At 69.3% G+C, this 53,550-nt stretch carries 60 protein-coding genes (1 of these 60 only partly in view); 35 read left to right on the top strand and 25 right to left on the bottom strand.

Annotated elements, in window-relative coordinates; all coding sequences use genetic code 11:
* Positions 1 to 1,114: the 3' portion of a hypothetical protein gene (locus tag AB0I43_RS37815; RefSeq protein WP_356976682.1), read on the top strand. The gene continues 209 nt to the left of window position 1, outside the view; 1,114 of the gene's 1,323 nt are visible here — the last part of the coding sequence; its start codon lies off the left edge, out of view; it ends in the stop codon at positions 1,112 to 1,114.
* 5 nt (positions 1,115 to 1,119) lie between these two features.
* Here the strand turns inward: AB0I43_RS37815 and AB0I43_RS37810 are convergent, their stop codons facing one another.
* The 3 genes from AB0I43_RS37810 to AB0I43_RS37800 all read right to left on the bottom strand — a co-directional run bounded on the left by AB0I43_RS37810 (position 1,120) and on the right by AB0I43_RS37800 (position 3,718).
* A complete protein-coding gene (locus tag AB0I43_RS37810) occupies positions 1,120 to 1,491 on the bottom strand; it encodes a hypothetical protein (protein ID WP_356976680.1) in 372 nt (123 codons plus the stop codon).
* 116 nt (positions 1,492 to 1,607) lie between these two features.
* Complete coding sequence (locus tag AB0I43_RS37805) at positions 1,608 to 2,288, bottom strand: hypothetical protein (RefSeq protein WP_356976678.1); 681 nt, start codon at positions 2,286 to 2,288, stop codon at positions 1,608 to 1,610.
* A gap of 95 nt (positions 2,289 to 2,383) precedes the next feature.
* Complete coding sequence (locus AB0I43_RS37800; RefSeq protein WP_356976676.1) at positions 2,384 to 3,718, bottom strand: serine hydrolase; 1,335 nt, start codon at positions 3,716 to 3,718, stop codon at positions 2,384 to 2,386.
* Between the two features lie 164 nt (positions 3,719 to 3,882).
* Here AB0I43_RS37800 and AB0I43_RS37795 point away from each other — a divergent pair, with 164 nt between their 5' ends.
* Complete coding sequence (locus AB0I43_RS37795; protein WP_356976674.1) at positions 3,883 to 4,842, top strand: ATP-dependent DNA ligase; 960 nt, start codon at positions 3,883 to 3,885, stop codon at positions 4,840 to 4,842.
* Positions 4,843 to 5,368: 526 nt separating this feature from the next.
* Positions 5,369 to 5,650 (top strand): MerR family transcriptional regulator, encoded by a 282-nt coding sequence (locus AB0I43_RS37790; protein WP_356977019.1) that lies wholly within the window; start codon positions 5,369 to 5,371, stop codon positions 5,648 to 5,650.
* 10 nt (positions 5,651 to 5,660) lie between these two features.
* On the opposite strand, the gene AB0I43_RS37785 is transcribed toward AB0I43_RS37790, so the two are convergent.
* The gene (locus AB0I43_RS37785) at positions 5,661 to 6,455 is read right to left on the bottom strand and encodes an alpha/beta hydrolase (protein WP_356976673.1); all 795 of its coding nucleotides are present in this window, start codon (positions 6,453 to 6,455) and stop codon (positions 5,661 to 5,663) included.
* Between the two features lie 129 nt (positions 6,456 to 6,584).
* Between AB0I43_RS37785 and cutA the strand changes: the two genes are divergently transcribed.
* Positions 6,585 to 6,920, top strand: a complete 336-nt coding sequence (gene cutA / locus AB0I43_RS37780) for a divalent cation tolerance protein CutA (protein WP_356976671.1) — start codon at positions 6,585 to 6,587, stop codon at positions 6,918 to 6,920.
* Here cutA and AB0I43_RS37775 read toward each other — a convergent pair.
* Positions 6,901 to 7,770, bottom strand: coding sequence for a hypothetical protein (locus AB0I43_RS37775; RefSeq protein WP_356976669.1), 870 nt, complete (start codon positions 7,768 to 7,770; stop codon positions 6,901 to 6,903). The two genes, cutA and AB0I43_RS37775, sit on opposite strands and share 20 nt — an antisense overlap.
* A 525-nt stretch (positions 7,771 to 8,295) precedes the next feature.
* On the opposite strand from AB0I43_RS37775, the gene AB0I43_RS37770 reads away from it, so the two are divergent.
* The 5 genes from AB0I43_RS37770 (at position 8,296) to AB0I43_RS37750 (ending at position 12,486) form a co-directional block, all read left to right on the top strand.
* Positions 8,296 to 8,556: a hypothetical protein gene (locus AB0I43_RS37770; protein ID WP_356976667.1), complete on the top strand. Its 261-nt coding sequence runs from the start codon at positions 8,296 to 8,298 to the stop codon at positions 8,554 to 8,556.
* A 48-nt stretch (positions 8,557 to 8,604) separates the two neighbouring features.
* Positions 8,605 to 9,825 carry a serpin family protein gene (locus AB0I43_RS37765; RefSeq protein ID WP_356976665.1) on the top strand — a complete coding sequence of 407 codons (1,221 nt, stop codon included), beginning with the start codon at positions 8,605 to 8,607 and terminating at the stop codon, positions 9,823 to 9,825.
* Between the two features lie 507 nt (positions 9,826 to 10,332).
* Positions 10,333 to 11,082, top strand: a complete 750-nt coding sequence (locus AB0I43_RS37760) for a hypothetical protein (protein ID WP_356976664.1) — start codon at positions 10,333 to 10,335, stop codon at positions 11,080 to 11,082.
* A gap of 164 nt (positions 11,083 to 11,246) precedes the next feature.
* Positions 11,247 to 11,681, top strand: a complete 435-nt coding sequence (locus tag AB0I43_RS37755) for an anti-sigma factor (RefSeq protein ID WP_356976663.1) — start codon at positions 11,247 to 11,249, stop codon at positions 11,679 to 11,681.
* Entirely contained in the window at positions 11,671 to 12,486 is an 816-nt protein-coding gene (locus AB0I43_RS37750) for an RNA polymerase sigma factor SigF (protein WP_356976662.1), read from the top strand. The genes AB0I43_RS37755 and AB0I43_RS37750 overlap by 11 nt, the downstream gene beginning before the upstream one ends.
* On the opposite strand, the gene AB0I43_RS37745 is transcribed toward AB0I43_RS37750, so the two are convergent.
* Both AB0I43_RS37745 and AB0I43_RS37740 read right to left on the bottom strand, forming a co-directional pair.
* Complete coding sequence (locus AB0I43_RS37745; RefSeq protein ID WP_356976660.1) at positions 12,483 to 13,253, bottom strand: SDR family oxidoreductase; 771 nt, start codon at positions 13,251 to 13,253, stop codon at positions 12,483 to 12,485. The genes AB0I43_RS37750 and AB0I43_RS37745 overlap by 4 nt on opposite strands.
* Positions 13,254 to 13,351: 98 nt before the next feature.
* Complete coding sequence (locus AB0I43_RS37740; RefSeq protein ID WP_356976658.1) at positions 13,352 to 13,555, bottom strand: hypothetical protein; 204 nt, start codon at positions 13,553 to 13,555, stop codon at positions 13,352 to 13,354.
* A gap of 144 nt (positions 13,556 to 13,699) precedes the next feature.
* Between AB0I43_RS37740 and AB0I43_RS37735 the strand changes: the two genes are divergently transcribed.
* From AB0I43_RS37735 to AB0I43_RS37725, 3 genes are all read left to right on the top strand, one after another.
* Complete coding sequence (locus tag AB0I43_RS37735) at positions 13,700 to 14,611, top strand: NADP-dependent oxidoreductase (protein WP_356976656.1); 912 nt, start codon at positions 13,700 to 13,702, stop codon at positions 14,609 to 14,611.
* Positions 14,612 to 14,627: 16 nt separating this feature from the next.
* Entirely contained in the window at positions 14,628 to 15,383 is a 756-nt protein-coding gene (locus tag AB0I43_RS37730; RefSeq protein WP_356976654.1) for an MBL fold metallo-hydrolase, read from the top strand.
* 350 nt (positions 15,384 to 15,733) lie between these two features.
* Positions 15,734 to 16,060, top strand: a complete 327-nt coding sequence (locus AB0I43_RS37725) for a transglycosylase family protein (RefSeq protein WP_356977018.1) — start codon at positions 15,734 to 15,736, stop codon at positions 16,058 to 16,060.
* A 65-nt stretch (positions 16,061 to 16,125) separates the two neighbouring features.
* Here the strand turns inward: AB0I43_RS37725 and AB0I43_RS37720 are convergent, their stop codons facing one another.
* On the bottom strand, positions 16,126 to 16,569 hold the full coding sequence (locus AB0I43_RS37720) for a nuclear transport factor 2 family protein (RefSeq protein ID WP_356976653.1): 444 nt from the start codon (positions 16,567 to 16,569) through the stop codon (positions 16,126 to 16,128).
* Positions 16,570 to 16,640: 71 nt separating this feature from the next.
* Positions 16,641 to 19,337, bottom strand: coding sequence for a discoidin domain-containing protein (locus AB0I43_RS37715; protein ID WP_357433582.1), 2,697 nt, complete (start codon positions 19,335 to 19,337; stop codon positions 16,641 to 16,643).
* A gap of 194 nt (positions 19,338 to 19,531) precedes the next feature.
* Between AB0I43_RS37715 and AB0I43_RS37710 the strand changes: the two genes are divergently transcribed.
* Positions 19,532 to 21,043 carry a phosphatase PAP2 family protein gene (locus AB0I43_RS37710; RefSeq protein WP_356976649.1) on the top strand — a complete coding sequence of 504 codons (1,512 nt, stop codon included), beginning with the start codon at positions 19,532 to 19,534 and terminating at the stop codon, positions 21,041 to 21,043.
* A gap of 7 nt (positions 21,044 to 21,050) precedes the next feature.
* Here AB0I43_RS37710 and AB0I43_RS37705 read toward each other — a convergent pair whose 3' ends face one another.
* Positions 21,051 to 21,419: a helix-turn-helix domain-containing protein gene (locus AB0I43_RS37705; protein ID WP_357433580.1), complete on the bottom strand. Its 369-nt coding sequence runs from the start codon at positions 21,417 to 21,419 to the stop codon at positions 21,051 to 21,053.
* A 196-nt stretch (positions 21,420 to 21,615) separates the two neighbouring features.
* Between AB0I43_RS37705 and AB0I43_RS37700 the strand changes: the two genes are divergently transcribed.
* The 7 genes from AB0I43_RS37700 (at position 21,616) to AB0I43_RS37670 (ending at position 28,796) form a co-directional block, all read left to right on the top strand.
* The gene (locus AB0I43_RS37700) at positions 21,616 to 22,965 is read left to right on the top strand and encodes a glutamine synthetase family protein (RefSeq protein ID WP_357433578.1); all 1,350 of its coding nucleotides are present in this window, start codon (positions 21,616 to 21,618) and stop codon (positions 22,963 to 22,965) included.
* Positions 22,946 to 23,662, top strand: coding sequence for a gamma-glutamyl-gamma-aminobutyrate hydrolase family protein (locus AB0I43_RS37695; protein WP_356976643.1), 717 nt, complete (start codon positions 22,946 to 22,948; stop codon positions 23,660 to 23,662). The genes AB0I43_RS37700 and AB0I43_RS37695 overlap by 20 nt, the downstream gene beginning before the upstream one ends.
* 48 nt (positions 23,663 to 23,710) lie before the next feature.
* Positions 23,711 to 25,072 (top strand): aldehyde dehydrogenase family protein, encoded by a 1,362-nt coding sequence (locus AB0I43_RS37690; protein WP_357433576.1) that lies wholly within the window; start codon positions 23,711 to 23,713, stop codon positions 25,070 to 25,072.
* Positions 25,073 to 25,083: 11 nt separating this feature from the next.
* Positions 25,084 to 25,848 carry a 3-oxoacyl-ACP reductase gene (locus AB0I43_RS37685; RefSeq protein ID WP_356976640.1) on the top strand — a complete coding sequence of 255 codons (765 nt, stop codon included), beginning with the start codon at positions 25,084 to 25,086 and terminating at the stop codon, positions 25,846 to 25,848.
* A 90-nt stretch (positions 25,849 to 25,938) separates the two neighbouring features.
* Positions 25,939 to 26,121 carry a hypothetical protein gene (locus tag AB0I43_RS37680; protein ID WP_357433574.1) on the top strand — a complete coding sequence of 61 codons (183 nt, stop codon included), beginning with the start codon at positions 25,939 to 25,941 and terminating at the stop codon, positions 26,119 to 26,121.
* Positions 26,122 to 26,416: 295 nt separating this feature from the next.
* Positions 26,417 to 27,877: an MFS transporter gene (locus AB0I43_RS37675; RefSeq protein WP_356976637.1), complete on the top strand. Its 1,461-nt coding sequence runs from the start codon at positions 26,417 to 26,419 to the stop codon at positions 27,875 to 27,877.
* Positions 27,878 to 27,899: 22 nt separating this feature from the next.
* Positions 27,900 to 28,796 (top strand): TIGR03619 family F420-dependent LLM class oxidoreductase, encoded by an 897-nt coding sequence (locus AB0I43_RS37670; protein ID WP_356976635.1) that lies wholly within the window; start codon positions 27,900 to 27,902, stop codon positions 28,794 to 28,796.
* A 5-nt stretch (positions 28,797 to 28,801) separates the two neighbouring features.
* On the opposite strand, the gene AB0I43_RS37665 is transcribed toward AB0I43_RS37670, so the two are convergent.
* The gene (locus AB0I43_RS37665) at positions 28,802 to 29,692 is read right to left on the bottom strand and encodes an NmrA/HSCARG family protein (protein ID WP_357433572.1); all 891 of its coding nucleotides are present in this window, start codon (positions 29,690 to 29,692) and stop codon (positions 28,802 to 28,804) included.
* Positions 29,693 to 29,805: 113 nt separating this feature from the next.
* Between AB0I43_RS37665 and AB0I43_RS37660 the strand changes: the two genes are divergently transcribed.
* Positions 29,806 to 30,669, top strand: coding sequence for a helix-turn-helix transcriptional regulator (locus tag AB0I43_RS37660; RefSeq protein WP_356981573.1), 864 nt, complete (start codon positions 29,806 to 29,808; stop codon positions 30,667 to 30,669).
* 18 nt (positions 30,670 to 30,687) lie between these two features.
* Here AB0I43_RS37660 and AB0I43_RS37655 read toward each other — a convergent pair whose 3' ends face one another.
* Together AB0I43_RS37655 and AB0I43_RS37650 are read right to left on the bottom strand one after the other, a co-directional pair.
* Positions 30,688 to 31,425 carry a hypothetical protein gene (locus tag AB0I43_RS37655; RefSeq protein WP_356981572.1) on the bottom strand — a complete coding sequence of 246 codons (738 nt, stop codon included), beginning with the start codon at positions 31,423 to 31,425 and terminating at the stop codon, positions 30,688 to 30,690.
* Complete coding sequence (locus tag AB0I43_RS37650; protein ID WP_356981571.1) at positions 31,415 to 32,041, bottom strand: CDP-alcohol phosphatidyltransferase family protein; 627 nt, start codon at positions 32,039 to 32,041, stop codon at positions 31,415 to 31,417. Before AB0I43_RS37650 ends, AB0I43_RS37655 begins: the two co-directional genes overlap by 11 nt.
* Positions 32,042 to 32,253: 212 nt before the next feature.
* On the opposite strand from AB0I43_RS37650, the gene AB0I43_RS37645 reads away from it, so the two are divergent.
* Together AB0I43_RS37645 and AB0I43_RS37640 are read left to right on the top strand one after the other, a co-directional pair.
* Positions 32,254 to 33,222 (top strand): RNA polymerase subunit sigma-70, encoded by a 969-nt coding sequence (locus AB0I43_RS37645; protein ID WP_356981570.1) that lies wholly within the window; start codon positions 32,254 to 32,256, stop codon positions 33,220 to 33,222.
* Between the two features lie 85 nt (positions 33,223 to 33,307).
* Positions 33,308 to 33,745, top strand: a complete 438-nt coding sequence (locus AB0I43_RS37640) for an SgcJ/EcaC family oxidoreductase (RefSeq protein WP_356981569.1) — start codon at positions 33,308 to 33,310, stop codon at positions 33,743 to 33,745.
* A gap of 33 nt (positions 33,746 to 33,778) precedes the next feature.
* On the opposite strand, the gene AB0I43_RS37635 is transcribed toward AB0I43_RS37640, so the two are convergent.
* From AB0I43_RS37635 to AB0I43_RS37625, 3 genes are read right to left on the bottom strand one after another with little or no spacing between them, the layout of a single operon-like run.
* Positions 33,779 to 34,099: a hypothetical protein gene (locus tag AB0I43_RS37635; RefSeq protein ID WP_356981568.1), complete on the bottom strand. Its 321-nt coding sequence runs from the start codon at positions 34,097 to 34,099 to the stop codon at positions 33,779 to 33,781.
* Between the two features lie 21 nt (positions 34,100 to 34,120).
* Complete coding sequence (locus AB0I43_RS37630; protein WP_356981567.1) at positions 34,121 to 34,468, bottom strand: hypothetical protein; 348 nt, start codon at positions 34,466 to 34,468, stop codon at positions 34,121 to 34,123.
* A 35-nt stretch (positions 34,469 to 34,503) separates the two neighbouring features.
* The gene (locus tag AB0I43_RS37625; protein WP_356981566.1) at positions 34,504 to 35,073 is read right to left on the bottom strand and encodes a TetR/AcrR family transcriptional regulator; all 570 of its coding nucleotides are present in this window, start codon (positions 35,071 to 35,073) and stop codon (positions 34,504 to 34,506) included.
* Between the two features lie 99 nt (positions 35,074 to 35,172).
* Here AB0I43_RS37625 and AB0I43_RS37620 point away from each other — a divergent pair, with 99 nt between their 5' ends.
* Entirely contained in the window at positions 35,173 to 35,610 is a 438-nt protein-coding gene (locus AB0I43_RS37620) for a DoxX family protein (protein WP_356981565.1), read from the top strand.
* Positions 35,611 to 35,768: 158 nt separating this feature from the next.
* On the opposite strand, the gene AB0I43_RS37615 is transcribed toward AB0I43_RS37620, so the two are convergent.
* Complete coding sequence (locus tag AB0I43_RS37615; protein WP_356977951.1) at positions 35,769 to 36,518, bottom strand: SDR family oxidoreductase; 750 nt, start codon at positions 36,516 to 36,518, stop codon at positions 35,769 to 35,771.
* Positions 36,519 to 36,537: 19 nt separating this feature from the next.
* Entirely contained in the window at positions 36,538 to 36,906 is a 369-nt protein-coding gene (locus tag AB0I43_RS37610) for a hypothetical protein (protein ID WP_356977950.1), read from the bottom strand.
* Between the two features lie 222 nt (positions 36,907 to 37,128).
* Here AB0I43_RS37610 and AB0I43_RS37605 point away from each other — a divergent pair, with 222 nt between their 5' ends.
* The 3 genes from AB0I43_RS37605 (at position 37,129) to AB0I43_RS37595 (ending at position 40,129) form a co-directional block, all read left to right on the top strand.
* Entirely contained in the window at positions 37,129 to 37,608 is a 480-nt protein-coding gene (locus tag AB0I43_RS37605) for a sigma-70 family RNA polymerase sigma factor (protein WP_356977949.1), read from the top strand.
* A gap of 188 nt (positions 37,609 to 37,796) precedes the next feature.
* Positions 37,797 to 38,993: an N-acetylmuramoyl-L-alanine amidase gene (locus AB0I43_RS37600; RefSeq protein WP_356977948.1), complete on the top strand. Its 1,197-nt coding sequence runs from the start codon at positions 37,797 to 37,799 to the stop codon at positions 38,991 to 38,993.
* A gap of 101 nt (positions 38,994 to 39,094) precedes the next feature.
* Positions 39,095 to 40,129, top strand: coding sequence for a CobW family GTP-binding protein (locus AB0I43_RS37595; protein ID WP_356977946.1), 1,035 nt, complete (start codon positions 39,095 to 39,097; stop codon positions 40,127 to 40,129).
* A 13-nt stretch (positions 40,130 to 40,142) separates the two neighbouring features.
* Here AB0I43_RS37595 and AB0I43_RS37590 read toward each other — a convergent pair whose 3' ends face one another.
* Genes AB0I43_RS37590 through glp form a run of 3 tightly spaced genes read right to left on the bottom strand, consistent with a single transcriptional unit; the run spans position 40,143 to position 42,846 of the window.
* Positions 40,143 to 40,568, bottom strand: a complete 426-nt coding sequence (locus tag AB0I43_RS37590) for a molybdenum cofactor biosynthesis protein MoaE (protein WP_356977944.1) — start codon at positions 40,566 to 40,568, stop codon at positions 40,143 to 40,145.
* Positions 40,561 to 41,619, bottom strand: a complete 1,059-nt coding sequence (moaCB, locus tag AB0I43_RS37585) for a bifunctional molybdenum cofactor biosynthesis protein MoaC/MoaB (protein ID WP_356977942.1) — start codon at positions 41,617 to 41,619, stop codon at positions 40,561 to 40,563. Before moaCB ends, AB0I43_RS37590 begins: the two co-directional genes overlap by 8 nt.
* Positions 41,620 to 41,652: 33 nt before the next feature.
* On the bottom strand, positions 41,653 to 42,846 hold the full coding sequence (gene glp, locus AB0I43_RS37580; RefSeq protein WP_356977941.1) for a gephyrin-like molybdotransferase Glp: 1,194 nt from the start codon (positions 42,844 to 42,846) through the stop codon (positions 41,653 to 41,655).
* 139 nt (positions 42,847 to 42,985) lie between these two features.
* Between glp and moaA the strand changes: the two genes are divergently transcribed.
* The 4 genes from moaA to AB0I43_RS37560 all read left to right on the top strand — a co-directional run bounded on the left by moaA (position 42,986) and on the right by AB0I43_RS37560 (position 46,369).
* Positions 42,986 to 44,044 (top strand): GTP 3',8-cyclase MoaA, encoded by a 1,059-nt coding sequence (gene moaA / locus AB0I43_RS37575; protein WP_356977939.1) that lies wholly within the window; start codon positions 42,986 to 42,988, stop codon positions 44,042 to 44,044.
* The gene (locus AB0I43_RS37570; RefSeq protein WP_356977937.1) at positions 44,037 to 44,279 is read left to right on the top strand and encodes a MoaD/ThiS family protein; all 243 of its coding nucleotides are present in this window, start codon (positions 44,037 to 44,039) and stop codon (positions 44,277 to 44,279) included. The genes moaA and AB0I43_RS37570 overlap by 8 nt, the downstream gene beginning before the upstream one ends.
* A gap of 100 nt (positions 44,280 to 44,379) precedes the next feature.
* Entirely contained in the window at positions 44,380 to 45,090 is a 711-nt protein-coding gene (locus AB0I43_RS37565) for a YciI family protein (RefSeq protein ID WP_356977935.1), read from the top strand.
* A 7-nt stretch (positions 45,091 to 45,097) separates the two neighbouring features.
* Positions 45,098 to 46,369 (top strand): sigma-70 family RNA polymerase sigma factor, encoded by a 1,272-nt coding sequence (locus AB0I43_RS37560; RefSeq protein ID WP_356977933.1) that lies wholly within the window; start codon positions 45,098 to 45,100, stop codon positions 46,367 to 46,369.
* A gap of 3 nt (positions 46,370 to 46,372) precedes the next feature.
* Here the strand turns inward: AB0I43_RS37560 and nadE are convergent, their stop codons facing one another.
* Together nadE and AB0I43_RS37550 are read right to left on the bottom strand one after the other, a co-directional pair.
* The gene (gene nadE, locus AB0I43_RS37555; protein ID WP_356977931.1) at positions 46,373 to 47,197 is read right to left on the bottom strand and encodes an ammonia-dependent NAD(+) synthetase; all 825 of its coding nucleotides are present in this window, start codon (positions 47,195 to 47,197) and stop codon (positions 46,373 to 46,375) included.
* 6 nt (positions 47,198 to 47,203) lie between these two features.
* Positions 47,204 to 47,803, bottom strand: coding sequence for a helix-turn-helix domain-containing protein (locus AB0I43_RS37550; RefSeq protein WP_356977971.1), 600 nt, complete (start codon positions 47,801 to 47,803; stop codon positions 47,204 to 47,206).
* 151 nt (positions 47,804 to 47,954) lie between these two features.
* Between AB0I43_RS37550 and AB0I43_RS37545 the strand changes: the two genes are divergently transcribed.
* The 4 genes from AB0I43_RS37545 to nrdE all read left to right on the top strand — a co-directional run bounded on the left by AB0I43_RS37545 (position 47,955) and on the right by nrdE (position 51,844).
* Positions 47,955 to 48,524 (top strand): NAD(P)H-dependent oxidoreductase, encoded by a 570-nt coding sequence (locus tag AB0I43_RS37545; protein ID WP_356977929.1) that lies wholly within the window; start codon positions 47,955 to 47,957, stop codon positions 48,522 to 48,524.
* A gap of 449 nt (positions 48,525 to 48,973) precedes the next feature.
* Positions 48,974 to 49,207 (top strand): glutaredoxin-like protein NrdH, encoded by a 234-nt coding sequence (gene nrdH, locus AB0I43_RS37540; protein WP_356977927.1) that lies wholly within the window; start codon positions 48,974 to 48,976, stop codon positions 49,205 to 49,207.
* Between the two features lie 34 nt (positions 49,208 to 49,241).
* Positions 49,242 to 49,697 carry a class Ib ribonucleoside-diphosphate reductase assembly flavoprotein NrdI gene (gene nrdI, locus AB0I43_RS37535; RefSeq protein WP_356977926.1) on the top strand — a complete coding sequence of 152 codons (456 nt, stop codon included), beginning with the start codon at positions 49,242 to 49,244 and terminating at the stop codon, positions 49,695 to 49,697.
* A 65-nt stretch (positions 49,698 to 49,762) separates the two neighbouring features.
* Complete coding sequence (nrdE, locus tag AB0I43_RS37530; RefSeq protein ID WP_356977970.1) at positions 49,763 to 51,844, top strand: class 1b ribonucleoside-diphosphate reductase subunit alpha; 2,082 nt, start codon at positions 49,763 to 49,765, stop codon at positions 51,842 to 51,844.
* A 55-nt stretch (positions 51,845 to 51,899) separates the two neighbouring features.
* On the opposite strand, the gene AB0I43_RS37525 is transcribed toward nrdE, so the two are convergent.
* A complete protein-coding gene (locus AB0I43_RS37525) occupies positions 51,900 to 52,904 on the bottom strand; it encodes an Rpn family recombination-promoting nuclease/putative transposase (RefSeq protein ID WP_356977924.1) in 1,005 nt (334 codons plus the stop codon).
* 247 nt (positions 52,905 to 53,151) lie between these two features.
* A complete protein-coding gene (locus AB0I43_RS37520) occupies positions 53,152 to 53,412 on the bottom strand; it encodes a DUF4351 domain-containing protein (RefSeq protein ID WP_357433570.1) in 261 nt (86 codons plus the stop codon).
* Positions 53,413 to 53,550 lie beyond the last annotated feature (138 nt).

Genomic DNA, 53,550 nt, shown 5'->3' with positions numbered 1-53,550 from the left:
GACCATCGCGGGCGCCGTCCTGCTCGGACTGATCCTCGTGCTGGGTTCGCCGGACCCGCAACGCAATCCGGCGCCGGGCGTGTTCTACATCTACCTCTGGGTCGGCGTCACCACGGCGTCGCTGGTGTTCGGCCCGGTCTGGAAACTGCTCTCGCCGCTGCGCGCGGCGCACCGCCTGGTCTGCCTGCTGCTGCGCCGCGACCCGCGGACCGGACCGCTCGCCTACCCGGAATCCTGGGGCTACCGCCCGGCGGTGCTCGGCCTGTTCGCCTTCGCCTGGCTGGAACTGGCCGCGCCGGAACCGGATTCGCTGACCGCGATCGGGATCTGGCTGCTGGCCTATGTGCTGAGCACCGGCGCCGGGCTGGCCCTGTTCGGCAGCGTCTGGGCCGAGCGGGCCGACCCGTTCGAGGTATACAGCACACTGCTCGCGCGCGTCAGCTGGTTCGGCCGGGACGGCTCCGGCCACCCGGTCCTGCGCGCGCCGCTGAACAACCTCGCGGCCGGTCCGGTGCTGCCCGGCGCGGTGGCGCTGGCCGCGACGCTGCTCGGCGCGACCGCCTTCGACAGCCTGTCCGCCCTGCCCGCCTGGCGGGAGTTCCTCGATTCCCGCAGTGGCGGCGAGGTTCTCACCGCGACGGTGACCCGGACGCTGGGCCTGCTGACCGTCATCGCGATCGTCGGGGTTCTGTTCGTCCGCGCGGCCCGCGCCGTCCCGGGGCTCGAGCGCGCCGAGCGCGCGCGGCTGCCCAGGCTGCTCGTGCACAGCCTCACCCCGATCATCGCGGGTTACCTGATTGCCCACTATCTGACGTTGCTGGTCGAAAAGGGCCAGGCGACACTGGCATTGCTGGCCGACCCGTTCGATCGCGGCTGGAATATCGCGGGCCTGGCCGATCATCAGGTCGCCTACGTCCTGTCCACCCACCCGGCCGTGCTGGCCACGCTGAAGGTTCTGGCCGTGCTCACCGGCCACATCCTCGGTGTCACCGCCGCCCACGACCGCTGTCTGACTCTGCTGCCGCGCGCCCATCGCGCCACCGGGCAGCTCGCGCTGATGCTGGTCATGGTCGGCTTCACCTTCACCGGCCTCTACCTGCTCTTCGGCGGTTGAGCGCGCTACTGCCGCACGGTGAGCGCGCTGTCCATGAACGCGTGGTATTTGCAGTGGAACGGGTGCACGCCCGCCTCGGCGGGCGCGACGAAGGTGATCGTCTGCTCGGGGGGAATCTCGTAGTCGAACAGCCCGGTGCGGTCGCTGGTGACGCTGTGGCGCACCAAATCCTTGTTGACGACCGTGACGACGGCGCCGGGACTGATCGGTGGGGCCACGGTGAAGACGCGCTGCTCGATCGTGAGGGTCAGCGCCGCCAGCGGGGCGGGCGAGGGCAGCGGCGGCGGGTCGGGCGGCTCGGATTTGCCGCAGGACGCCGTCAGCGCCAGGGCGAGCGTCGTCGCCGCGAGAACGATCCGGTGTTTCGGTGCAGCCATGGCTGCCTCCTACCCGTTGGCGATCTGTTCTCGATGGTAGAGCGGGATGCTTGCCCTCGCGTACGGTTCGGCCCCTGCACCGGTTGACCCCCGCTGGGACCGAACCCGTGTTCGGTTCAGGCGGCCGGCAGCGGCGCGGTCATGCCCTCGACCGCACCTGCCGCCGCGCCCGCCGCCGCACCGACCACCGCGAAGGGCGCGGCGACCATCGCGTAGCCCAGCGCCGCCCCGATCGCCGGGACCACGACCAGGCCGATGGGCGCGAACGGCAGTCCGGCGACCAGCCCGGAGACCGCGCCGATCAGCGCGCCCGCCGACGCGACGGGCGCGGCGACGGCGCCGCCGACCGCGGCGCCGACCACCGCCGCGCCGAGCACGTCGTCCGCGACCCGGGCGGCTCGCGCCGGCTCCAGGCCGCCCGCGTGCAGCGCTTCGGTCAGCGCCGCCTCGGTGCCGTCGGCGGTGGCGTTGATCTGGGCGGCGGTGTCGGCCGGGACCCATTCGGGCCGGTCGACCTGGGTATCGCCGATCCGGATCCGGGTGACGTCCGGGGCCGGGGTTTCCTCGGCGACCGGCGCCGGCGGGGGCAGCAGCTCGACCGGCAGGAAAGCGCGCAGGGCCGTGAGCGGATCCGGCGCGGCGGGCGCCGATTCGACGGACTCCGGAGCGGGGGGCGTCTCAGCGGCTGCGGCGCCTGCCCCTAGCACGGCGACGGCCAGGGGTGCGGCGCACGCGACCAGGGTGGCGGCGCGCAGGCGGAGGATTCTTGCCGGGATGTCGGACTGCTGTGCGTCCATGGATGACCTCATTCGAACGACGATGCTTACACATCACCATTCGGAACAGCGAGCGTTCCGGATTGAAAAATATTCCGCGCGAACCGCTTTCAAGATCAACGAATGCCCGGCGTCGCCGGGTCCGTGCCGAGGCAGCCCAGGACGAAGCAGCCGGGCGGCCAGTCACCGAACGGCGGGGCCAGCGGTTTGCCCAGGCAGCTGGCCAGATTGCAGGCCGGGTCGGCGGCCGGGCCGATGCCGAGGGTGCCGAGCAGCGGGTCGGGATTGGAGACCATCGGGTCGGCCAGGGCGACGTCGGGGAGGGTCACATACGGGCCCGGATCCGGCAGCGCCGGCGCGCGGAACGCGCCGACGACCGCGCGCAGCACGTCGTGCGGGAAACTCACCGAATCGCCCGGAATCGTCACGCCGGTCCAGCTGACCAGCAGCCCCAGGCTCGGGACGATGAAATTGTCCTGGCGCATCATGCCCGACATCTGCATCGCGTCCGCGGGCAAACCGGGGAACGAGCCCGCGCAGCCGGGTCCGTTGACGACCAGCAGGAATCCGTAGCAGGTGTGGGTGGGGGAGGACGTGGTGGCCGCGCGCAGGTAGTCCGCGGACACCACCTGGGTGCCGTTCCAGGCGCCCTGGTTGCCGATCAGCAGCCCGAGTTTGACGAAATCGGCCGGCGGGAGCACCAGATGGGCGTAGCCGTAGGTGTTTCCGCTGCGGTCGCGGGCCCAGTGGTAGTCCGACTCGGGAATGCCCAAGGGCGTGAACAGCTTTCGCTGCGCATAGGACTGGAAGTCCTCGCCGACGGCCTGCTGCACCACGTAGACCAGCAGGTCCACCGCGCGCTGGCTGTACTGCCAGAGCGTGCCCGGCTGCTGATCGACCGGTAGCGCCAGCGCCTGGGCCACCACGTTCGGATCGAGCTGGACCAGGCCGGTGATGCCCTCGGAGGCGACGGCCACCCGCATACCGGAGGATTCGTCGAGCAGATGCCGGACCGGGATCGCCCGGTGTGCCGCGTCGCCCAGGCCCGGCGGCAGGTAGGCGCCGATCGGATCGTCGAGCCGCAGCCGCTGCTCGTCGACGGCGATGCCGGCGACCAGCGCGACCACGCTCTTGGTGCTGCTCCACAGATTCCAGGCCACGCCGCTGTTCTCGGCGTTGCGGGCGCCGGTCGCGATCAGGCAGTTGTTGCGGAACACGTGCACGGTGCGGCGCGTGGGATCGTTCGCGATCCGCATCGCCTCAGCCAGCGCGGCCGAATCCAAGCCCACCTCTTCGGGTGTCGCGGTCTCGAAACCTCGATCCGTGCGCACCGCACACTGTTTGAGCTGTGCGGGATCCGCTCCCGCCGTACTCGGCACACCCCACAGCACCGCCGCGGCCATGACGACCGACAGCATCAGGACTTCCAGACGACGCACAACACTCTCCACTCCCGGCAACCTCTGCCCGGGACATCGGGGCGCCGCGACCGGAAATTACGGCCTGACGTGCCCATACTTGTCGGGGCGGTAGCCCTCGGGGCACGCGGTTCACCGCCGTGTTGTCGGACCCGCGTCGTAGGCTCGGGAGACCGCGATCCAGGGAAGGCAGGCCGATGGCTGACGAAGAACGCGCCGGCGTCAAGCTGACCAATCTCGACAAGCCGCTGTTCGACGGCGCCGCGGCGACCAAGCGCGATCTGATCGATTACCTGGAGTTCGTCGGCGACCGCATGGTGCGGCCATTACGCGGCCGGCCGCTGTCGGTCATGCGGATCCGGCCCGGGCAGGAACCCTTCATGCAGAAGAACCTGCCGAAGTACACGCCCGACTGGGTGCCCCGGGTCAAGGTGTGGGCGGAGAGCTCCCATCGCGAGGTCACCTACGCGCTCGGCGAGGACGTCCGCACGCTGCTCTGGTTCGGCAATCAGCGTGCCATCGAATACCACCCGACGCTGCTGCTCGCCGATCGCGCCCAGGGCCCGACCCACCTCATCCTCGACATCGATCCGCCCGAGGGGCAGCCGTTCCGGCAAGCCGTCCTCGCCGCGAAACTCATCCGGCAGGCGCTCACCGACGACGGACTCGCGGGCGCGGTGAAAACCAGTGGGGCCAAAGGGCTGCACATCTTCGTCCCACTCGTCTCCGGCCTCGACATCGAAGACGCAGCCGCCGCCACCCGCGCCATCGCCGCCCGCGCCGAACGGCTCGACCCGGCCCTGGCCACCACCGCGTTCATCGTGGAAGACCGCGAGGGCAAGGTCTTCCTGGATTCCACCCGCGCCGGCGGCGCGACTGTCGTGGCCGCCTACAGCCCCCGCATCCGGCCCGGCACTCCGGTCTCGTTCCCGCTGTCCTGGTCCGACCTGGACGACATCGCCCCCGCCGATTTCACCGTCCACACCGCCGCCGCCCTCCTCGGCGACAACGACCCGTGGTCCACGGAAATGCCCGCGCCCCAAGCTCTTCCGGCGGATCTCCTGGCGGAGGGGCACACCATTCCGGTGGCCCGGGTCCAGGCGATGCACGAGGGGAAGCGGCGGGCGCGGGCGGCGCGGAACCGGCAGGACAGTTAGCGCTCGGTGCCTTGGAGTAGCCATCGGCAGGGAAGATAGGCGAGCCTGCCCATCGCAAAAAAACTGTAGTGGCGGATGTAGACATTCGTCAGTCGCTGCGATACAGTCGGTGTCGTTCAGTCGATAAGTCCACAGGCCGGGCAGGTGAACTGCCCGGAAAAGTTCCGCCCGTCCCCTCCGGCGGAGAAGAGAATCCGGTGCACTCGGCCGGACCGCCGGAGGGGACCCGACACAAAATTTCCGCAGGTCAGACGAACTGGGAGGTGGTCACTGAGTAGTCATCTATCGGCCCGCGTCCGAGGACACGTCGGACGCGCACCAAGATCGGCCCTCGCGGTCGATGAGACGTAGTGAATTCCTTCGATCCCCTCTTCCGTAATCGACAAGCCCCGGCGCACACGCGCCGGGGCTTGTCGGCGTTGGATCCGAACCCTCGAGAGGTGCTGTGCAGCAATCCGATCCCGACCCCACCGCCGGCGCCTCCGCCCAGGACAAGCTCGACGACGACACCTATCCCGCCTACAGCATGGGCCGCGCCGCGGAAATCCTCGGCGTCACCCAAGCGTTCCTGCGCGGCCTCGATGCCGCCGAACTGCTGATCCCGCAACGCTCACCCGGCGGTCACCGCCGCTACTCCCGCTACCAGCTGCGCCTGGCCGGGCGGGTGCGTGAACTCGTCGACTCCGGCAACACCCTCGAGGCCGCCTGCCGGATCGTGATCCTGGAAGACCAACTCGCCGAAGCCCAGCGCCTCAACGCCGATCTGCGGCACGCCCTGGACCGGCACACCGGTCCAGGCGCGGGCTGAGCCGGCGGGTCTAGGCGCCCGCGGTCGCGCGGACGGCGTCGGCCACCGCGGGCGAATCCTTGCGCAGGATCTTGGAGTGGTTGCTGGCAACCTTCGCGCTGATCGTCACGTTCGGGTTCGCGGCCAGGATCGGGTCGAGCACGGCGCGGTTGGTCTCCATCTCGTCGTCCTGGCTGCCCAGGCTCTCGCCGGTGGCGAGGACGAAACGCACCGGGCGGGTGGCGCGTTCGAGGACGGGGACGCTGGCCGCGGCGATTTCGTTGAGTTCGATGTTGGTTTCGGCGTGCTGAGCCGCGCTGAACCGGGCGGCCATGCCGAACGGGCGGGTCAGGGGGAGCAGGAACCGCATCTTGTTGAACAGCTTGCGGATGCGTTCGGCCCCCTCGGCGCCGGTGAGTCCGTAGGGGAAGGCGTCCACGGTCACCACGCCCAGGACGCGGTCGGGGTTGGCGTCGGCCCAGTGCCAGCTGATCACCCCGCCGTAGGACCAGCCGACCAAGATCACCGGTCCGGTGATCTTGCGGGCGGCGAGGACGGCGTCGATGTCGCGCAGGCAGGCCGCGAAGGAGTAGTCGGCGGACTGCTCGGATTTGCCGCGGGCCCGCTCGTCGAAGGTGATGTGCCGGTAGCCGGGGCCGAGGTCGGCGATGACCTTCTTCCAGTGCGACTGGTCGGCGTAGGCACCGTTGAGGTAGACAACCGTCTGGCCGTGACCACCGGTGTCGCTCACCGCGAGCGCGGTGTCCTCGACGGTGACCATGCCGGTCCAGGGGGAGAGGGTCGTGTCGTTCGCTGCGTTGCTCATGGGAATACAGTCGCCGGACGAACTGATACCGGCCTGACACCGACCTGACACGGATCCCGAGGGCGAGTAGCGGCGGTTGTACCGGGTGGAATTCCGATGGCCGCGTCCAGCAAGACCTAGGGTTGGACCATGGCATCGGCACGGGTGTGGTCAGTGACGTCGGCAACGCCGACCGAGGAGGATGCGCGGAACATCGCGCGAACCGTGGTCGCCGAGAGGCTCGCCGCCGGCGCGGAGGTCACCGGCCCGGCGACGTCGGTCTTCTGGCACAACGACGAGTTGGGCGAAGGCCTCGAGTGGCGGGTGACCTTGAAGACGTCGGCCGCCGCTAGGGATCGGCTGGCCGATCGAATCCTGGAGTTGCACCCATGGGCGGATGGCTCCGAGATCGTCGCCTTTCCGGTCGAGTGGGCGATCGATCGATACACCGAGTGGGTCGAAAAGTTCACAACCGCAGCGGAATAGGTGCGCAGGCGGCAGCAGCTCGGCGCGCAAGGTCGTCCGCTCCGGTCACGCCGGCGGAAAGGGCGCGTTGCGCGGTCTCGCGAACACGGACGAGCGGCCGGACGGATGCGACTTCTCGGGCGAGGGTGAAAGCGTGCTCGGCAGCGTCCAGCGCCTGCGCATGGTTTTCCGCGTCGAGGTAGGCGTCTGCCAACCAGGTCAGATACAGGGCCTTATCTCTGGCCCAGGCATCCGGGTAGTCCGCGAGGACACGCTGTAGCGGTGAAATGGCACGCTCGGGCTTGCGAAGGACCGACCAGACGCGCCCCGCCATGATGTCGAGCTCGGCGTAGTTCATCCATGAATACCAACTGGGCGAATCGTCGGCGCCATCCAGCGCCGAGCGCGCGGCGTCGAGCGCCCGAGCAGCTCCATCCTCATTCCCCGCCGTGGCCAGGGACCATGCACGACGCGATTGGAGCATGGCCGCGGCGGTGCCGGGCGTGCTTCGTCCCAGCGTTGCGCAGGCGGCATCCGCGGCCTCGATCGACTCGGACCTTCTTGTCGCGTAGGCGATGTGGGCCAGAGCGTTCGCTTCCAACTCTCGGTTGCCGGCAGCCTGGGCCGCGCTGCGGCCGTAGTGGAACAGCCTCTGGGCGATGTCATCGAATCCGGCATCGAAGGCCGCCCAGCCGGCCTGCTGCGCCTGCTGTGCGGCCAGTTCGGCAAGGCGGTCCGTGACGTCGGCCCGCTGGGAGGCGACACGAAGAAGCTGCTCGGTTCGGGCGAGCTCCGTGAAGTACAGGTGGAAGGTGTCACCGCCGCCGTGCTCGCTGTCCAGCGCCGCCAGTGTCGTGAATTTCCGGCGCATACGCTCGACGTCGATCCCGCCGACACGCGCCGGAACTCGGCCGCCCAGCAACGGCGCGGCCAGTCCCGCGATCGAAAAGAACTGTCTGCGCTTCGTGGCTTCGTCCTTGTCGCGTCACGATTGGTTCGCTTCGGATACAGCCCGAGAGATGTCTCCGAATCGCTACCCAACACTGCCACGAGGGCTTGGCGCGTCGCACGTCTCGGCCAGGCGATCTCACCGCATTCGATCCGGCTGATCGCCTGTTCATCGGTGGCGGGTCGATGGCCGGTGGCGCGTTCGACGTGATCGCACACCAACTCGGCCAGCTGTGCTTGTGTCAAGCCGGCAGCCAGCCGAAATGTCCTGAACTGCTCGTTCGTCGGCTCCCCCGCGTGAGTCCGAGGCTTGTTTGCCTACAGTTTTGCGCTGTCCGTCGGCTCGGACAACCGGAACGCTGGTACCTGGTCCCGCCGCCGGAACTTGGCTCGCATCGAACGATTCCTGGCGGTGGGCGCTTACTCAGTCAACCGTCGAGGGGGCGAAGTGAACACCGACGACTATCCGACCTTGCCACGCCGAACGGTCGTGCGGGTCGATTTCGGAATCGGAAGCGGGACGAGGCACCCCGCGATCAGCTACACCGCATCGGCCGAGGTGATCGCGCGGTTCGCTGCGGCGCTGCGGCAGTGGAATCCGGACTACCGGATTCACGTCGAAGACGTCGATCCCGCCACTGTGGAACTACCACCTGAACTTCCCACCTGGCGCTTGTTCGCGTGGGAGGAGCCGGGCGGGCGGTCGTGACAAGCTGTTCGAACCGGCTTGTCGGGTTCGCGGCTACCGTTGGGGTTCGTGTCTGTAGCTGCCACTTCGAATGTCACTGCTGTCAACCAGCTCACCGCCCGGTGGTGCCGCTCCGCAGGGGCGGGGGATTTCGTGCTGTCCGGGGTCGGGGTGTGGCCGCTGCTCGGGATCCTGGCGGATGCGGCGGGCGGGCCTGCGCGCTCGGAGCTGGAGCGGGCGATCAGGATTCCGGCCGGGCAGGCGAAGGCGGCGGCGCTGGAAGTGCTTGCTGTTCTGGAGGATTCGGCGGCGGTCGCGGCGGCGCTCGGGGTGTGGGCGCGCGCGGATCTGCCGTTGCGATCGGAGTGGGTGCGGGGTCTGCCCGAGGGGGTGGTGCGGCAGTTGGGTGGGCAGGAGGTGCTGGACGCGTGGGCGCGGGAGCGGACGGGCGGGATGATCGAGAAGTTTCCGTTGCGGCTCACCGCCGCCACCGTGCTGGTGCTGGCGACCGCGCTGTTCGCCGAGACCGGCTGGCGCACACCGTTTCAGCCGGCGCGGCTGGCGATTCGGTCGGGGCCGTGGGCGGGGCGCGACGATATCGCGCTGCTGCGGCACTCGCCGGACGCACATGCCGTCGCGATCCTGGACGCCGAGGCGCCCGTGACGCGCATCGTGGTCGAAGGCGACAACGATCTGGACGTGCATCTGCTGCTCGGCGGTGCCGCCGGCGAGGTGCTGTCCGCCGGGCTCGGCGCGCTCGGCGGCAGTGTCCCGGTGCGCACCGATCTGCCGGTCGGTACCGAAGCCCCGGGCCTGATCGTGCGCACCGAAACCGGGGTCGACGCGCAGGATCAACTGCGGATCCTGATGCCGCCCTTCGACATCCGCTCGACGCACGACCTGCTCGCCCAGCCCGAGGTGTTCGGCCTGCGCGCGGCCACCACCTCCGAACTGGACAACTTCCCCGCCATCAGCCCGATCCCGCTGTTCCTCAGCCAGGGCAAACAGGACGCCCTGGCCCAGTTCTCGGCCCGCGGCTTCAAGGCCGCCGCGGTCACCGCCTTCGCCGTCAGTCCGGGTGGCATGCCGCCGCCGCGCACCCACGAGACCCGTCTGTTCGACTGCGTCCTCGACCGCCCCTTCGGCTTCCTCGCCGTGCACCGCCCCACCGCACTCGCCCTCGCCGCCGGATGGCTGGCCACCGCGCCGGCCGCGCCCGCCCAGCCGGGGGCGGACGACACGATCTATCCCCCGGGCGCACCCCGTCCGGTTCGTCACCCGATCATCTAGCGCGACACCGCGTGTCCGAACCCGGCGGAGGAAGTCGAACATCGGAGCGGACGCGCGAACACCTTGCCTCCAGGACGATCTGTCGGGTTGCTGGCTCGCGGCAAATCGCGCGCCCGCCGCGCTGCGAGGCGCGCGAAGCCGCTGGGGCAGACGATGAAACCGCTGCTCGCGGGCGCGGCAGCATCCCCGGCGCAACAGCGCACGGGGGTAGCCGCAGGGCAGCTGCGCGCTCTCCGAAAGCGAGATAAAAGGTTGCGGGGGTGCGAGTTTGGGTAAAGCGCGGCCGAAGATTCTCCGGCGCCGGGGTGTTGTGTCCCCATTTGCCCTGCATCCGCCGGTGAGTTATGCAATGTTGGTACTGCGCAACGGCATTGAGGAGATGCCGCTGGTCGCCGTGAAGGCGTCGGTCAAGGGAGTGTGGCGAACATGTCGTCGGCGTACGCATCCGAACCAGCCGGTCACGCCCGTGCGCGTCAGACCGGTCGCCGCGTCCCCCTGTGGCCGGGAATGATTCCGCTGCACCAGGTGGCCCAGCAGGCGCAGCAGCAGCGCAAGCTCGCCCAGCGGCCCGCGCCGTCGCCGGGGGAGACCACCCAGCCGCACACCAGTCCGTTACGCGATACGCCGCAGCGCGCCGCACCCCGCCGGATCGAACCGCGGCAGCCGGTGGCCGCGCGCCGCGTGGAGCCGCATCAGCGGCTCTGGCCGGCCCGCGCCTCCCGCCCGCACAGCCATCGCAAACGCGGGCGGCAGCCGTGGGTGGTCGTCTCGGTGGCGGGCGGCGCCTCGCTCGCGGCGGTGGCCATCGTCGCCGTGTACACCGCCGCTCAGGCCACCGGCCCGGGCGAGTCCTCGCCGACGGTCGCGGGCGCGGCCCTGGGCGGGGGCCCGGGGTGTGAGGCGGCCCGCACCGAACAGTTCGTGCGCGGCAACGGAGTCGGCTCCACCGAGACCGGCCCGGACGCGATCCTGGCGTTCCAGCACGCCTACTACGTGGAACGCTCGGGCACCGCGGCTCGCGCCCTGACCGCTCCCGACGCGTCCGTGCCCACGGCCGCGGTGATCGACAAGGGCATCGCCTCGGTCCCCGAGGGCACCCGGCACTGCGTGCTGATCACCCCGATGCCGGACGGCCGCTTCGACGTCGTCATCACCGATATGCGCCCGGACGCCTCGGTGCGCACCTACCGCCAGTTCGTCACCGTGGCCGTGCGCGACGGTGCGATCGTCATCACCCGGATCGCGCCTCCGACCTGACGCTTCCCGCCCCCACGGCTGGTTGCCGCGTTCGGTCCTCCCGTTTCGAGGTAGGCTGACCGCCGCGGTCGGCGCGACCGCGCCAGGCTATGGCGGGTGGCGCCGGCGGCCGGGGCGGGCAAGCACTGTGCGCGCTGGATGACCACTCAGAGAGCGGTGATGGGATGGACGAGAAGATTTCGGAGTCCTCGACGGGTACGACGACGATCGGGGTACGGGTCCCGGCGGAGCTGGAGCAGCTGACCATGCTGCGGGCGCTCGCCGAAACCGTGACTCTGATCGCGGATTTCGGGATCGACGAGGTCACCGACATCCGGCTCGCCCTGGACGAGATCGCGACGGCGCTGATGCTGGGCGCGGTGCCGGGCTCCGAGGTCGAGACGGGCTTCTCCTTCCGCGAGGGCGCCATCACCGTCGAGGTGTCCGGCGTCGCGGCCACCGATACCGCGCTCGATCAGGGCAACTTCGGCTGGCACATCGTCGAGACCCTGACCGACTCCATCTCGGTCGCTCAAACCCCGTTCGACGCAACGGTTTCCGGCTATCCTACGGTCGTCGTTTTCACCTGGGTCAGAGGCGGAACCACCGATGAGCGATGAGGCGCGTTCGCCTCGCCCCGACCGCGGACCACGTAAACGCGGCAGCGACAGCTACGACAACATCGAGCCCCTGTTCGCCGAACTGGCCGCGCTCGACGCGGCGGATCCGCGCCGGCACGAGGTGCGCGAGGAGCTGATCCGGCGCTGCTTGCCGCTGGCCGAGCACATCGCGCGCAAGTTCACCGGACGCGGCGAGAACTTCGAGGACCTGCTGCAGATCGCGCGGGTCGGCATGGTCGCGGCCGTGGACCGGTTCGACCCCGCGCACGGCGCCTCGTTCCTGTCCTTCGCGATTCCCACCATCATGGGCGAGGTCCGGCGGCACTTCCGGGATTACGCCTGGGCGGTGCGGGTGCCGCGGCGGCTCAAGGAGATTCAGCAGCTCATCGGCCCGGCCGTGGAGACGCTGTCGCAACGGCTGGGGCGCATGCCCAAGGCCAGTGAGATCGCCGACGAGTTGCAGGCCGACCTGGTCGAGGTGACGCAGGCGCTGATCGCCCGCAACGCCTACCAGACCTCGCCGATCGACGCCGCCACCGACAGCGACGACGACAACACCCCGCTCACCCCGATGGACACCCTGGGCACCGACGACCCGGAGTACCGCAACGTAGAGGACTACCTGGCGGTGAAGCCGCTGATCGCGGCGCTGCCGGAGCGCGAGCGCAAGGTGCTGATCCTGCGGTTCTTCGAGTCCAAGACGCAGACCGAGATCGCCGAGCAGTTGGGCGTCTCGCAGATGCAGGTGTCGCGGATCCTGTCCAAGACGCTGAATCAGCTGCGGGAGCAAGCGCTCAAGGATTAGGCCCCGTAGCCGCCGTCCACATCGAGCTTCTGGCCGCTGATGTAGCCGGCGCGGTCGGAGGCGAGGAAGCAGACGGCCTCGGCGATGTCGCCGGCGACGCCGAAACGCCCCAGCGGGATGTTGCCGCGCGCCACCTCCCGGGCGCGTTCGTCGAGGTCACCGTTGGCGAACAGGCGCGCCGCCATGCCGTCGGTGTTCATGCCCGGCCCGACGCAGTTGGCGCGGACCCCGAAGCGGCCCTCCTCGGCGGCGAGGGCGCGCACCAGCGCCTCCACCGCCGCCTTGGGCGCGCTGGACAGGCTGTCGCGCACCGGGTATCGCGTGGTGGCGGCGGTGGTGACGGCGACGATCGAGCCCGCTGCGGTGCGCAGATGCGGCAGGGCGGCGTGCACGGCGTTGAAGAACGCGGCCGCGTCGTCGCGGAGCTGGCGTCCGAAATCGGCCGGATCGACCCGGCTCAGATGCACCATCGGGACGTGCGGTCCGGCGGCGTAGACGAGGGTGTGCAGGCCGCCGAACTCCGCGGCCGCCTCGGCGACCATCGCGGCGGTTCGGGCGGCGTCGGTCAGGTCCAGCTGCCAGGATCGGGCGCTCCGCCCGCGTTCGGCCGCGAGGGCGGTAAGGGGTGCGAGCGGCTCGGCCGACCGGAAGTAGGTCATGGCGACCGCGCTCCCGCGCTCGACGAGCATGCGGGTGATCGCCTGCCCGAGCCCGCCGCTGGCGCCGAGCACCAGCGCGGCGCCGGATCGGTGCGCGAAATCGTCCATCGAACTGCCTCCCTCGGACGGCCGCGGACCGGCGCTGTCCGGGTTCATTGATACTGGACTCGGTCGAACCAAGCAAGTGCTTGGTTCGACCGAGGTGATCAGGCGGCTTCGCGTTCGCAGTGCAGGCGACCTCGGTAGATATCGCGCGCGGGTTGTCGCGCGCCGAGCCGATCCCGTGTCCGGGCCACCGGTTCCGGGACGAAAACGGCGGCGGGGTAGGGGAATTCGAGCTCGAGCGGGTCGGTGTCGTCGTTCCGGATCCGGGCGTCGTTGGCATCGGAGTTCCGGCGGGGGATCTGCATGGCCCCAGGTTATGCGTGCGACCGGGGTCGCGGCACGCGTAGTACTACCCAGCCGCCGAACGTAATGTTCACCAGGCCAACGTGATTCGAAGTAGTGCTCGTGTCGGGCGCGGCGGCGCCCGCGGCTGCGCCTAGGGTGGCGGTATGCGGGCTATTGCGTTCAGCGAATTCGGCGGGCCGGAGGTATTGCGGGTCGTGGACATCCCGGTCCCCGAGCCGGTCGGCGACGAGGTCCGGGTCGCGGTGCGCGCGGCCGGGGTGAACCCGGCCGACTGGAAGATGCGCTCCGGCGCACTGGTTTTCGGTGCGCCCCGGTTCCCGCAGTATCCCGGCGGCGAGATCGCCGGATTCGTCGACGCGCTCGGCCCCGACGCGCACGGGCACGCCATCGGCGATCAGGTGTTCGGCTGGGCGCGGGCCGGCGGGTACGCGGAATACGCGCTGAGCAACGCGCTGGCCCGCAAACCCGAGGGGCTGGACTGGGCCGACGCCGTCGCGCTGCCGGTCGCGGTGAGCACCGCCGCCAAGGTGCTGGACCTGCTGGCCTTGCGGCCCGGGGAGACCCTGCTGATCAACGGCGCCTCCGGCGCGGTGGGTTCGATGGCGGTTCAGCTGGCGCGCGCGGCGGGCGTCACGGTGATCGGGACGGCCGGGGCTCGCAACCAGGAGCTGGTGCGCTCGCTCGGCGCGGTCGCGACAACCTACGGTCCCGGCCTCGCCGACCGTGTCCGCGCGCTGGCCCCGGCCGGCGTCGACGCCGTCTTCGACGCGGCCGGTCAGGGCGCGCTGCCCGACGCCATCGCCCTGCGCGGCGGCACCGACCGCATCGTCACCATCGCCGATCCGGCGGCCGCGGAACTCGGCGTCACCTTCGCCAGCGGCCCGCCCGGCCCGCGACCCGTCGAGTTGGCCGCGCAGGTCGCCGAGCGTGTGCTCACCGGGGAATTCCGGCTGCCCGGCCCGGCCCGCACCTTCGGCCTCGACGAGGCGGGCCGCGCGCAGCAGGAGATGGAGAGCGGCCGCGGTCCCGGCAAGGTCGTCCTGCTCGTCGACTGAGTCCTAGGCTCGCGGGGTGAGTGATCTCGTCCTGACGGTGCTGGGCAGCGCGACGCCCTACCCCGCGATCGGCAACCCGTGCTCGGGATATCTCGTGACGCACGGCACGACCCGGCTGTGGCTGGACGCGGGCACCGGAACGCTGGCCGAACTGCAACGGCACGTCCGCCTGGACCAGCTGGACGCGATCTGGATCTCGCATCTGCACGCCGACCACTGCGCGGATCTGCTGACCGCCTATTACGGCCTGCGTTACGCCGACCAGCGGCCCCGCGCCCCGCTGCCGCTGTACGGGCCGCCGGGCATCGCCGATCGCCTGGCCGGGTTCCTGACCAACGGCCCGCGGCGCAGCCCCATCGAGTCGGCCTTCGCGGTGCACGAGTTGTCCGACGGACACCGGGCCCGCATCGGTGAGCTGTCCGTGCTGGCCGCGGCGGTGCGGCACGATGTGCCCGCGTTCGCCGCCCGGATCGAGACCTCGGCCGCGACGCTCACCTACTCCGGTGACACCGCGCCGTGCGCGGCGCTCACCACGCTGGCCGCCGGGTCCGACCTGCTGCTGTGCGAGGCCGACGGCGCGCCCGCCGAGGGACCGCCCGTGCACTGCACACCCGAGGACGCCGGGACCACGGCGGCCGAGGCCGGGGTCCGGCGACTGGTCCTCACGCACGTCAGCCGGTTCGTCACCCCCGAGGACGCGGTCGCACGGGCGCGCACCCGCTTCGCGGGGCCCGTCGGCTACGCCGCGCCGGGGCGCCGATTCGCGCTCTGAAATACGGGCCCGGGGTAGCCCGGGTCACTATCTCCGAGTGATCTCATCCACATAACGCACCGATAACGACAACTGTGTCATTTTCGCGCCACGCACGCTGACTTGCATCGATACGAAATGTCCGGAATTCGTATCGGACATACCGCGCTTTCTCGCGGCGTGACCATCTCGTGATTGTTGGTTAACGTCATGGGCGGCCCGAACGACGATGGGCTTCGAACGACTCGACCGCCGCAAGCCGGAATCCCTGTCCCGCGGTCCGAGGATCCCCGATTATCCCCTGGGGGCAGGGACCTGGCTGAAGTAGGCGCCGGGACGGAAACGCAGGGCAGGAATTGTCTATGTCTTTCATGCGTAATGTCAGCACGCGTACCTTCGGCCTGACCGCGGTCGCCGCCGCCCTCGTGGCGGTCCCGTTCGGCCTGTCCACCGGCACCGCCTCGGCCGACTACCACGACTGGGACGCGGTCGCGGCGTGCGAGAGCGGCGGCAACTGGGCCATCGACACCGGCAACGGTTTCTCCGGCGGCCTGCAGTTCACGCCGTCCACCTGGGCCGCCAACGGCGGTTCGGGCAACGCGGCCGACGCCAGCCGCGAGGAGCAGATCCGCGTCGCGGAGAACGTGCTCGCCACCCAGGGCGCCGGCGCCTGGCCGGTGTGCGGCGCGCACCTCTGATATTCGCCGCTCGACGGCACTGATCGACGCCCGCCACACAGCGACGTGTGGCGGGCGTCGTGCTGTCAGAAACCCGGCGTCGGCTGCGTGAGATACATGTAGCTCTTCTCCTCGACGCGGCGCGCGATGCGCCATTGCCCGTCGACGCGAGCGAAAGTGTCGTTGTACCAGAGGCCGCAGAACATCATCGTCTGATTGCCGTCCCCGTCTTTCATGAGCATCGGGTTGTGGCAGATAGTGCGCGCGGTCGCGTGGTCGCCCTCGACGGTGATCGAGGAATTGCTGACGAGGTGTTGGTAGGCCGGGAAATTCGGCATCGTCGCGGCCAGGAACGCCTTGGTGGACGCGAGATCTCCACTGGCGCCGCCCATGGCGGAGTAATCGATCAGCGCGTCGGCGGTGAAGATGTCGTCGAGGAGATCCCACTGGCCGGTGTCGACGGCGTGGGAGTACCGGACCATCAGGTCCTCGATCTCCAGGCGATCCGAGATCTGCTGCAACGACAACATCTTTGCCTCCGGGGTGCGTGAGCGCGTTGCGTAATCGGAGCAGGGCGACGGCCCGCGCGCAAGACTCCGGCTCATTCCGGGGCGCCGACATCGAGTTCGCGCAGGCCGAACGGCTCCGTGCCGGTGACCTCCAGGCGCAGGTAGCGGCCGGAAGCCGGGGCGGTCAGCACCCCGGTCGCCGGATCGAAACCGAGTGCGGTCCAACTCCTCTCGTCCGCGGACGCGGCGAGGGTGTAGGCGGGCGGCGCGGAGTCGGCCCAGTGCGCCCGCACCGCACCCAGATCGGTGACCCGCCCGAGGTCGATCGTGAGCGTGCCCGGCCCGTCCTGCGGCTGCCAGGCCGTGGCCAGGCTGCCGTCGACCGCGGCGGCGCCGTAGCGGCCCGGGGCGTCGGAGCTGGTGCGCACGGGCTTGCACTGCGCGAGATCCGCGGTCGGAGCCAGGTCCGGTCGCCTGGTCTCGACGACCAGCGGCGTCCCGGTGTGCGCCACCGCGGTGCCCTTCGGCGTGCGCACCGGCAGCGGTGCGCCCGACGCGAGCGTCAGCCGGGTGTCGTGCGGGCCGATCTCGGCGTCGAAAACACGTCCCTGCCATCGGATTCCACGCACCCGCACCCCTTCGGCGTACTCGGGCGGCAGCAGCGGCGCGATCTCGATCTCGCGGTCGTGGAAGCGGAGCCCGAGCAGCCCGCTGGTGAAGGTCTGCACGTAGCCGCCCGCCGCGGTGGCGAAGGTGAAAGCCGGTGCGCCCGCCAGCGGGTCGTGCGCGCCCGCCTTGTCCCCGCGCGACTCGGCGAACTGCGCGAACGGCGCCCGCACGAACGGGCCCACCGAGCGCTGCTGGAAAGTGCCGGTGGCGCAACCGGACGCGCCGATCCGGGCGGCGTCGATGGCGTTCACCGAGTCGGTCATCGCCGGGCCGTCCGGGTCGGTGCGCTCCGCGTAGTATTCGAGCACCTCGGCGGCGGTGCGTTCGGGCATCGGCCAGTCCAGCGGATAGATCAGCAGCACGGTGTCGGCCTGCTTGGTGGGCGTGCCCTGGTAGCCGTCGTACTGCGCGAAGATCCCGCGCCGGTCATCGAAGGGCATCCGCAGCCGGTCGGCGACAGTGTTCCACTCCGAAGGCGCGGGCAGACCGAGGATTTCGGCGGCACGCGCCGCATTGCGCAGCGCCAGTGCCGCACCGGCGTTGGTGTACACGGCGTCGTCGACGCCGTTGCTGTACTCGTCCGGCCCGGCGACGTCGAGGATGGAGTAGCTGCCGTCGCCGTTGTCGTGCACGCGCGTGACCCAGAATTCCGCGACGGCGCGCATGATCGGCCAGATCCGCTCGCGCAGGTAGTCCCGGTCACCGGTGGCGAGATAGTACTGCCATGCCGCCAGGGAAACGTCGCCCTGCAAATGGATCTGGGTGAGACAGTGCGGCGGGTCCCAGCTGTGGCATTCGGCGAGCGCGCCGGTGGTGGCGCTGGTCCACGGATAGAAGGCGCCGCGGTAGCCGAGCAATTCGGCGTTGGCGCGGGCGGCGGGCAGCGTCTTGTAGCGGTACTCGACAACGGATTTCGCGAGCTGCGGCGCCAATTGCAGCAGGCCCGGGTACATCCAGATGTCGGCGTCCCAGAACACCAGGCCCCCGTAGTTGTCGCTGCTCAGGCCGACCGGCGAAATGCTGTTGTCCTGGATGGAATCGGTGGCGGAGTACAGCGAGTAGAGCGCGCCGCGGATCCACGCCTGGCGGTCCGGATTCCCGGGGATCTCGATGTCGCCCCGCCACAGGTCCCGCCAGGCCGCGGCGCTGCGAGCCAGCAGTTCCGGCCAGCCGCGCTGCGCGGCCTCCCGCGCGGCCAGCAGCGCGGACGCGGCGGGTACGGGCGCGGTGTGCCGCGTATCGACGCCGACGTATTTGGTGACGGTGTAGGAATCGCCCGCGCGCACCGTGATTCGCGCCGTCTGCCGCACCGACAGGTCGCGGGCCTCGGGTTCCCGGCTCCGATCGGGCCGCGCCGGACCCGAATCCAGCACGGACACCACGCTTCCGGCGACCTCGGTGCCCGCCGTGCGGAACTCGACACCGATCGCGCGCTCGTCGCGGGCGCCGCCGCCGGTCTGCCGGATCCGGCGCGCTCCCGCGCCGTCCAGCGCGTCGGTGACCGTGAGCTCCCCGGACCAGTGCGGTGTCAGCGTGAGCCGGACCGCGCCCACATGCTGCGCGGCGCGGTCGGTGAGCACCTCGTAGACCAGGTCGGTGGCCTTGCCGTCGGCCGCGGTCCAGGTCACTTCCGTCCGCACCAGACCGCAACGCTGGTACAGGGTTTGGCGGAATCCGGAGAGCTGCGCGGCCGGGGTCGCGGGGGAGTACTCCTGCGCGCCGACCCCCACCAGCAGCGTGGACCAGTTCGGCAGTGCCGCGGCCACCTGCCGGTCCTCGGCCACCCCGGGCTGGTTGCCGTACAGCCCGGCGACGAAGGCGCCGTCGTAGGCGGGCGTGTACAGCGGCCAGCCGGTGGGTTCGTTCGTCGCGTGATAACCCATGCCGCGCGGCGGTATTCGCAGGCCCAGATAGCCGTTGCCGACGAACGGGTGCCGATCGATGGCGGCGTCGAGTTCGGTAGTGGCCGGTGTCCAGCCGGTCTGGTCCGCGGTGTCGCCGGGGCAGGCGGACTCCGCCGGTCGCGGCGCCGTCTCACACCCGGCGAGCAGCGCGGCGACCGCGAGCAGCGTGAGCGTCAGCGCGCACGCGGGCCGAGCGGATCGAGTTCGGGGCCACACCCTGGTACCTCCCGTTGTGCGGATCACCGTCCGGCCCCCGGAGATCCGACGGTGGACTCGGCGAGCGTCCCGGCGAGCTTGCCCGGTGCGGCCGGTAATCCGGGGCCGACACGCGGTCGTCCCCGGGCGGCCGCCGCTGAGCGGCGCTGATCACCCCCGCGTCCCGTCCGGCCGATCCTCGCTAGGCTGAGACAATGCGTGTTAAACGGAATCGCAAGTCCGCCAGACCGCACGACCTGGCCGGTGCCCTGGACGCCTGGCTGATCGACCGCAGCGCCCGGGTCCGGCCCTCGCGCGCCGACCGCATGCTGCGCGGATTGAGCACCAGCGCGAACTACAACCGGCTCTGGATCGGCGCTGGCGCGGCCATGATCCTGCTCGGCGGCCCCGCGGCCCGCCGCGCCGGCGCGCGCGGCCTGGTCGCCGTCGGGCTCGCCAGCGGCGTCGCCAATGGCATTGCCAAACCCATGTTCCCGCGCCGGCGGCCGCCGGACGAGTCGGTGCCGTTCGTGCGCCGGCTGGTGAAGCCGCCGGTGTCGTCGTCGTTCCCGTCCGGGCACTCCGCCTCCGCCGCGGCCTTCGCCACCGGCGTCGCCCTGGAGTACCCCGTCGCCGCCGTGGCGGTCGTGCCGCTGGCCGCCGCCGTCGCGTACTCGCGGGTGCACATCGGTGTGCACTGGCCCTCGGACGTGGTGGCCGGCGTGGCGCTCGGCGCCGGTGTCGCGCTGGCCACGCACCGGTGGTGGGCGGTGCGCGAGGACGAGCCCGCCCTGCTCGGGCCCGCCCAGCGCATCGAACCGCTGGAGCAGGGCCGCGGCCTGCTGATGGTGATCAACCCGAACGCGGGCCTGGGCAGCGTCGGCGGTGCCTACGACGCCACGCTGCTGCGCGAGCGCCTGCCCGAGGCGGTTTTCGTCGAGCTGGACCCGGCGATCGGGCTGGACACGCAGCTGGAAGAGCAGCTGCGCCGCAACGATATTCGCGCCGTCGGCGTCTTCGGCGGCGACGGCACGGTGTCATCGGTGGCGGGTTTCGCGGTGCGGCACCGGCTGCCGCTGGCGGTGTGCTCGGGCGGCACCCTGAACCACTTCGCCCGGGACGCGGGCGTCGAGGACGTCGAGTCCACGCTCGCCGCCGTCACGGCCGGGCAGGTCGCGGCCTGTGACGCGGCGGCCGTGCGGTCCGACGATTCGGAGCCGCGGATCTTCGTCAACACCGCGAGCATGGGCGGATACCCGGATTTCGTGCGCCTGCGCGAACGCTGGCAGGAGCACCTGGGCAAGTGGCCCGCCGCCGCCATCTCGATGGTGCGGGTCCTGTTCCGCGCGGAGCCGATGCACACCGTCATCGACGGCCGGCCCGCCGCCATCTGGATGCTGTTCGTGGGCAACGGGCGCTACCACCCCGCCAACCAGATCCCGCGCTCTCGCCCGGAGTTGCACCACGGCACGCTCGATGTCCGCTATCTGCGCGCGGACGTGCCGTTCTCGCGCACCCGGCTGATCTGGTCCACGCTCACCGGCACGCTCGGCAAGTCGCCGACCTACGTCCGCGAGGAGCGGCACCGGCTCGAGGTGTCGGTCACCGAGGCGTCGGTCTCGCTGGCCACCGACGGCGAGGTCGATTACAAGGGCCGCGATTTCGTCTTCGAGAGCCGTCCGGACACCCTCACCCTCTTCCATCCCGAACCGCGCACCGACTGCTGACCCGGCGTCAGGGAATCTCTACGACGACCTGTGTCGAAGGCACGGCGGCGATCGCGACGCAGCCGACCGTGAGGCCGAGTGCGCGCACCGTCTCCGTGCCGAGCAGCGCGACCAGGCGGAGCGGGCCGGCCCGGAGTTCGACCTGGGCCAGCAGCCGGTCCTGCACGATGCGGGTCACGAGGCCGCGAATCCGGTTCGGGGCGCCGGGCACGGCGGTTTCGTCGCACAGGACCCGGGCGAGTTCGCGTCCGCTCAGCCAGTGACGTCCGCTCGCCGAGGGAATCGCGGTGAGTTTGCCCTGGTCGATCCAGCACCGCACCGCCTCCTCGCCGACACCCACCAGCTCGGCGACCTCATCAACCCGCAAATACGACACTAGCTGAACTCTACAACCGTATATGCGGAGATCAATTGCTGTTATCTCCGAACTCGAGTTGTCGACGAGACCCGCGGATTGGCGGATGCGACAGCCCGCCGGCCGGGAATTTCGTGTCCGGCGCACGGAGTGGCCGGAATTCCTTTAGCGTGAGCACCGGATTGGATGCCGAGAGGGGCCTGCGATGCGATCGGGGATGCTGAGTCTGTCGGAATTGCGGGTGCGGGTGGAGTCGGGCGACATCGACACCGTCCTGGTCGCGATGACCGATATGCAGGGCCGGCTCCAGGGAAAGCGCTGTGCCGCACAGTATTTCCTGGACGAGGTGATCGGGCACGCGACCGAGGCCTGCAACTATCTGCTCGCCGTGGACGTCGAGATGAGCACCGTCGACGGATACGCCATGTCCTCGTGGGACACCGGCTACGGCGACTTCGTCCTGCGCCCCGACCTCGGCACCCTGCGCGCGCTGCCCTGGCTGCCCGGCACCGCCCTGGTGCTCTGCGATCTCGAACAGGTGCGCCCCAGCGGCACGCCGGTGACGGTCTCGCCGCGTCAGGTGCTGCGGGCCCAGCTGGACCGCCTGGCCGAGCACGGCCTGCGTGCCTACGTCGGCACCGAGCTGGAGTTCCTGCTCTTCGACGACACCTACGAATCGGCCTGGGACAGCGGCTATCGCGGGCTGCGGCCGGCCAATCGGTACAACGTCGACTACTCGATGCTCGGCACGTCCCGCGTCGAACCGCTGCTGCGCCGCATCCGCAAGGAGATGGCCGGCGCCGGACTCTATGTCGAGTCGGCCAAGGGCGAGTGCAACCCCGGTCAGCACGAGATCGCCTTCCGCTACGACGAAGCCCTGGTCACCTGCGACAACCACAGCATCTACAAGACCGGCGCGAAGGAGATCGCCGCGCAGGACGGCCGCAGTCTCACCTTCATGGCGAAATACGATGAGCGGGAAGGCAATTCCTGTCACATCCATCTCAGCCTGCGTGGGGCCGACGGCAACGGCGTCTTCGCCGACGGTGACGGCGAGATGTCGGCGACGATGCGGCACTTCCTGGCCGGGCAACTGGACTGCCTGCGCGAGTTCACCTACTTCCTGGCGCCGAACATCAACTCCTACAAGCGTTTCGTGCCGGGCAGCTTCGCGCCGACCGCCCTGGCCTGGGGCCGGGACAACCGCACCTGCGCCCTGCGCGTGGTGGGCGAGGGACCTTCGCTGCGTATGGAGAACCGCATCCCCGGCGGCGACGTGAACCCCTACCTGGCGGTGGCGGCGACCATCGCGGCGGGCCTGCACGGCATCGAACGCCGGCTGCCGCTGGAGCCGGAATTCCACGGCAACGCCTACCGATCGCAGCGCCCGCGCGTACCCGCCACCCTGCGCGCGGCGGCGGAATTGTTCGGGGAGAGCAAACTCGCGCGCGCGGCCTTCGGCGATGATGTGGTGGACCACTACCGAAACGCGGCCCGGGTCGAACTGGAGGCGTTCGACGCCGCCGTCACCGATTGGGAGCGCATCCGTGGCTTCGAACGTCTCTGAGCGGCCGGTCATCGGCCTGCCCACCTACCGCGAGCAGGCCCGCTTCGGCACCTGGGACACCGACAGCACCGTGCTGCACACCGGCTACGCCGCGATGGTGCAGCGGGCCGGCGGCATCCCGGTGCTGCTGCCGCCGCTGGGCGTCGCGCACCCGGAGCTGGTGCGCCGGCTCGACGGTCTGGTGCTGACCGGCGGGGCGGACATCGATCCGGCGCGCTACGGGCGGCCGCTGGAACAGGCGCTGGGCTACACCCGGCCGGACCGCGACGACTCGGAATTCGAACTGTTCCGCCTCGCTCACGCGGCGGGGCTGCCGATCCTGGCGGTGTGCCGCGGTCTGCAACTGGTCAATGTCGCGCTGGGCGGCACGCTGATCCAGCATCTGCCGGATGTGGTGGGCCACGAAGACCATTCGGGCGGCGCGGGCTCCTTCTCGGTCCTGCGCGTGGCCACCACGCCGGACAGCCGGGTGGCGGGGATCCTCGGACCCGAAGCGAAAGCGCACTGTCATCATCATCAGGCGATCGACCGGCTGGCCGCCGAGCTGACCGCCACCGCGCACGCCGCCGACGGCACGATCGAAGCCGTCGAGGTGCGCGACGGGCCGTTCCTGGTCGGCGTGCAGTGGCATCCCGAGGCCGACGCCGGCGACGACCGGCTGATGCGGGCGCTCGTGGCGGCCGCGGCAGGCGGATGAAAAGCCGGCGGACCGTGCCGCCGAGAGTGTGTGGAAGGGAGTGAACCGGTGACGACCACCGAGGTGCTGAATCCCGCGACCGAGCAAGTCGTGGCGCGGGTCGAACTCGTCGACGCGGCGGGGACCGACGCGGCGATCGACCGCGCGCAGCGCGCGTGGAGGAGCTGGCGCGATGTGGCGCCGGGCGATCGGGCCCGCCTGCTGCGCCGCTTCGCCGCCGCGGTCGAGGCGAATCTGGAGGAGCTGGCGCGACTGGAGGTGGCCAACGCGGGCCACACCCTCGGCAACGCCCGCTGGGAGGCGGGCAACGTCCGCGACCTGCTGAACTACGCCGCGGGCATGCCGGAACGAATGCTGGGCCACCAGATTCCGGTCGCGGGCGGCGTGGATCTCACCTTCCACGAACCGCTCGGCGTGGTCGGGGTGATCGTGCCGTGGAATTTCCCGATGCCGATCGCGGCCTGGGGTTTCGCCCCGGCGCTGGCGGCCGGGAACGCGGTGGTGCTCAAACCCGCCGAGCTGACGCCGCTGACGGCGATCCGCCTGGGCGAGCTGGCGCTGGAAGCGGGGCTGCCCGAGCACGTCTTCCAGGTGCTGCCCGGCAAGGGCTCGGTGGTGGGGCAGCGTTTCGTCACCCACCCCGGGGTGCGCAAGGTGGTGTTCACCGGCTCCACCGAGGTGGGCAAACAGATCATGGCCGGGTGCGCCGACCAGGTGAAGCGGGTCACGCTGGAGCTGGGCGGCAAGAGCGCCAACATCGTCTTCGCCGACGCCGATCTGGAGCGGGCCGCAGCCACCGCGCCGTACGGCGTCTTCGACAACGCCGGTCAGGACTGCTGCGCGCGTTCGCGCATTCTCGTGCAGCGCAGTGTGTTCGATCGATTCCTGGAGCTGCTCGAACCCGCTGTGCAGGGTGTCGCGGTGGGCGATCCGGCGGCCGAGGGCACCGAGATGGGCCCGCTCATCTCGGCCGCGCACCGCGACCGGGTCGCCGCCTTCCTGGGACCGTCGACGAAGGTCGCGTTCACCGGCAGCGCCCCCGAGGGGCCGGGATTCTGGTATCCACCCACGGTGGTGCTGCCCGACGGCCCCGCCGACCGCGTGCTCACCGAGGAGATCTTCGGCCCGGTGGTCGCGGTCGTGCCGTTCGAGGACGAGGCCGACGCGCTGCGCATCGCCAACGACACCGAATACGGCCTGTCCGGTTCGCTCTGGACCCGCGACGTGGGCCGGGCGCTGCGGGTCGCGCGGGGAGTGGAAGCCGGGAATCTGTCGGTGAATTCGCACTCCTCGGTGCGGTACTGGACGCCGTTCGGGGGTTACAAGCAGTCCGGGCTGGGCCGGGAACTCGGGCCCGACGCCGCGCTGGCCTTCACCGAAACCAAGAACGTCTTCATCGCCACCGAGTAGAAGGAGCAAGTGTGCAGCGTCTAGAGGATCGCGTTGCCGTCGTCACCGGCGGCGGTAGCGGAATCGGCCTCGCCACGGCCCGGCGCTTCGCCGCCGAGGGCGCGAAAGTGGTTGTCGCCGATATCGACGCGGGCGCCGGCGAAGCCGCGGCCGCGGAAGTGCACGGCACCTTCGTCAAGGTCGACGTCACCGACGAGACCCAGGTGCGCGCGATGTTCCAGACGGCCGTCGACACCTACGGCGGCCTGGACATCGCCTTCAACAACGCGGGTATCTCACCGCCGGAAGACGATTCGATCCTGACCACCGGCCTCGACGCCTGGCGGCGGGTGCAGGAGGTGAACCTCACCTCGGTGTACCTGTGCAGCAAGTACGCCATCGAGCACATGCTGGTGCGCGGCAAGGGCTCGGTGATCAACACCGCCTCCTTCGTCGCCGTCATGGGCGCGGCGACCTCGCAGATCTCCTACACCGCCTCCAAGGGCGGCGTGCTGGCGATGAGCCGGGAACTCGGCGTGCAGTTCGCGCGCCAGGGGATCCGGGTCAACGCGCTGTGCCCCGGGCCGGTGAACACGCCGCTGCTGCAAGAACTCTTCGCCAAGGACCCCGAGCGCGCCGCGCGCCGCCTGGTGCACATTCCGGTGGGGCGTTTCGCCGAGCCCGAGGAGATCGCCGCGGCCGTGGCGTTTCTCGCCAGCGACGACGCCTCGTTCATCACCGCGTCGCAGTTCCTCGTCGACGGCGGCATCGCCGGAGCGTATGTAACACCGCTCTAGGGCGGCCGATTGCAGTAGTAGAAAGGTCAACCAGTCCGAAGGGTTGCCGCCATGGCCGTCCGATTCTGTTCCGGCGACGGTTGCCGGCGCATGCTGTCGATCTCGGTGATTCCGGGCGGCAATCCGGTGGCGCGTGCCGATCCGGAACATTTCGCCGTCCGGTTCCTGCTCTGTACGGCGTGCCGCTCCGGCTTCTGCGATCGGTGCCTGCCGCCCGAATCACCGTTCCACAAGTTGCGTGCCTGCCCGAAGTGCGGGGCCGACCTGCGCTGACCGGTCCCGGGGGGCGGCCGCCACGTCGTCACCGGGCGCGGATCTGACGCTCACGGTTAGCGGCTCCGCCGACCGGGGGTTCGCATGCATTGATCAGCATGTGACCGGGCTCACATTTTGGGCGTAAAGCGCAGGTAGCTGCTGGTACCAGCTGCACCTGGGCGGGGTCGCCGGTGTTTGCTGCTCAGCAAACCTGGGTAACGGTTCATTCTGTGTCGTGCATTCCGAAATCCGGGAGGGGCGGCTGGGGAGAACCGATAGAGGTCCGCGGGGGAGCGGGCCGAAGGAGGTACGAATGACCGCGTCCATAGCCGCCGAATCCGGCGCGCCGGGGTCACAGCAACCATTACGCAAGTCGGTCGCCGCGTCCGCGATGGGCAACGCGACCGAGTGGTACGACTACGGCGTCTACGCGGCCACCGCGACCTACCTCACCGACGCGTTCTTCCCCGGCGAACTCGGCACCCTGGGCACCATGCTCGGTTTCGCCGTCTCCTTCCTGCTGCGGCCGCTCGGCGGCATGGTCTGGGGCCCGATCGGCGACCGGATCGGCCGGAAAGCGGTGCTGGGCACCACGATTCTGCTGATGGCCGCCGCCACCGGCGCGATCGGCCTGATTCCCACGCACGCCTCCATCGGTGTCGCCGCGCCGATCCTGCTGATCCTGCTGCGGGTCGTGCAGGGCTTCTCCACCGGCGGTGAGTACGGCGGCGCCGCCACCTACCTGGCCGAATGCGCGACCGACCGCAAGCGCGGATTCTTCGGCAGCTTCCTGGAATTCGGCACCCTGGCCGGCTTCGTCGGCGGCTCGGCGACCGTGCTGGCCTGCCAGCTGGTGCTCGGCACCGACGCCATGCACGACTGGGGCTGGCGCATCCCGTTCCTGATCGCCGTGCCGCTCGGCCTGATCGGCTGGTACCTGCGCGCCCGGCTCGACGAATCCCCGGTCTTCGAAGAGGTCTCCGAACAGGAGAAGACCCCGCCCGGCGGCCTGCGCGAGGTGCTGACCACCTACCGGCGCGAGACGCTCACGCTGATCGGCCTGGTCGTGGCGCTGAACGTGGTGAACTACACGCTGCTCACCTACCAGCCGACCTACCTGCAGAACACCATCGGCCTCAGCGACTCCACCACCACCGCGATGATGCTGATCGGTCAGCTCGTGATGATGGTCGTGCTGCCGTTCTTCGGCAGTCTGTCCGACCGCGTCGGCCGCCGGCCGATGTGGCTGGTCTCGCTGATCGGCCTGTCCGTGCTCGCCCTGCCGATGTACTGGCTGATGGGGCAGGGCATCGTCTGGGCCGTCATCGGGTTCGTCGTGCTCGGCCTGTTCTACGTGCCGCAGCTGGCCACCATCAGCTCGACCTTCCCGGCGATCTTCCCGACGCACGTGCGCTACGCGGGTTTCGCGCTCGGCTACAACGTCTCCACCGCCGCGTTCGGCGGCACCGCGCCGCTGGTCAACGAGGCGGTCATCGAGAACACCGGCTGGTCGCTGTTTCCCGCCGCCTACATGATCGGCGCGTCGCTGATCGGCCTGGTGGCCTGGACGTTCCTGCGTGAGACGGCCGGAACGTCGTTGCGCGGCACCGAGGTTCCGGACGCGGACGCCGCCGAGGTCCCCGACACCGCCGCGGCGCTGACCACCACCTCGGTGCTCGACCCGATCAAGGACACCGCCGTTTTCGACAAGATCAGCGACGGGCCGGACGCGGACGACTCCGGGTCGACCGCACCCGCGCAGGCCCCGGCCTGACCGAGGCTGGTACGACGGTGGAATGAAGATCGGTTTCTCGCTGCCGCAGATCGGTCCACAAGCGCGGGCGGCGGCCCGGATTCCCGGGTTCGCCGCCGCGCTGGAGCAAGCCGGTGCGGACAGCTTCTGGGTGGGCGACCGCTTGCTCGCCGCCGTCGATCCGACGGTCGGCTACGGCGGATCCGACCGCATCCCAGCGGAATTCAACCAGGTGCTGGATCCGTTCCTGACCCTCGCGCTGGCCGCGGCGGCCACCGAACGGGTGCGCCTGGGCGCCAATGTGCTGATCGCGCCGCTGTATCCGCCCGCCGTCCTGGCCCGGGCGCTCACCACGCTCGACGTGGCCAGCGGCGGCCGGTTGCGGCCGGGCTTCGGAATCGGCTGGTCGCCTGAGGAATACGCGGCGGCGGGCGTCCCGTTCAGCCGGCGCGGCGCGCGGCTGGAGCAGACGCTGGACGCGCTGGAGGCGATCTGGACCACCGATCCCGCCGAGTACTCGGGCAGCCTGGTGTCGGTGCCCCGGCACCGCGCCGAACTGAAACCGGTCCAGCGGCCCAGGCCGCCGATCCTGCTCGGCGCGTTCAAGCCCGCCGCGCTGGAACGCGTCGGGCGGCGCGGCGACGGCTGGCTGCCCGTGGTCCCGGTCCCCGGCTCGCCGGAATGGGGTGCGCGGCTGCGCACCTTGCGGGGCGTCGTCGACCGCGCCGCCGAACAGGCCGGTCGTGACCCCGCAGCGATCGAGACCATCGTCCGGGTCAACGTCGCAGCCGGCACCCCGCTCGAGCAGATCGCCGCCACTGTCCGCCGCACCGCCGAGCAATCCGATTTCGACGACTTCTTCCTCGACCTGACCTACCTTTCCGCGTCTCTGGATCACGCCCTCGAGGACGCGCACCGGCTGCTCGAACTGCTCGCCTGACCCGCTCACGGTTTCCAGTTGACCGAGTGCAGGTAGCTTTCGAGGTCGTGGAGTTCGGGGTGCTCGGCGCGCAGGGTGGTGGTGTCGACGGGGCGGTCGAGGCCCTGGTTGAAGTAGGCGAACATTTTGCCGACTTGTTCGTCGAAGGCTTTGACCTGTTCGACGGGGATCTGGTTGTGGTGGGTGGGTAGGCCGGTGACGCGGGCGAAGACTTCGGCGATCTGGGGTGGGGTGAGCCGGTCGCCGGCCAGGGGGATGGTTTTGCCGATGTAGTCGCCGGGTCGGTCGAAGGCGAGGGCGGCGAAGGCGCCGATGTCGTCGACGGCGATGAGGGACATGGGGATGTCGGGGTGGACGGCGAGGTTGAGCTGGATGTCGCCGTTGTCGGTGCGGACGGGGCGGTTGAAGGTTTGGAAGTTGTCCATGAAGAAGGTGGGGCGCAGGATCGTGGCGGGGAGCGCGGCGTCGGTGATGGCTTGTTCGATGGTGCGTTTGGCGGCGTAGTAGTCGACGCCGGAGTGCGGGTCGGCCGCTCCTTGCAGGGAGCTGTAGACGAGGTGGGTGATGCCGAGTTCCACGGCGAGTTCGACGACCGTTGTGCCACGGCGGATTTCGGCGGTGATGCCGGCGTCGGTGATGTGGACGCCTTCCATCATGGTGAGCATGAGGAAGACGCCGTGGACGCCGGTCATGGCGGTGCGCAGGGTGTCGGTGTCGTCGAGGTCGCCGACGGTGAGTTCGGCGCCGATGTCGTGGAGGGCTTGGGCGGTGGGTGTGTGGGGGTCGCGGACGAATGCGCGGACGTTCCAGCCGTGGTCGAGGAGGTGGTGGGTGGTGGCGCGGCCTTGTTGTCCGGTCGCGCCGATGACCAGGATCGATCCCTTGTCGCTGTTCATGTCATGCTCCTTGTCATGGGTGACCGGTGCTCGATCACCTCATGACAAGAACGCTAAAGACGCGTAGCGCCTTGGTCCTGGCACCAATACTGCTACCCACAAAGGGATCTCGGATGAGCGACGACCACCGCGCCGAACTGGCCGATTTCCTCAAAGCGCACCGCTCCCGCCTGCGCCCCGAAGACGTCGGCCTGCCCGGCGACATGGTCCCGGGCCGCCGCCGCACCCCGGGCCTGCGCCGCGAGGAGGTCGCCGAGCTCGCTGGGGTGAGTCTCACCTGGTACACCTGGCTGGAGCAGGGCCGCAAGATCGCCGCCAGTCCCCAGGTGGTGGACGCGCTGGCGCGGGCGCTGCGGCTCGATCCGGTGCAGCACCGGCAGCTGCGGCGGCTGGCGGGGCTGGCCGATCCGGCGGTGGAGTATCTAGGGGGAGAGGAGACCAGCCGCCTGCAACGGCTGGTCGACACCATGCACCCGGCTCCGGCGGTGGTGCACGACGCCCGCCTGGATTTCATGGTCTGGAATACTGCCTTCAGCTGGATTCGCACCGACCCGAGCGCGTTGCCGCCCGAGCGCCGGAATCTGCTGTGGTGGATGTATACCGACGAGCGCAACCGGTCCATGATGCGCCGCTGGGAGCCCGCGGCGCGCGCCATCCTGAGCCAATTCCGGGTCCTGCTGAGCAACGCTCCCGGCGATCCGCGCCTGACCCGGGTGGTCACCGAACTGAGCGCCGCCAGCCCTGAATTTCGCACCTGGTGGGCGGAATACCCCGTGCAGGACTTCCAGCCCACCACCATCGGCATCGACCACCCCGAGGCCGGCCCGCTCGACCTGGAACTCTTCCAGCTCCGCCTGGTGGAGAACCCGGAACTCCTCCTGGTCGCCCAACTCCCGGCCACCGCCGCCGACCGCGCCCGCATCCAGGCTCACCTGAAGACTTCTATCGCCGACCGAGTGATCGGCGAGCCTCTCTGACCCGGATCCCCTCGTGTATCAAGGATCCGACGAGTCGCCTGCCGTGTTCTCATGCCCGGTTTCACCTGCTGAAACCTCCGGCTCCCGCTGCTGCCGCCACTTGACCACGACCGGGATGCCGATGGCGATGCTGATTGTGACGATGACGATCATGAGGTACGGCAGGCTCGGCGGGGTTTCCTGTAGTGGTACGAGTATCGGGGGTGGGACGTTGTACAGCCCAACCAGATAGACAATGCCGACCACCAGGAGCGCAAGGATCGACTTGTAGCCGTTCATAACGTTGGGTGCGAGAGTCAGAAAGCTCGCCACAGCCGGAATGTATGGACTGGTCGGGATGCCGCCGGTCTGCAATATCAGAAGACCGAGAAACATAAACTCGGATATGGTGAAGATCCAGACGAACAGGGTCATCGCACTCTTGTCGAGCAGGTAGTGACCAGTCGCGCTTTCCGATCCGCGTGGGTTTTCGGTTCCGCTGATTATTTTTACTGTCTTGAGGATATCTTCGACCGCAGGCCGGGCCACATACCGCCAGCCGTAGGCCAGGATGACCACTATCAGGTCAACGGCCAGCAGGATTACCGGGACTGCAATATGTTCCCGGGTTGCCCAGCTCATTATCACCACGAAGATCAACAGCAGGAACGAGACATGGCAGATGATGCTGGCCTGTAGCTCGGCTGGCACGGTCGTCAGGAGTGCCGCAGACTCGCCCGGCGTGTACTTGTCGCGATCCGGTGGGTTATTCGTCACCCTCATTCCCTCGTGTTCGGGGCAGGCTTGCGGGTATCGAGATGACGCCGCGTGAAGCACCCTGGGCCAGTAGAGTTCTCATGTGCGCCAGATAGGTGGCGGTGCACCACGTCAGCGCCGCTACAAGGACGAATGTCAGCGTCGTCGGCACCTGTCCGAACATCACGAGCATGGCGCCGGTGACGGCTGTACCGATCCCGATCGCCTTGTGCGAACCCGCACCTACTCCGATGAAGCCGCGCCGTACGGCTATTACCGAGATCGGCAATTGCAGGCAGTCTCGCGCCAGCAAGGCTATCCATAGCGTCGGCACCGCCATAGCTGTGAGTCCATAGGTCAGGAAAGCTGCATGAATCGCAAAGCGATCGACGGTCGAATCCATTGCCCGCCGCCGTAGCGAATCTTCGCCGCGCCGCCGTGCCAGGATTCCGTCTGTCACGTCCACGAGAACGAACGTCGAGAGGGTCCCGATAGTCAGGTAAGGGGAATTTACGGCGATGCCGCCTATCAGGAGTGGGACCAGCAATAGCCTTGCGCCGGTGAGGATTTCCGTCGGTGAGAATGCCTTACGTCCACTGGAGGGCGGCGCGTCGCGGCCTGTGTCTACTAGTAGCATCTGTCTCCCCTTCCGCGTTGAGCCGTACGCTACCAACCTGCAGTGCCCCGCAGTCCGACTATCGAATTAGATCTACCGACCAATTCAACTGGGATCCGACATCTCTCGGCCGTCTCTAGCTAGGCAAACAAATTAAGATTCGGCATAGAAACGTGATGCGGGTGATCCGGGGCCCCGCCGGAGATCGGTGTGGTTGTGCCAAGATCGAGGCGATGGACGACCCGCAGGATTCCGCCGCCGATCGAGACGAGTTTGACCGCCTCGCTGGACCGTTGCGGGCCGAGTTGCATGTGCACTGCTATCGGATGCTGGGTTCGGTGCACGATGCCGACGACGCGTTGCAGGAGGCGCTGCTGCGAGCTTGGCGGGCGCGGGCGAACCTGGCCGACGCGCGGAACTTCCGCCCGTGGCTGTACAAGATCGCCACGAACCGTTGCCTGACCATGCTCGAGCGCCGCGGCCGGCGGGAACTGCCGATGGACAGCGCCGCGGAAGTGCCTGCGGCGGAACGCTTCTGGCTCGAACCCTATCCCGGCTCCGGCCCCGTCGAGCCGGGCCCGGAGGCGCGCTATACCGCTCGGGAGGCGCTGGAACTGGCCTTTCTGGCCATGCTCCAGCAATTGCCGGGAGTGCAGCGCGGCGCGTTGATCCTGCGTGACGTGCTGGGTTTCACGGCGAGCGAGACCGCGGAACTGCTGGAGGTGACGGTGGCCTCGGCCAACAGTGCTCTGCAACGGGCCCGCGCCCAGGTCGGCCAGCGGGCCTTGGCGCCGGGGCGGCCTCCGGACGATCCGGAGACACGCCGCCTGGCGGTGCGCTACGCGGCCGCCTGGGAAGCCGAGGACCTGGAAGCCATCATCGCCCTGCTCGCCGCCGACGCCCGGTACGCGATGCCGCCGATGCCCGAGTGGTATCTGGGCCGCCCCGCGATCCGGAAATTCCTGATCGCCCACCCGCTGCGGTGGCGCTGGCGCTTCCGGCCCACGGTGGCCAACGGCCAGCCCGCCTTCGGCACCTACATGTGGAACGCCGAGCACGGCGTATTCGAGGCCATGGCCCTGGACGTGCTGACCGTGCGCGACGGCGCGATCACCGAGGTCGTGTCCTTCCTCGACCCGGCGTTGTTCCCCCGCTTCGGGCTGCCCGAGGCCGTGCCGGAGGAGTCCGCCGCGCGGCGATGATTCCGCCCTCCCGCGCGGGGTCATACGGGTGGTGGGAGTTCCCCACCGGCCGGAACGGTTCCGGCCCAGCGAAGGGATACCGACGATGTCGCAAGACGAAGCCCAGATCCGCGCCCTGATCCACCGGTGGGCCGCCGCCGTTCAGGCCGGCGACCTGGCCGGGGTGCTCACCGGCCACACCGAGGACGTGGTCATGTTCGATGTCCCGCCCCCGCAGAACGGTGTCCGCGGTATCGACGACTACCGGGCTACCTGGCCACCGTTCTTCACCTGGTTGGCCGGCGGCGCGGTCTTCGAGATCCTCGACCTCGAGGTGACCGCGGGCACGGACGTCGCGTTCGCCCACGCCCTGCTGCGCTGCGCCACACCGGACGACCTCGCCGCCGCGCCCGATCGCCGCCTGCGGCTCACGCTGGGCCTGCGCAAGGACGAGCGGGAATGGGCGATCGCCCACGAGCATCACTCGTATCCGGATACCTCGGTCGTCGTACCGAGCGTCGCGGACGAGGACGCCAACAGGTGACCGGGGACTCGCGCCCGGCAGACCGGACCGCATTCAGCTGTAATCGATTGTCACACAGCCATTTCGATCCACCGTGACGACGAAGCTCTGCCACGCCCCGGCATGCAGCTCGTGCAGCGCCATCATGTCGCCGGTGACGGCCGCCGTCTCGTAGGCCGGCACCCGGTCGAGCGCGAAGCGGCGGAAAGTGCCTGCGCCGTCGTCGAATTCGAGCGTGGTGCGGGCCCAGCCGGGACCGATGTCACCGCGGGCGCGCAGGCGCGCCGCGCCGGGCGGGAGCGCGGCGCGCAGAGTCCGTGCGACCCGGTCGGTGATGTCGGTGGCCGGATCTCCGGCAGCCGCAGGTGAACTCATGGGTCCCTCCCCGTGGAGCGGTCAACTCTCCGCCGCACCAGGCCATTCGTCCACGATGACCAGGCCGTCGTCGCCGAGCATCGCTCCGTACCGCTCGGCGACCAGTGCGACCGGGTAACTCGGCCAGTATGAGACAGCGCCGGTCGCCTTGTCGATGACGGCGACCGGCGCCAGCGGCGGCGCGGCGGTCCGGTCGGCGGTGCTCGGCACCCGCGCCACCACCGTGAAACACGACTCGAATTCGGTGATCTCGTTCTCGACCCCGGCGACCGCATCGCCCGGATCCGACAGGTGGGTGGCCGCGATCCGCTCGGCCTCGGGCAGCGCCACCGGTACGGCGGCATCGGTCGGATAGGCATGCACTTGCATGGTTCTGCCTATCACAGATAGAAATCGCCTGCGGTTCAATCGAGTTGGACGGTGGCCAGCATCTCCCTGGCCAGCGCCTCCGGATCGTCGGTGCCGGCCAGCGCCGAGTTCGACAGCGCGCCGTCGCGCCACAGCGAGGCGAAGCCGTGGACCAGCGACCACGCGGCCAATTGGATGGCGCGCTGCCGCTGTCGCGGCCGGGCGGGCTCCAGGTCGGTGACGCCGGAGCGCAGGGCCGCGCCGGAGCGGTCGCGGGCGGCGGCCAGCTCCGGATCGTCGGCGCGCAGCAGGTCCCGGCGGTACATCACGTCGAAGTGGCCCGGGTGTGCCAGCGCGAAACGGACGTAGGCGACCGCGACTTCCCGGAAATCCGTTCCGGCGCGGGCTTGTTCGGCAGCCAGGAGATCGAAGCCCTCGATGGCGAGCGCGGTGAGCAAGCCGGCGCGATCGCCGAAGTGGTGGGCCGGGGCGGCGTGCGAGACCCCGGCGCGGCGCGCCAGCCCGCGCAGCGACACCGCGTCCACGCCTTCGGTCGCGATCTGCTCGGCGGCGGCGGCCAGGATCTCGGCCCGCAGATCGCCGTGGTGGTAGCTGCTCTTTGCCATGTCTCGATCATGACCGTCAATCTAGTCATTGACAAGTTTCCCGGCACGTGGCTAATCTTGTCACTGTCAAGATTCGCTGCCACTGCACAGGAGACCCCGATGGCACCGCTGATCGTTCTCGTCGTCGTCACCGCGATCGCCCGCCTGACCGGCTCGCTCGCCGACCTCGCCTGGCTGGATTCGTGGCCGCACGCGGCCACGCTCGGGCTGGCCGCCATGTTCCTGCTCACCGCGACCGCGCACTTCGCCGAACCGCGCCGCAGCGCGCTGATCGCGATGGTGCCGCCGCGGCTGCCCAACCCGGGCGCCTGGGTCACCCTGACCGGCGTCCTCGAGATCGCGGGCGCGATCGGGCTGCTGATTCCGGCCACCGCGAAGATCGCGGCGATCGCCCTGGCGCTGATGATGCTCGCGATGTTCCCCGCCAACATCCGGGCGGCCCGGGCGGATCTCGGCATCAAGACCATGCCGCTGCCGGTGCGCACCGTGGTGCAGGGCGTCTTCCTCGGGGCCGCCGCGCTGGTGGTGCTCGGCTGAGGCCCGGAAACGGAGAAGCTCGACGGCACCCGGTGCCGTCGAGCTTCTCACTTCCCCCGCGTGCCCTGCTCCCCCCTCCTGGAGCAGGCCCCGTGGGGTTGATAAGAACAATGCCTTGGGGTACTTGACAGGGCCTTAAAGCACCCTTAAAGGAGCGATCACCCCATCCGGGCGATCACCGACCCCGGCAGCCGGGGGAGCACGAGATCGAGCAGGCGCCAGGGCCATTCGGGCACGCAGGCCCGCGTCTGCTCCTTCTCGATCGCCCGGACCATCGCGCCGACGCCCTTGTCCAGCGGCGCGACCAGCTTCGCGTCGCCCGCCTTGGCGGCCATGTCGGTGGCGATGAAGCCCGGCAGCAGCGTGGTCACGGCGATGGGGGAGCGCGCCAGTTCGACCGCGAGCGCCTCGCCCAGCGCCGCGAGTCCGGCCTTGCTCGCCGAATAGGCGGCCTTCTTGCCGGGCAGGCCGCGCACCGCGCTCATCGAGGACACCAGCACCAGGTGCCCGGCGTTCTGCGCGCGGAAGACCTCGAGCGCCGCCTCGGCCTGGGCCAGCGCGCTCACGAAATTCGTTGTCGCGGTGGCGAGATTGGCGTCCGGGCGGCCGCCGCCCACGCGCGCGCCCTTGCCGATGCCCGCGTTCACGATCACCCGGTCCAGTCCGCCCAGTTCCGTGCGCAGTTCGCCGAAAACCTCGGGCACCGCGGCATGATCGTCGACATCGAGTGTGCGCACCGCGACGGTGATCTCCGGATGCGCCGCGGTCAGTTCCGCGCGCAGGGCTTCCAGGGCGTCCGATCGCCGTGCGCACAACGCCAAGTCGCGGCCCCTGGCCGCGAACTCGCGCGCCATGCCCGCGCCCAATCCGGCGCTGGCTCCGGTGATCAGAATCTTGGTCCTCGTCATACCGAGGACCCTAACTGTCTCAGCCGCCGAAGGAACCGGTGCTGGGCGGCCCCACCAGCCGCCACGGGCCGCAGTTGGTGGTCTTGAACGCCACGTCGGTCGGCTTGATCAGCGCCCGCACCGGCCGCACCCGGGTGAAGTCGTTGCCGATGATGTAGTTCTGATTCGTGTTGTCGCCCTCCACCTTCCACAGCCGCCGGTAGTCGCAGCCGTAGGTCGGGTCGGGGGTGCCGGGCGCCTCGTACCAGCCCGGCTGGATATCGACGCCGACCAGGTAGAGGCCGTCGCCGGGCATGGTGGTCGCGGGCTCGGCCGCGGCCACTCCGGACATGGACATCGTCAGCGCGGACGCCATCGCGCCCGCGACCACGAACGCGCGTGCACGCATGATCTGCTCTCCCTTGTGAAGCGGGCCCGACCCCAGCGGTCAGAGATACCAGAACTCTGTCATAGCCGCAGTCGATTCCGGAGATTCTGATCACCTGCACAACGCCGGGGCGCGGATTCGCCCCGGGCGGTTGTCATTCGGACGGTCCGCCGCGATATCCATGGCGTGAAAGGTTGTGGCACCCCCTGCGCCGGCTTGTGCACCGAGCAAGGCATCTCCGCTGTGTTGAAGGCCGACCGCGCGCTGCTGCACTGGCGCGCCATGCGCGGGCTCGGCGATTCCGGGCTGGCCGAGCAGGCCGTCCAGGAGACACTGCTGCGCGCCTGGCGGGCTTGCGCGCGCTTCGACGCCGGCAAGGGCAGCGTGCGGACCTGGCTGCTGGCCATCCAGCGCAATGTTCTGATCGATATGGGCCGCGCCCGCGCCGCTCGCCCGGTGGACGCGGAATGGTCCGAGCACGGCGATCTGCTCGAGCTGCGGCACGCCAGCCCGGACTTCGCCGACAGCCTGCTCGACGGCATGGTCGTGGACGACCTGCTGGCCCGTCTGCCCGCGTTGCAGCGCGAGGCGGTGGTCGAGGTGATCCTGCGCGATCGCGCCTACCGCGAGGTGGCCGCGGACCTCGGCGTCCCGGTCGGAACCGTGAAAACCCGCGTTTTCTACGCTTTGCAGGCCCTGCGCAGGGTGCCACTGGCCGCCTGACCAGCACCGATGAGCAACACAGTTCGATAACGGTGCTTGCATCGCCGTGACTTATGTTGCGACAGTTAACCGGTGAGTTTGGTGTGACTAGTGGGAAGGGAGGGGTGCTCCATTCCGGGGCGCCGACACCGCACATGAAGCCAAGAACTCTGAAAACCGGCCTTTGCACCGGCGTCACGGCCGCGGTCGTGGCCACGGTATCCGGCCTGCTGCCCGCCGCCGCGCACGCCGCTCCGGTGCCGCCGGAGCTGGCGACGAAACTGCTCGGCAAGACGATCTTCTTGGACCCCGGCCACCAGGGCCCGCAGCACGGCGAGAACCTGTCGCGGCAGGTGAACGACGGCCGCGGCGGCACCAAGGACTGCCAGACCACCGGGATGGTCACGGCCAACGGCATTCCCGAGCACACCATCAACTGGAATGTCGCCCAGCTGGTGAAGTCGGCGCTGGAGGGCCTCGGCGCGCAGGTCGTGCTGAGCCGCGGCGACGACAGCGGCTGGGGCGGCTGCGTCGACGACCGCGCCCGCGCCGCCGGCGCTTCCGGCGCGCAGGTCGCGGTGAGCATCCACGCCGACAGCGCACCGCCCGCGGACCACGGCTTCCACTTCATCGTCCCGGCGCTGCCGATCCCGGATCCGGCCGTCCACCAGGCCCAGTCGGCCGCGGGCCTGGCGGCCACGACGGTCGTGCGCGACGCCTACCTACAGGCGGGCTTCGAGTCCGCGAACTACGCCGGTGTGCAGAACGGTCTGCAGACGCGCGCGGACATCGCCGGTCCGGCGCTGTCCACGGTGCCGACGGTCTTCGTCGAGATGGGCAACGGGGCCAACCCCGAGGACGCAGCGGTCCTGGAGAGCGACGCCGGGCAGCTGCGTCACGCCATGGCGATCACCACCGGCCTGGCGAGCTACCTGCTGGGCGTGCCGCCGGGCGGCACCGGGTCCGCGGCGGCGCCCGACGCGGCCGCCCTGGCCCAGCAGCTGACGGCCCCGACCACGGCGCGCGGCGTGCCGGAGTCCACGCCGGAGACCATGCCGCTCTCGCAGGGCTACCGCGTGGTGCCCGGCACCCAGACCTCGCCGAGCACGACGCAGAAACCGCAGAGCCAGCGCACATCCGATTGTCCGTCGACCGGCGCCGCCAAGACGCCGGGCTGCCCGGAGCCGGGTGCCCAGTCGACCCCGAAGTCCACACCGGGCACCGACACTCCGGGCACCGGCAAGCAGGACTCCGAGCAACTCGACAGCGGCACGCTGCTCAGCGCGGGCATGCAACTGCTGATGCCGCTGATCCGCTCGTTCGGCATGGACAACTCCGCGATCACCTCGGAGCTGATCAATCTGGCCTACACGCTGGCGAGCACCCTGCTCGGTCCCGCGAAATAGATCCGCGACCCTGTCCCGGCCGCCCGGACTGCCGGACGCCCCGTCGGAGCCCACCCTCCGGCCGGGCGTCCGGCAGTGCCGGTTCTACTAGGCTCGTCCGGGTGGCTGAGCGGATTCCTGTTCTGATCGTGGCCGGATTTCTCGGATCCGGGAAGACGACGCTGCTCAACCATCTGCTCCGCAACACCCGCGGCACCCGGGTCGGGGTGGTGGTCAACGACTTCGGTGCGATCAATATCGACGCCATGCTGGTCGCCGGTCAGGTCGACACCATGGTCTCGCTGGGCAACGGCTGTGTCTGCTGCGCGGTCGACGTCTCCGAACTCGACGACATGTTCGCCGCCCTGTCCGAGCCGCGCGCCCGCATCGACGTGATCGTGGTGGAGGCCAGCGGCCTGGCCGAGCCGCGCAACCTGATCCGGATGGTGGTGGCCAGCGCGAATCCGCGCATCCGCTACGGCGGGCTGGTGGAGGTGGTGGACGCCGAACAGTTTCCGGCCACCCGGGAGCGGCATCCGGAATTGGTCACCCACCTGCGGCTCGCGGACCTGGTGGTGCTCAACAAGGCCGATCGGGTCCCGGCCGGGGACGCGGCGCGGCTGCGGGCCGAGCTGGCCGAGCTGGTGGGGCAGGTCCCGGTCTACAGCACCACGCACGGGCGGATCGAGCCCGGCCTGCTCTTCGACGAGCCGCTGCGCGAAGCACCCACGCAGGCCGAGCAACTGAGCTTCGACGAACTGCTGGCCGACGACCACGACCACGCCGACCCCGACCACCGGCACCTGCACGACGACTACACCAGCGTGTCCTTCAGCAGCGAGCAGGATCTGGATCCGCGCCGCTTCGTCGACTTCCTCGAGGACCCGCCCGCCGGGCTGTTCCGCGCCAAGGGTTTCGCGGCCTTCGCCGTCGCCGGGGAACGCCGGAAGTTCGGCTTCCACCTGGTCGGCCGGCACCTGGTCTTCGCGCCGAGCGCGTGGTCGCGCGGCGAAGCGCGCCGCACCGACCTGGTGCTCATCGGCGCCGGGCTGGACACCGAGCCGGCGGTGCGGCGGCTGCGCGAGACCGTCCACACCGCCGCCGAACCGCTGGACGAGCAAGCGCTGCTGGGTGTTTGGCGCTACACCCCGCACTGATCGACCGCGGCGATTAGCCGCAGGCGTTGACCCATTCGGAGAGGCCGTCGGCGAAGAGCTGCCGTTTCCAGATCGGCACCTCGTGCTTGATCCGGTCCACGAGTTCCGCGCAGGTGGCGAACGCCTCGGCGCGGTGCGGCGCCGCGACCGCGACGACGATGGCGAGATCGCCGATGTGCAGCGGGCCGACGCGATGCACGGCCGCGACCGGCAGCCCCGACGCGGCCGACACCTCGGCGCAGCACTTGCGCAGGAACCGCTCGGCCTCCGGGTGCGCGGAGTACTCCAGCGCCGAAACCGATTGTCCGCCATCGTGATCGCGCACCTTGCCGGTGAACACCACGACCGCGCCGTGCCGCGGCCCGGTCACCGCCTGTTCCACCTCGGCGGGATCCAGCGGCTGATCGCTGATCCGGGCGACTGCTACGTCTTCACTCATGGTTGCCGCCTCCGGCTACTTGCGCGAGCAGATGATCGAGGAGCGGTTCGAGCACCGCGATGCCGTCTTTCACTCCGCCGGGCGAGCCCGGCAGGTTGACCACCACCGAGTGCCCGGCCAGTCCGGCCACGCCCCGGCTGAGCGCGGCCAGCGGGAACTTCGCGACACCGCGCTGCCGGATCGCCTCGGCGACGCCCGGCAGTTGCCGATCCAGCAGTGCCAGGGTGGCCTCGGGGGTAGCGTCGGTGGGTGAGGCGCCGGTGCCGCCGGTGGAGATCACCAGGTCGGGTTCGAAGCGCAGGGCGTCGGCCAGGCCGAAGGAGATGTCGGCGTCGGCGTAGACGAGCGGGCCGCGCACCGAGAAGCCCAGTCCGGCAAGCCACTCCACCAGCACCGGGCCGGTGGTGTCCTCGCGCGTGCCGGCCGCCGCGCCGGTGGAGGCGACCAGGACCACCGCGGATCCGGTCTCCGGGGCATCCGGACGACGGCGCTGGGCCTCGTGCAGCTGGCCCAGCGGGTCCGCGGCCGCGATCGGCTCGTCCGGGGTGCTCGCGGATTGTGCCGGGGCACTGCCGTTTTCGGGGGAGCGCTCCCAATGTCCTTGCTTGCCACCCTCTTTGGTGAGCAGCCGGACACCGTTCAGCGTCGCCGCCGGATCCACCGCCTTCACCATGTCGTGCAGCGTCAGCCCGGCCACCGCGACGGCGGTCAGCGCCTCCATCTCGACGCCGGTCTGGCCCCGGGTCTTGGCCGAAGCCTCGATGGTGATGCTGGTGTCGGTGAACCCGAACTCCACCTTCACCGAGGACAGCGCCAGCTGATGGCACAGCGGGATGAGCTCGGAGGTCTTCTTCGCGCCCATGATGCCCGCGACGCGCGCCGTGGACAGCACGTCGGCCTTGGGCATGTCGTCGGCGCGCACCAGCGCCACCACCTCGGCGGTGGTCTGCAGTTCACCGGCCGCGACCGCGATCCGGGTGGTCTCGCTCTTGGCACTCACGTCGACCATGCGGGCCCGGCCCTCGCGGTCGACATGCGACAACTCACTCATACCGTCCAGCCTCGCACAGTCGCCTCCCCGTCCTCACAGCGCGCGCACGCCGACGGTCGTGCCGGCCGGCAGTTCGGTGATCTCGGCCGGGACGTCGATCAGCACGTCCGCCCAGGCCATCCCCGCCACCAGGTGCGAACCGGTGCCCGCCGCGGGCCGCACGCCCTCGGCGGTGACCCGGCCGCGCAGGAACTGCCGGCGACCGGCGGGGGAGCGCACCGCGTCCAGCAGGGGCAGCTCCCGGACCTCGATCTCGGGCAGGCCGCCCAGGCGGCGCAGGATCGGGCGGGCGAACACCTCGAACGACACCATGGTGCTGACCGGATTGCCCGGGAAACTCAGCACCGGCACGCCGTCGACGACCGACAGGCCCTGCGGGCCGCCGGGCTGCACCGCGACCGCGCCGAAGGTGCCGCCCAGCGGCGCCAGCACGTCCTTCACGACCTCGAAATCACCCTGCGAGACGCCGCCCGAGGTGAACACCACATCCGCGGAAGCGGTTGCCGCGTCCAGCAATTCGCGGAACTGGGCCGGGTCGTCGGTGCTGTGCCGGACCGAGACCACCAGGACGCCGTTGGCGGCCAGCGCGGCGGCCAGGGCGATGCCGTTGGAGTTGTAGATCTGCCCGGGACGCAGGGTGCTCCCGGCCGGGACCAGCTCGTCGCCGGTGGTGACGACGGCGGCCCGGATCGGTTCGAACACCGGCACCTCGGCCAGGCCCACCGCCGCCAGCGCGGCGATATGGCGCGGATTCAACGCGACCCCGGCGGGCACCAGCAGATCGCCCTCCTGCACGTCGGTGCCCGGTTCACGGACGAAATCGCCTGCGGCGCGGCCCCGTTCGATGGTGACGCCGCCGTCCGCCGCGCGTGTGTCCTCCACCGGCACCACACAATCGGCGCCCGGCGGGATCGGGGCGCCGGTCATCACCTTGAGCGCCGCGCCCGGCGGGAGCGGCGTCTCGCCCGGATTGCCCGCCGCGACCACGCCCGCCAGCGGCAACGTGACCGGCGTCGTGGCCACCGAATCGGCCCGCACCGCGTAGCCGTCCATCGCGGAATTCCGGAACACCGGCAACCGCACCGGCGAGCGCACCTCCTCGGCCAGCTGCCGACCCAGCGCCTCGGGCACCGGCACGGACTCGACCGCGCGCGCGGCCAGCGGGCGCAGCAGCTGTTCGATGGTCTCGCGATATTCGTCGACGGACCTGGCTGGTCGGGAGCTCATGACCAGCAGCCTAGGGCTTCGGTGATTCGGCCGATACGAGCTCACCGCCGTGCGGCCCGCTTCGTGAGATCGTCCGAAGAGCTGTGCGGCTTACCACGCGCCTCTGCCCAGGCGCGGTACTGGCAGACATAATGAGGGGGTGACGTTGGTCGAGATGGGCATCCCCGCCGTGCGATCAGGGCGCCCCTCGCTGGACGGGCGGCCCGAATCCCCGTTCCTGATAGACCGCTTCGGGCGCACCGCGCGCGATCTGCGTGTCTCCATCACCGAGAAGTGCTCGCTGCGCTGCACCTACTGCATGCCGGAGGAGGGGCTGCCCCCGATCCCGAAGGACGATCTGCTCACGGTCGAGGAGATCGTGCGACTGGTCGTGCTGTCGGTGCGCGAGCTGGGCATCGAGGAGGTGCGCTTCACCGGCGGCGAGCCGCTGCTGCGCCGGGATCTGGAGCAGATCATCGCGGGCTGCCACGCGCAGGTGCCCGGGGTGCCGCTGGCGATCACCACCAACGGCGTGGGCCTGAAGCATCGCGCCCGCGGCCTGGCCGAGGCCGGGTTGCACCGGGTGAACGTCTCGCTGGACACGGTCGACCGGCTCGGTTTCGCCCGCCTCACCCGCCGGGACCGCCTGGAGTCGGTGTTCGCGGGCATCCGCGCCGCCCGGGACGCGGGCCTGGCCCCGCTCAAGGTGAACGCGGTGCTCATGCGCGAAACCCTTTCCGGCGCGGCCGATCTGCTGCAATGGTGCCTCGACGAGCAGTGCGAACTGCGCTTCATCGAGGAAATGCCGCTGGACGCCGACCAGGAGTGGGCGCGCACGGAGATGGTCACCGCCGCCGAACTCCTCGAGGTCCTGGGCGCGCGTTTCGACCTGGTCGAGGCCGGGCGCGTCGATCCGTCCGCGCCCGCCGAGAAGTGGCTGGTGGACGGCGGCCCCGCCACCGTCGGCATCATCGCCACCGTGACCCGCAAGTTCTGCGACACCTGCGACCGCACCCGCCTCACCGCGGACGGCATGCTGCGCTCGTGCCTGTTCAGCGATCAGGAATACGATCTGCGCGAGGTGCTGCGATCGGGGGCGAGCGACGCGGAGATCGCCACCCTCTGGCGCGGCGCGATGTGGAACAAGTGGGCCGGTCACGGCATCGATGCCGCCGATTTCGTCCCTCCGGAGCGCACGATGGGAGCCATCGGTGGTTGAGATCCGCTACTTCGCCGCCATCGCCGACGCCGTCGGCAAGAGCAGCGAAACCCTGGACCTCCCCGCGGCGGCCACCATCGCCGACTTGCGCGGCGTCCTGGCCGATACCTACGGCCCCGACCTGGACAAGATGCTCGGCGTCTGCGCCTACCTGATCGGTGACGAACTCACCCGCGATCCGTCGACCGCGCTGAGCGCCCGCGTCGACGTGCTGCCGCCCTTCGCGGGCGGCTGATCTCCCGCCGGGCCGAGTCGATGTAGAGAATCCGGCCCGTTGTTCGTCGTCTTGATAACGAGGGGTGTCGGACCCCTCCGATTCGAGGGAGGATGGCGAGATGTACTACCTGGCGACGATGGTAGGACGAGAAGACGCGAGCCCGGAACCGGGCAGCCCGGAGTTCGAAGCCGAGGTCCAGCGCTACGCGGACTTCGAGCAGCGAGCCGCCGCGGCGATCGCCGGCGGCGCGGCGCTGTATCCGGCCGCGACGGCACTCACCGTGCGCCGTGACGGCAACCAGGTGCTGGTCACCGATGGTCCGTTCACCGAGCAGGCCGAGGTGGTCGGCGGTTTCTATGTGCTGGACTGCCCTGATCTGGACGCGGCCATCCAGGTGACGCGCCAGATCCCGGCGGCGACCGACGGCCCGATCGAACTGCGCCCGATGGTGCAGTACTCCCCGCACGACACCCCGGGCGCCGACTGGTGGCTGGCGCTGCTGTGGGATCGGCCCGACGCCGTGATCGCGCCCGGTACACCCGAGTGGGACGCGGCGATCACCGAGCACACGCGCTTCGGCGAAAGCTACGCGGCGGCGATCCGCGGCGGCGGCGCACTGCAACCGCCGACAGCGGCGACCACCGTGCGCGTGCGCGCGGGCGAACTACTGCTCAGCGATGGACCGTTCGCCGAGTTCGCCGAGGTGGTCGACGGCTTCTACCTCTTCGCGGCCCCGGATCGCGCCGCCGCCGCGGACATCGCGGCGCACATCCCCTGCGCCGCGAAGGGGCACATCGAGGTCCGGCAAGTCGTCGACCTCGGCGAATAGGGTGGGCGTGGCCGGTCTCGGCGCCGTCTATCGCGCCGAGTTCGGCCGCGTACTGGCCACTCTGGTGCGGCTGACCGGTGATATCGGCCTGGCCGAGGACGCGGTGCAGGAGGCGTTCGCCGACGCGCTGCGCAGCTGGCCGGAGCAGGGGCGGCCCGCGAATCCGGGGGCTTGGCTCACCACCGCCGCCCGGCATCGCGCGCTGGACCGGTTGCGGCGCGAATCCGCGCGAGCGTCAAAGGAAAAGGACGCGGTGCTCGACCGGTCCGCTGCTCGCACGCCGGACGCGGTGCTCGACCGGGGCGGGTTATCCGCGCTCGACGAGGAGTTGGACATGTCCCCGGTCGCCGACGACCAGCTGCGGATGATCTTCACCTGCTGTCACCCGGCGCTGTCGGCCGAATCGCAGGTCGCCCTGACCCTGCGGCTGGTGTGCGGGCTGCGCACGGCGGAGATCGCCCGCGCCTTCCTGCAACCGGAACACACGGTGGCGCAGCGCCTCACCCGGGCGAAGGCGAAGATCCGGCAGGCGGGCATCCCGTTGCGGGTGCCGCCCGCGGACCTGCTGCCGGAACGGGTCCCGGCCGTGCTGTCCTGCATCTACCTGGTGTTCAGCGAGGGCTACTTCGCCACCACGGGTCCGGCGGCGGTGCGTGACGACCTGTGCGACGAGGCGATCCGCCTGGGCCGGCTGTTGTGCGGACTGCTGCCCGCCGAGTCCGAGGCCCGAGCCCTGCTGGCCCTGATGCTGCTCAACGACAGCCGTCGCGACCAACGCCGTTCTCCGGACGGGGAATTGGTGCCCCTGGAAGAACAGGACCGGTCCCGCTGGAATTACGCCGCCCGCGAATCCGGCCTGCGCTGCCTGATCTCGGCCGCGGCCGACGGGCCCGGCGGTCCCTACCTCGCGCAAGCCCGGATCGCCGCGGCGCACGCTTTCGCGCCCACCTGGGACCAAACAGACTGGGGTGCGATAGTTTCCGCCTACGACGAACTCGCTTCGTATTCCCGTTCGCCCGTGATCGAGGTGAATCGCGCCGTCGCGCTCGCCTTTCGGGACGGCATCGACGCCGGGTTGGCCGCTCTGGACGCAGTAGCCGCGCACCCCCGATTGGCCGGTACGCACCACATCTTGGCCACGCGCGCCGACCTCCTCCGCCGGGCAGGGCGCCACACGGAGGCCGCCGTCGACTACCGCCGGGCGCTGGCGGCAGTCGACAACGAGCAGGTGCGGCGGTTTCTGACCCGCCGCCTCAGCGAAGTCGAAACCGCCGGATGACGCTCAGCGCCACCAGGTGTCCAGCGGCGTCACCGGGACGGTGCGCTTGTGCCGGGTGTTGCGGAAGATCGACTCCACCTTGGCCGCCACCTCGTCGGTGACGTCCTTGCCCTCCAGGTAGTCGTCGATCTCGCTGTAGCGCAGCCCCAGCGCTTCCTCGTCGGGCAGCGCGGGCCGGTCGTCCTCGAGGTCGGCGGTCGGTACCTTGGACCAGATGCTGGCGGGCGCGCCGAGTTCCTGCAGCAGCGCCGCGCCCTGCCGCTTGGTCAGGCCGGTCAGCGGGGTCAGGTCCACGCCGCCGTCGCCGTACTTGGTGAAGAACCCGGTGACCGCCTCGGCCGCGTGATCGGTGCCGACGACCAGCAGGTTCTCCTGCCCGGCGATGGCGTACTGCACCACCATGCGCTCGCGGGCCTTGATATTGCCGCGCACGAAGTCGCGGAGCTTGTCCACCTTCACCGCCGAGGCCACCTCGGCGGCGACGGCGTTGGCGCTGGGCCGGATATTGACCACGACGGAGCGTTCGGGCTGGATGAACCGCATCGCGACGCGGGCGTCGGCTTCGTCGGACTGCACACCGTAGGGCAGGCGCACCGCGACGAACGTGGCGTCCACGTCCTCGGCGCGCAGCTCCGTCACGGCCAGCTGGCATAGTCGGCCGGCCAGGGCGCTGTCCTGCCCGCCGCTGATGCCGAGCACGAAACCCTTTGCGGGAGTGGCGCGCAGATAGTCCTTGAGAAAATCGACGCGCCGCCGGATCTCTTCCTTCGGTTCGATGCTCGGCTGGACACCCAGCTCCGTGACGATCTGTTCGCGCAGACTACCCATGGCAGTTCACTCTACGATGCGCCGCACGAAGGCTTCCCAGTTGTCACCGATTTGTCCGCGGGTATAGCCGAGGACGTTCATCTGGTGCATCACCATCGGCGCGCCCAGCACCGCCAGCAGGGCATCGGCCAGCAGCGGGACCTCGCCGGGCGCGTTCGCCTCGCGCAGGAGCAGCGAGACGTGCGCTTTGAGCAGGCCGTAGGGCGGGCCGGCGTAGCGGTCGGTGCCCTCGCCGAGTTCGGCGGCGCGGTGCAGTTCGCCTTCGACCTCGATGTCGAGCAGCCGGGACCGGCCGAAGGCGATCAGGCGATCCAGCGGCGGCGCGCCCGGGCCGAGCGGGGGCGGGCCGAACATGAAGGCGCCCTGGAATTTGCGGTCGGAGTGGTCCAGCAGGGCGCGCATCAACCCCGTGCGGTTGCCGAAGCGGCGGAAGACGGTACCTTTCCCTACACCGGCCCGTTTCGCGAGCGCGTCCATGGTCAGGCCGTCGGCGCCCTGTTCCCGCACCAGCTGCTGGGCCGCGTCCAGGAGTAATTGCCGGTTGCGGGCGGCGTCGGCGCGCTCGTGCGCCTCGGTGCCCGCGGGCTGTCCGGAGCTCAGCGGCAGCAGGTTGCGCACGCCCGGCCCGTCGCCGGGCAGCGATGTGCTGTAGGTCACGGTACTTCTCGCACTCTCGGAGGAATGGAACCGGACCACAGTCCGGTTAGTGTCTGGTGAAAGCTTCCCACCACTAACGCTCAGTACATCAGGAGTCATCATGGCCGAGACCCGGATCCTCGCTCTCGTCGGTAGCTTGCGCGCCGCCTCCATCAATCGTCAGCTCGCCGAGGCCGCGGCCCAGACCGCGCCGGAGGGCGTCGAGATCACCCTCTATGAGGGCCTGGGTGACATCCCCTTCTACAACGAGGACATCGATGTGGAAGGCGAGGTGCCCGCCGCCGCGCAGGCGCTGCGTGACGCCGTCGCCGCCGCGGACGGCGTGCTGCTGGTAACCCCGGAGTACAACGGCACCATTCCCGCGGTGCTGAAGAACGCCATCGACTGGGCGTCGCGGCCGTACGGCGTCGGCGCGCTGAAGGGCAAGCCGGCCGCGGTGGTCAGCGCGTCCATCAGCTCGAACGCGGCGCGCTGGTCGCACGGCGACGCGGTCAAGGCGCTCGGGGTGGCCGGCAGCGCGGTCGTCGAGGCCGCGCACGCCCACTTCGGCGTGATCGGCGAGCGCTTCGGCGCCAGCCATCCGCGCGACGACGCCGAGGCGCTGACCGAGCTGAGCGCGTCGGTGCACGAGTTGGTGCAGGCGGCGCGTGGTGAATTCGTGTCGGCCTGAGCAGCCTCCCGCCTGTAGTAGAGGCCGTCCGGTGCGCACCGGGCGGCCTCTTGGTGTGTGCGTGTCGTGTGCTCTCACATGAGGTGGACGAGACAGCGGGGGCCGGTGTGACAGAAGCGCCGGAAAATGTTTGCTGAGAAAGAGCTGCGGTACAGAATTGTGATCTAAGCCACTGTCGTGTCGTGTTGCGAATCAACTGGCCAGGTACTTACCGCCGGGAAATTTCATCTTTGTGACTCGCTACATGTCGTGTTGGATGAATCTGTCGGCCACTAGGTGTAGTGTCTTCACTGCTGGAAGACGAAGCGAGACACCTCTCGGGGAGCACCACTTCGAACCGGTGCGAACAGGGGTTTCGCAGCCGGATCCAGGAGTTTGCGCAGCACATGTGGGAACGCACTGCTATCGGATCACTGGCTGTGGATCAGAGACTTGGAGAGAGGGACACCATGACGATCACCGTGTACACCAAGCCCGCTTGCGTCCAGTGCAATGCCACCTACAAGGCCCTCGACAAGCTCGGGGTCGAGTACGACGTCATCGACATCTCCGAGAACACGGAGGCGCGTGACTACGTGATGGCCCTGGGCTACCTGCAGGCCCCCGTCGTCGTCGCCGGTGAGGACCACTGGTCCGGCTTCCGGCCCGACCGCATCAAGTCGCTCGCGACTGTCGCCGCCTGATCTTCTACGTTCCTTCGAGGAGGGAGACCCGACCATGACCGGTCTGGTGTACTTCTCCAGCGCCTCGGAGAACACGCATCGATTCGTCGAGAAGCTGGGTCTCCCGGCCACTCGCATACCGCTGCACGCCGCCGCCGAACCGCTGCGCGTCGACGAGCCCTACGTGCTGATCGCCCCCACCTACGGGGGCGGCCGGCATGTTCTGGGGGGCACTCGCGACGACAAGGAATTCGTACCGCGGCAAGTCGCCAAGTTCCTCAACGATCCGCACAACCGTGCCCTGCTGCGCGGGGTGGTGGCGGCCGGCAACACGAACTTCGGCGATACCTTCTGCGCTGCCGGTGAGGTCATCTCGCGTAAATGCGGGGTGCCGTACCTGTATCGCTTCGAACTCATGGGAACCGCTGAGGACGTCGCACGCGTCCGCGAGGGATTGGGATTGTTTTGGCAACAGCAACGACAGCACCGGCAGGCAAGTCAGCTCGTCTAGAGCAGCAGCAGTCGGTCCGTAGCGCGGAGGCCGGTGAGGTCTTGGATTACCACGCTCTCAACGCGATGCTGAACCTGTACGGCCCGAACGGCGAGATCCAGTTCGACAAGGACCGCGAGGCCGCGCACCAGTACTTCCTGCAGCACGTCAACCAGAACACCGTCTTCTTCCACAACCTGGACGAGAAGCTCGATTACCTGGTCGAGGAGAACTACTACGAGCCCGAGGTGCTGGAGAAGTACAGCCGCGCGTTCATCAAGCAGCTGTTCAAGCAGGCCTACGCCTACAAGTTCCGGTTCCCGACGTTCCTGGGCGCGTTCAAGTACTACACCTCGTACACGCTCAAGACCTTCGACGGCAAGCGCTACCTGGAGCGCTTCGAGGACCGCGTCTGCATGGTCGCGCTCACCCTCGCCGACGGCGATCAGGTGCTGGCGAGCAAGCTGGTCGACGAGATCATCGACGGCCGCTTCCAGCCCGCCACCCCGACCTTCCTCAACTCGGGCAAGAAGCAGCGCGGCGAGCCGGTGTCCTGCTTCCTGCTGCGCATCGAGGACAACATGGAGTCCATCGGGCGCTCCATCAACTCCGCGTTGCAGCTGTCCAAGCGCGGCGGCGGAGTCGCGCTGCTGCTGAGCAACATTCGCGAGCACGGCGCCCCGATCAAGAAGATCGAGAACCAGAGCTCGGGCGTCATCCCGATCATGAAGCTGCTGGAGGATTCGTTCTCCTACGCCAATCAGCTCGGCGCGCGTCAGGGCGCGGGCGCGGTGTACCTGCACGCGCACCATCCCGACATCTACCGCTTCCTCGACACCAAGCGCGAGAACGCGGACGAGAAGATCCGCATCAAGACCCTCTCGCTGGGTGTGGTGATCCCGGACATCACCTTCGAGCTGGCGAAGAAGAACGAGGACATGTACCTGTTCTCGCCGTACGACGTGGAACGCATCTACGGCAAGCCGTTCGCCGACATCGATGTCACCGAGAAGTACTACGAGATGGTCGACGACAAGCGCATCCGCAAGTCGAAGATCAAGGCACGCGAGTTCTTCCAGACCATTGCCGAGCTGCAGTTCGAGTCCGGCTACCCGTACATCATGTTCGAGGACACGGTGAATCGGGCCAACCCGATCGCCGGCAAGATCACGCACTCGAACCTGTGCTCGGAGATCCTGCAGGTGTCCACGCCGTCGCTGTTCAACGACGATCTGTCCTACTCCCATGTGGGCAAGGACATCTCGTGCAACCTGGGGTCGATGAACATCGCCAAGTCGATGGATTCGCCGGACTTCGCCCAGACCATCGAGGTGGCGATCCGCGCGCTGACCGCGGTGTCGGATCAGACCCACATCTACTCGGTGCCCTCGATCGAGCAGGGCAACAACCAGTCCCACGCCATCGGCCTCGGGCAGATGAACCTGCACGGCTACCTGGCGCGCGAACGGGTGCACTACGGGTCCGAAGAGGGCATCGATTTCACCAACATCTACTTCTACACCGTTGTCTTCCACGCGATCCGGGCCTCGAACCTGATCGCCCAGGAGCGTGGTAGCTACTTCGGCGGGTTCCCCGAATCGAAGTACGCCAGCGGTGAGTTCTTCGACAAGTACACCGAGCAGGTGTGGGAGCCGCGCACCGAGCGCGTGCGCGAACTGTTCGCCGACGCGGGCGTGCACATCCCCACCCAGGAGGATTGGCGTCAGCTCAAGGCCCTGGTGATGGAGCACGGCATCTACAACCAGAACCTGCAGGCGGTGCCGCCGACCGGCTCGATCTCCTACATCAACAACTCCACCAGCTCCATCCACCCGGTGGCGTCGAAGATCGAGATCCGCAAGGAAGGCAAGATCGGCCGCGTCTACTACCCGGCCCCCTACCTCACCAACGACAACCTCGAGTACTACGAGGACGCCTACGAAATCGGCTACGAGAAGATCATCGACACCTACGCCGCCGCCACCCAGCACGTCGACCAGGGCCTGTCGCTGACGCTGTTCTTCAAGGACACCGCCACCACCCGCGACCTCAACAAGGCCCAGATCTACGCCTGGCGCAAGGGCATCAAGACCCTCTACTACATCCGCCTGCGTCAGATGGCGCTGGAAGGTACCGAAGTCGAGGGTTGCGTGTCCTGCATGCTGTAGGGCTTGGCTTGCGAAAGGGCGGTCTCCGTAAGGAGGCCGCCCTTTTTGTGCGTGTTCAGTCCCGGAATACGTCCTCGATGCTCTCTGCGGTGAGGATCCGGGTCGCCCAGAGTTCCATCTGGGCGATGCCGGAACTGTGCACGGTGTCTTCTATTCCCGGTGGGAGAACCCCGAATCGAACCTTCAGCAAGCTGAGTAACATCACTGCGCGTCCGTGTGCTTCGCCTTCTGCGCGCCCCTCAGCGCGTCCTTCGGCGCGTCCTTCACTGCGGAGCCGTGCGGCAGTCGTCATCAGGAGCTCCTTCGCTTCCGGGTGTATTTGCTCGAAGAACGGATACATGTCGGGCGTCGGCGTGTCGCCAACGAGCAGGATGTAGGACAGCGGAGTTTCCAGTGTGGCCTTGCCGCCTGGCTCGAGCAATGCCGCGCGCATGGTGTTCAGAAGTGGCCACAGGTCGGTGCCGAGTTGCTTATTGTGTCGAACAATCTTGATCAGTGCCAGCATGATCGCCGTCTGAGGCGTCAGCGGCCGGGCGCACAGTTCGGCGATATCGACGGTGGCGAGGTCTTCCAGCAGAAACCGGAAGCGCGGCAGATAGTCCCCGAGCGCCGCGCGGGTATCGGGGTCCACGTCGATGAGTTCGGAGAGTTCGGTGGGCGCCCGCCAGCGTCGCTGGCCACTGGTGACGTGGACGACCAGCGGGATCACCATGGGCAGCTTCTGAGCCTTGGGATTGTCGTAGAGGTACTTGTCCCAGATGGCGCCGACGTATTTGTACATCCGCTTGGCCATCATCCGATCCGGGCGGCTCTGATGCTCGATGAGCAGATAGATGAAGGCATCGTGCTGGTTCAGGCGTGTCCGGAACAGCAGATCGCTGTGCAGGGACCGCAAGTCTTGGGACACAAAGGTGCCGGGTTGCAACTCCAATGTCTTCCAGTCGATCTGGGCGACCACCTGCTCGGGGAGAACCGTCCGCAACTCACTGGCGGCGTGGATGGGACAGGATAGGACCTGCCGGAAGTAGGAATCGTGCCGGTTCGACTTCGTCGTAGCCATGTTTGGGCAAACTACGCGCGGAGTGGAGGAGACACGCCGATGTCGGGATCGCTGTCGGTGAAAGTTCGTGTCGGGTTCTGGTGGGCGGCTGATCTTTACGGGCCGACTCGGGGAAGTTGAAGATGGCGTACCCCAGGCCGAGCTCCTTTGTCTTGGAGGGCCTTTCGGTGACCTGCTCGGGGTGACGACGGCGGCGGAGGAGCGGAACATGCCGTCGATCCGCCGCCCTTTTCGTGCTCGGGATCGGCTACTGCGGGAAAACGTCCTCGAGGTTCTCCACGGTGAGTACCCGAGTCGCCCAGAGCTCCAACTGCGGGATGTCGGCGCCGCGCACCGTGGCAGCAACCTCTTTCGTCAGCGGTCCGAATTTCACTGTCAGCAGCTTGAGCAGCATTTCCGCTTCGCCCTCGACGCGCCCGCGCGCTTCGCCTTCGATCCGCCCGCGCGCTTCGCCCTCGGTGCGTCCGCGTGCGCGGCCTTCCGCGCGGAGACGTTCGGCAGTTGTCATGAGGAGCTCCTTCGCTACCGGGTGTACCTGTTCGAAGAGCGGACCTAGATGTACTGACCCGAGAGGTTAGGAACGCGGCTGGCTGGTGGGTGACCGCCCAGTGCGGTGTGGCCGCGGTGGTGATTGTAGGTGTGTAGC

The organism is Nocardia sp. NPDC050435 (assembly GCF_040655395.1).
Classification (GTDB): Bacteria; Actinomycetota; Actinomycetes; order Mycobacteriales; family Mycobacteriaceae; genus Nocardia.
The sequence above is the reverse complement of the archived record's forward strand: the minus strand, read 5'-3'. Positions and strand labels throughout refer to the sequence as shown.

What these genes read in the sequence shown, in the direction of transcription:
- AB0I43_RS37810 (WP_356976680.1), bottom strand. Translation starts at nt 1,491, where the DNA reads ATGGCTGCACCGAAACACCGGATCGTTCTCGCGGCGACGACGCTCGCC.
- AB0I43_RS37805 (WP_356976678.1), bottom strand. Translation starts at nt 2,288, where the DNA reads ATGGACGCACAGCAGTCCGACATCCCGGCAAGAATCCTCCGCCTGCGC.
- AB0I43_RS37795 (WP_356976674.1), top strand. Translation starts at nt 3,883, where the DNA reads ATGGCTGACGAAGAACGCGCCGGCGTCAAGCTGACCAATCTCGACAAG.
- AB0I43_RS37790 (WP_356977019.1), top strand. Translation starts at nt 5,369, where the DNA reads ATGGGCCGCGCCGCGGAAATCCTCGGCGTCACCCAAGCGTTCCTGCGC.
- AB0I43_RS37785 (WP_356976673.1), bottom strand. Translation starts at nt 6,455, where the DNA reads ATGAGCAACGCAGCGAACGACACGACCCTCTCCCCCTGGACCGGCATG.
- cutA (WP_356976671.1), top strand. Translation starts at nt 6,585, where the DNA reads ATGGCATCGGCACGGGTGTGGTCAGTGACGTCGGCAACGCCGACCGAG.
- AB0I43_RS37775 (WP_356976669.1), bottom strand. Translation starts at nt 7,770, where the DNA reads ATGCGCCGGAAATTCACGACACTGGCGGCGCTGGACAGCGAGCACGGC.
- AB0I43_RS37760 (WP_356976664.1), top strand. Translation starts at nt 10,333, where the DNA reads ATGATTCCGCTGCACCAGGTGGCCCAGCAGGCGCAGCAGCAGCGCAAG.
- AB0I43_RS37755 (WP_356976663.1), top strand. Translation starts at nt 11,247, where the DNA reads ATGGACGAGAAGATTTCGGAGTCCTCGACGGGTACGACGACGATCGGG.
- AB0I43_RS37750 (WP_356976662.1), top strand. Translation starts at nt 11,671, where the DNA reads ATGAGCGATGAGGCGCGTTCGCCTCGCCCCGACCGCGGACCACGTAAA.
- AB0I43_RS37745 (WP_356976660.1), bottom strand. Translation starts at nt 13,253, where the DNA reads ATGGACGATTTCGCGCACCGATCCGGCGCCGCGCTGGTGCTCGGCGCC.
- AB0I43_RS37740 (WP_356976658.1), bottom strand. Translation starts at nt 13,555, where the DNA reads ATGCAGATCCCCCGCCGGAACTCCGATGCCAACGACGCCCGGATCCGG.
- AB0I43_RS37735 (WP_356976656.1), top strand. Translation starts at nt 13,700, where the DNA reads ATGCGGGCTATTGCGTTCAGCGAATTCGGCGGGCCGGAGGTATTGCGG.
- AB0I43_RS37725 (WP_356977018.1), top strand. Translation starts at nt 15,734, where the DNA reads ATGCGTAATGTCAGCACGCGTACCTTCGGCCTGACCGCGGTCGCCGCC.
- AB0I43_RS37720 (WP_356976653.1), bottom strand. Translation starts at nt 16,569, where the DNA reads ATGTTGTCGTTGCAGCAGATCTCGGATCGCCTGGAGATCGAGGACCTG.
- AB0I43_RS37710 (WP_356976649.1), top strand. Translation starts at nt 19,532, where the DNA reads ATGCGTGTTAAACGGAATCGCAAGTCCGCCAGACCGCACGACCTGGCC.
- AB0I43_RS37700 (WP_357433578.1), top strand. Translation starts at nt 21,616, where the DNA reads ATGCTGAGTCTGTCGGAATTGCGGGTGCGGGTGGAGTCGGGCGACATC.
- AB0I43_RS37680 (WP_357433574.1), top strand. Translation starts at nt 25,939, where the DNA reads ATGCTGTCGATCTCGGTGATTCCGGGCGGCAATCCGGTGGCGCGTGCC.
- AB0I43_RS37675 (WP_356976637.1), top strand. Translation starts at nt 26,417, where the DNA reads ATGACCGCGTCCATAGCCGCCGAATCCGGCGCGCCGGGGTCACAGCAA.
- AB0I43_RS37670 (WP_356976635.1), top strand. Translation starts at nt 27,900, where the DNA reads ATGAAGATCGGTTTCTCGCTGCCGCAGATCGGTCCACAAGCGCGGGCG.
- AB0I43_RS37665 (WP_357433572.1), bottom strand. Translation starts at nt 29,692, where the DNA reads ATGAACAGCGACAAGGGATCGATCCTGGTCATCGGCGCGACCGGACAA.
- AB0I43_RS37660 (WP_356981573.1), top strand. Translation starts at nt 29,806, where the DNA reads ATGAGCGACGACCACCGCGCCGAACTGGCCGATTTCCTCAAAGCGCAC.
- AB0I43_RS37650 (WP_356981571.1), bottom strand. Translation starts at nt 32,041, where the DNA reads ATGCTACTAGTAGACACAGGCCGCGACGCGCCGCCCTCCAGTGGACGT.
- AB0I43_RS37645 (WP_356981570.1), top strand. Translation starts at nt 32,254, where the DNA reads ATGGACGACCCGCAGGATTCCGCCGCCGATCGAGACGAGTTTGACCGC.
- AB0I43_RS37640 (WP_356981569.1), top strand. Translation starts at nt 33,308, where the DNA reads ATGTCGCAAGACGAAGCCCAGATCCGCGCCCTGATCCACCGGTGGGCC.
- AB0I43_RS37635 (WP_356981568.1), bottom strand. Translation starts at nt 34,099, where the DNA reads ATGAGTTCACCTGCGGCTGCCGGAGATCCGGCCACCGACATCACCGAC.
- AB0I43_RS37630 (WP_356981567.1), bottom strand. Translation starts at nt 34,468, where the DNA reads ATGCAAGTGCATGCCTATCCGACCGATGCCGCCGTACCGGTGGCGCTG.
- AB0I43_RS37625 (WP_356981566.1), bottom strand. Translation starts at nt 35,073, where the DNA reads ATGGCAAAGAGCAGCTACCACCACGGCGATCTGCGGGCCGAGATCCTG.
- AB0I43_RS37620 (WP_356981565.1), top strand. Translation starts at nt 35,173, where the DNA reads ATGGCACCGCTGATCGTTCTCGTCGTCGTCACCGCGATCGCCCGCCTG.
- AB0I43_RS37615 (WP_356977951.1), bottom strand. Translation starts at nt 36,518, where the DNA reads ATGACGAGGACCAAGATTCTGATCACCGGAGCCAGCGCCGGATTGGGC.
- AB0I43_RS37610 (WP_356977950.1), bottom strand. Translation starts at nt 36,906, where the DNA reads ATGCGTGCACGCGCGTTCGTGGTCGCGGGCGCGATGGCGTCCGCGCTG.
- AB0I43_RS37590 (WP_356977944.1), bottom strand. Translation starts at nt 40,568, where the DNA reads ATGAGTGAAGACGTAGCAGTCGCCCGGATCAGCGATCAGCCGCTGGAT.
- moaCB (WP_356977942.1), bottom strand. Translation starts at nt 41,619, where the DNA reads ATGAGTGAGTTGTCGCATGTCGACCGCGAGGGCCGGGCCCGCATGGTC.
- glp (WP_356977941.1), bottom strand. Translation starts at nt 42,846, where the DNA reads ATGAGCTCCCGACCAGCCAGGTCCGTCGACGAATATCGCGAGACCATC.
- AB0I43_RS37565 (WP_356977935.1), top strand. Translation starts at nt 44,380, where the DNA reads ATGTACTACCTGGCGACGATGGTAGGACGAGAAGACGCGAGCCCGGAA.
- nadE (WP_356977931.1), bottom strand. Translation starts at nt 47,197, where the DNA reads ATGGGTAGTCTGCGCGAACAGATCGTCACGGAGCTGGGTGTCCAGCCG.
- AB0I43_RS37545 (WP_356977929.1), top strand. Translation starts at nt 47,955, where the DNA reads ATGGCCGAGACCCGGATCCTCGCTCTCGTCGGTAGCTTGCGCGCCGCC.
- nrdH (WP_356977927.1), top strand. Translation starts at nt 48,974, where the DNA reads ATGACGATCACCGTGTACACCAAGCCCGCTTGCGTCCAGTGCAATGCC.
- nrdI (WP_356977926.1), top strand. Translation starts at nt 49,242, where the DNA reads ATGACCGGTCTGGTGTACTTCTCCAGCGCCTCGGAGAACACGCATCGA.
- nrdE (WP_356977970.1), top strand. Translation starts at nt 49,763, where the DNA reads ATGCTGAACCTGTACGGCCCGAACGGCGAGATCCAGTTCGACAAGGAC.
- AB0I43_RS37525 (WP_356977924.1), bottom strand. Translation starts at nt 52,904, where the DNA reads ATGGCTACGACGAAGTCGAACCGGCACGATTCCTACTTCCGGCAGGTC.
- AB0I43_RS37520 (WP_357433570.1), bottom strand. Translation starts at nt 53,412, where the DNA reads ATGACAACTGCCGAACGTCTCCGCGCGGAAGGCCGCGCACGCGGACGC.